A 57,671-nucleotide genomic window follows, 5' to 3' on the forward strand; every position below is an offset into this window, starting at 1 on the left:
GTTTATATTAAAGGTGATGACTTGCATCATATTAGCCGGGTTATGCGGTTCCGGACAGGCCATGACATTATCTGTAATCATCCGGATGGACAAGCGGCAATTTGTGAAATCACCGGGATGGATGAGCACCATATCAGTGCAGAGATCCGGGAATGGCTTCAGGAATCAACCGAAATGCCTATATCCGTGACCGTTGCCCAAGCGCTGGCAAAAGGTGATAAATTCGACCACGTTCTGCAAAAAGGAACAGAGCTCGGTGCATCAGCTTTTATCCCGATTCAGGCGGAACGGTCCGTCGTTCGGTGGGATGATAAGAAAGCAACCAAAAAAATGACCCGCTATTCCAGGATTGTGAAGGAAGCCAGTGAACAATGTCACCGCAATAAAGTTCCTCACCTGCATCCAGCGCAGACGATCTCGGATGTGCTGGCACAGAGTGATGATTTTGACCATAAGCTGTTTGCCTATGAAGAAGAAGCAAAAACAGACGCGTTTCAAACGTTTGCACAATCAGTGGGACGAATGACCTCAGGTGAGAGGGTGCTTTTGGTCATTGGGCCGGAAGGTGGTTTCTCACCGAAAGAGGTTGTGCTGATGAAACAGGAAGGGGTTACCCCTGTCCGTTTGGGCCCGCGCATACTAAGAACAGAAACGGCTGCCATGTATGCACTTGCAAGTATTTCCTATCATTTTGAAGAATGGGAGTGTACCTAAATGACAACAGTTGCGTTTCATACGTTGGGTTGCAAAGTGAATCAATATGAAACAGAAGGCATTTGGAACATATTTAAAGAAAACGGGTATGAACGGGTTGACTTTGATCGTCAATCGGATGTCTATGTCATTAATACGTGTACCGTTACTAATACCGGAGATAAGAAAAGTCGGCAAGTCATTCGAAAAGCCATCCGTAAAAATCCGGATGCGGTTGTTTGTGTGACGGGATGCTATGCTCAGACATCACCAGGTGAAATTATGGAAATACCGGGTGTTGATGTCATTGTTGGAACACAAAACAGAAAGAAAATGATCGATTATATTGAGGAACATAAAAAGACACGCGAACCGGTTAATGGTGTTTCCAACATTATGAGAACCCGTGTATTTGAAGAGATGGATGTACCGGCATTTACCGACCGTACGCGCGCATCTTTAAAAATTCAGGAAGGATGCAATAACTTTTGTACATTTTGTATTATTCCCTGGTCACGGGGGCTGCTGCGCTCCAGGGATCCCGAAAACGTACTGGAACAGGCGCAAAATCTGGTGAATGCCGGCTATAAAGAGATTGTGTTGACAGGTATTCATACGGCTGGGTATGGAGAAGACATGAACGATTACAATTTTGCGCGGCTTTTGCAGGACTTGGAGACAAAGGTTGATGGCCTGAAACGGATTCGGATCTCCTCAATTGAGGCAAGTCAGGTCACCGATGACGTCATCGATGTACTGGATAAGTCCGAAAAAATTGTCCGTCATCTTCATATCCCATTACAGGCTGGATCGGATAGCGTGTTGCATCGTATGCGCCGCAAATATTCCACGGACTTTTACAAACAAAAGATTGATAAAATTCGACAGGCCCTTCCGGGTCTTGCCATTACGTCGGATGTCATCGTCGGTTTTCCGGGTGAAACGGAAGAAGAGTTTTTGGAAACCTATCAATTTGTCCGTGATCTCGGATACTCGGAACTTCATGTGTTTCCATTCTCCAAACGAACCGGTACGCCTGCATCCCGTATGAATAATCAAGTCGATGACGATGTGAAAAACGAACGGGTCAATCAGATGATTGAGCTATCCAATCAGCTAGCTAAAACCTATGCCTCCCGGTATGAAAATGAGGTACTTGAAGTCATACCGGAAGAACAATCCGATGAGGATCCCAGCCTTCTGCAAGGATATACGGATAACTATTTGAAAGTTAAATTCAGTGGATCCCCTGATTTAATCGGCAGTATTGTACGCGTGAAAATAACGGAATCAGGCTATCCGTACAACAAAGGTGTTTTTGTTCGGGTCATGGATGACGCTGTCAAAACCATAACAACATCAGGATGACGGGACACATAGTCATTTGCGAAAGGGAGGTCACCCATGGACCAGGAACTGGCAGCGTATATTGATCATACGCAATTGAAACCGGAAACTAGTAAATTTACGATGAGAAACATTATTCAGGAAGCTCGTGATTACGGGTTTGCATCCGTCTGTGTAAATCCGTATTGGGTTACGTTTTGTCATGAAAACCTGAAAAACACAGATGTCAAAGTATGTACAGTCATCGGTTTCCCGCTTGGTGCAACAAGCTCGGCAACCAAAGCATTTGAAACCAGGCAGGCACTTGATAATGGGGCATCGGAAGTGGATATGGTGCTGAATATCGGTGAATTAAAAGCATCGAATGAATCTTTGGTAAAGAAAGATATGGAAGCAGTTATTGAAACGGCGGATGGAATGGCACTTACAAAAGTTATTATTGAGACATCGTTGCTGACGGATGAAGAAAAAATTCGTGCGTGTCAACTTGCCAATGCAGCGGGGGCGGATTTTGTAAAGACGTCCACTGGTTTTTCCGGAGGTGGTGCAACGGTTGACGATGTGCAGCTTATGCGCCGATCCGTCAGTGACGACATGGGTGTGAAAGCATCAGGCGGTATCCGGGACAGGAAAACTGCCTTGACAATGATTGAAGCTGGCGCAACCAGAATAGGTGCCAGCGCCAGTGTATCCATTGTTCATGAAAAAAATGGGTCGTCATCCTATTAATATGACTTATTTCCAATCATAGAACTATTTTTAAGTTGACCTTGGCATACGAATATATTATAATATGCATTAATATGTGGTGAGGTATCGCATATAGTCTTATTTTTGTTTTTGCTTCGGAGGGAGGGAAATTAGCATGTCAAATACAACTCGCGTTCGTAAAAACGAGTCTCTTGAAGATGCTCTTCGTCGCTTTAAACGCAACGTATCCAAAAGCGGTACATTGCAGGAATACCGTAAGCGTGAACATTATGAAAAGCCAAGCGAGCGACGTAAGAAAAAGTCTGAGGCTGCCAGGAAACGCAAGTAAAAAAGAAGGTGCAGGCATATGCCGCTAGTTGAACAGTTGAATGAGGACATGAAACATGCAATGAAGAACAAAGAAAAAGAAAAACTTGCTGTCATACGAATGATAAAAGCTTCATTGCAAAATGAAACCATTAAACTTGGTAAGAATAATCTTTCTGAAGACGAAGAGTTGACGGTTCTTTCAAAAGAATTGAAACAAAGGAAGGATTCCCTCCAGGAATTTGAATCAGCCGGACGCGATGATCTTGTCAGCAAGATTAATACGGAAATTCATGTAATAGAATCTTATATGCCATCTCAGCTCACTGATGAAGAGCTTGAGGAGATGGTTACATCAACCATTCAGGAAGTTAATGCATCTTCCAAAAAAGATATGGGAACAGTGATGAATACCATTATGCCCAAAGTAAAGGGCAGAGCTGACGGTGCGCGGATTAATAAACTTGTTCAAAAACATCTGAATGCCTGAGTAAGAGGCCCTGTCAAACTGGCAGGGCCTCTTTTCCATATGAGATGGTTTTAAAGAAGATATTCATTGTATATTCGGTCACATATTTTAACGAGCAGAAGAGATGGATTGGCAAGGGGGTTGGCGTGTGAGACGCTACATCATTTGTATAATGGCTTTTATGATAATAGGTATTTTTGTCTTTGGCTCTGTTTCAACTGCTCAAACAGGTGCGAAGAGTGGCAATGGCGATCTTGTATATATAATACCTATTGAAAAAGAAGTGGAAATGGGGCTAAAATCATTTCTCCAGCGCACAACTAGTGAAGCGGAAGAAAATGGTGCCGATCATATTATATTTGAAATTGATACGCCGGGAGGGGCTGTTGCGGCTGCTGAACAAATAGGAGAACTTATGCAGGGACTTAAGACAGAAACAACAGCCTATATCGTCAACAGAGCGCTTTCAGCCGGCTCTTACATCGCGCTCAATGCCGATCAAATCTATATGAGGCCAAATGCGACAATGGGAGCAAGTGGTGTGATTAATCAGGATGGAACGGCCGCGAATAAGAAAGCACAGTCGGCTTGGCTGTCGGCCATGAAAAGTGCTGCGCAATCCAAAGGAAGGAATCCAAGGTATGCGGCTGCCATGGCCGATCCGAGCATTAAACTCCCGAAATATGATGCGGGGAAAGGGAAATTTCTCACTCTTGGACCAAGAAACGCCAAAGAAGTCGGTTATTCGCTTGGCACGGTTGAAAATCGGAAATCGCTTCTGAAAAAGTTGGGATTAAGCGATGCTGAACGTGTTGAAAAAAGCCTGACTGTTTCGGAACATATTGCACGCTTTATCACAAATCCGGTTGTTGTCCCCATTCTTTTATCAATAGCTAGTCTTGGACTTATTACCGAATTGTTTTCACCAGGTTTTGGAATTCCGGGGGGGATAGGAATAGCCGCTTTGGTTCTGTTTTTTTACGGTCATGCTATTGCCGGACTGGCAGGAATGGAAGAAATCGTTTTATTGATTATCGGTATCGGCTTGATTGTTGCTGAATTCTTTCTGCCTGGGGGGATAGCAGGGCTCCTTGGATCAGGGGCCATAGTCTGGTCTCTGCTTCTTTCCGGTCAGGATTTGAGTTATATGGTAATGAGTATTAGCATTGCTTTTATTATCACGTTTATTGCTGCTATGATAATGATTAAGAAGATGGGAATGCGCAAAGGATTTTTTCGATATCTCATCCTTGAAGACCAGACATCATCGGAAAAGGGGTATGTGTCATCAGAAAGTCGACGGGACCTCATTGGTCTTGAAGGCAAAACGATTACCCCTTTGCGCCCGGCAGGTACTGCAGTGTTTCAGGATGAACGTTTGGATGTCGTAACGGAGGGGGGATATATCGGAAAGGATAAACGTGTCAACGTGATACGCGTCGAAGGTGTTCGTGTTGTCGTAAGAGAAGCGGAATAAGTATTATAGATAGGAGGAATCGATATGGAATTGGAATGGATGCCAATTATCATAGCATTAATCATTCTGATCGCATTGGCCATATTATTTACTTTCATACCGGTGATGCTATGGATCAGTGCGCTGGCGGCGGGTGTTAAAGTAGGAATTTTCACCCTTGTTGGAATGCGTTTGCGACGGGTTATACCGTCCAGAGTGATTAATCCGTTAATCAAGGCGCATAAAGCCGGATTGGATGTAACAACGAATGAATTGGAAAGTCATTATTTGGCGGGGGGTAATGTTGACCGAGTGGTAAACGCTTTAATTGCCGCCCAGCGAGCGAATATTGAATTGTCATTTGAGCGTACGGCAGCCATTGATTTGGCCGGACGTGATGTGCTTGATGCCGTTCAAATGAGTGTTAATCCCAAAGTGATTGAAACACCATTTATAGCTGGTATTGCGATGGACGGGATTGAAGTGAAAGCAAAAGCGCGTATCACCGTCCGGGCCAATATTGACCGTTTAGTCGGCGGTGCCGGTGAAGATACGGTTATTGCCCGTGTCGGCGAAGGTGTTGTCAGCACCATCGGAAGCTCACAAGCTCATACGAAAGTTTTGGAAAATCCGGATGCTATTTCGCATAATGTTCTTGGCAGTGGGTTGGACGCCGGAACAGCATTTGAGATTTTGTCCATTGATATTGCCGATGTGGATGTTGGCAAGAACATTGGTGCTACGCTGCAGACAGATCAAGCAGAAGCGGATAAGAATATTGCACAGGCGAAAGCAGAAGAGCGGCGTGCGATGGCTGTCGCTCAGGAACAGGAAATGGATGCCCGCGTTTCTGAAATGCGCGCAAAAGTTGTAGAAGCAGAAGCAGATGTGCCGCGCGCGTTGGCTGAAGCATTGCGATCAGGCAACATGGGTGTTATGGACTATATGAACTATAAGAATATCAATGCTGATACAGACATGCGTGACACCATCGGGAAATTGACCGAAGATCAGGATAATGAAGATAATCAGGATGACAAATAAGACATCACTATCTTTGAGCAAGGAGGGATATAGTGGAAATAATTCTAGTTATCCTTGCCATCATAGGAGCAATATCCGGCCTTTTTAAAGACCGGTCTGAATCCAGCGATCCCATTCCGAAACAAAATGATCGCACGCAGGAAACAGCGCCAAAAACTATGAACGATACCGACACGGATACTAATACTGACAACGACAGCCAGTCAACGGTTTCACCTGTTTCGATTGAAGAAATGCAACAGCAGCAGCGTGAGGACCTGGAGAAACGTATGAATCATGCCGAGACTGTTAATGAAGACACGGAACAGCGCCATGATGCAAATCTTAGTCATCATCCAAGACAGCCGGCCAATGATACGTCGGTTGAACGGCAAAGATTGAAAAAGCGTATGGTGACTAATTTGAACCGGAATGGTTTAGTCAATGGCGTCGTCATGTCGGAAGTGCTTGGCCAGCCGCGGGCACTTAAACCTTACCGCAGTATAATTGCCCAGCGGAAAAAATAAACCAATACGATTTTTAACGGTATATAGTTGCAGCACCATTATCGAGCATACCAAACGGTTGCTTGATAATGGTGTTTTTTTGTTCTTATTTCACAGACAAAATCATAAATATGGTGATGAGAGGGGGCTGCATCCGTGAGGAAATGGCAACAACAGATCGCTCCATGGCTTACCAAATATTTTTCACTTCCTTCTGACGCCATGATGGAACTTCCAAGGATTACCATTATTGGCGAATTGCATGTTTATATTGAGAATCATCAGGGATTGGCTGTGTATTCAGAAAATGAACTGACGTTAAAGACCAATAAAGGTTATGTACAAATAACGGGCTCATCATTTGTGCTGAAAATGATGCTCCCTGAAGAAATATTGCTGGAAGGAACAATTAAGGAAGTAACGTTCATCGCCGAATAACATTTGTCTGGGGGAAGATGGCATGAAACATATACAAGGTTCCTTCATCACTGGATCCGTTACTGTCCGGGTTGAGGGGTTGCGTCCGGAATTATTTTTTCAACAATGCACAAACAAAGGTATCGCTGTCTGGAATATTACAAAGAAATCGGACGATGTTTGCACCGGAAATATCAAATTGCAGGATGTTTCCGGATTACGAAAATTAAAACGAGGGACAAACTATAAACTGACATTTACGAAAAAGCGGGGGATCCCATTTCTCACGGGAAAGTTCTTCAGAAAAAAAGAACTCGTACTCGCTCTTTCCCTCAGTATACTGCTTATTTTTTGTCTTTCAAATATCATATGGGATGTCCGTATCACCAATGTCCCCAAAGATCTGGAGAAAAAAATAAGCGAACAGCTTGATGAATATGGTATTCGTCGCGGTTCATGGACATTTACGTTGGATTCGCCGAGCGATGTTCAACAACGATTAATGAATGATATTCCTGAATTGTTGTGGATTGGTGTGCAACAAAAAGGGACAACCTATGTGCTCGAAGGGGTGGAAAAAACGATTGTGGAAGAGGAGGAAGAACATGTTGATGGACCAAGAAATTTGATTGCAACCAAAAAAGGTGTCATTGAAAAAATGTATGTTTCCAAGGGACAACCCAAAGTTCGCGTCAATGACTACGTGAGTAAAGGCGATGTTCTTGTATCGGGCAAATTGCCGTTATCCGATGAAGAAGCCGCTGAAACGGATGATGACGAGGAAGATAAGGAAAAGAAGCATGAATTAACAAAAGCTGAGGGTGAAGTCATTGCAAAGACGTGGTATGAAACAGACGTAACGGTCCCTCTAAAAGCTAGTACGGAATTGCTGACGGGTGAACGGAAAACAAAATATCATTTAAAAATCGGCTCGTTTCAGTTGCCGATTTGGGGATTTGGCGATTCGAACTATAAAAACATTCACCGCGATAACACCGTAAAGGATTTATATTTTTTCAAATGGAAGCTGCCCTTAAATTTAAAAGAAACCATTATAAGTGAGAAAAAACAAAAAGCGAAAGAACGTAGTGTGGAGGAGGCGGTGGATATCGGAATCAAACAAGCGAAAAAAGAACTTCAATTAAAACTTGGTCCGGAGGCAAAAATTAAATCCGAAAATATTTTGCAACAATCCACCGAGAATGGTAAAGTAAAATTAATCTTGTATATGGTTGCTGAAGAAGATATTGTCAGACAGGAACCAATTGACCAAGGAGATTGATTATGGCCGAAAACTTGAAAACCATCGAGCTTCAACTTGCAAATTCCAATGAAGCACTAGCTTTATTCGGAACAAATGATAAGCACTTAAAACAGCTTGAACACTTACTGGATGTGTCCATCATAACAAGAGGAGAAGATGTGAGTGTTTCAGGCGCAAACGAAAACATTGCACTTGTGGAAGATATCCTGTTGACAGTACTGCCTATTATACAGAAAGGCATCGATATAACAGAACGGGATATCGTTTATGCTGTTGATTTAGCTAAAAAAGGCAAAATAAATCAGTTTGAAACATTATTTGAAGATGAAATAACGAAAAATGCGAAAGGAAAATCCATTCGTGTTAAGACACTGGGGCAAAAGCGCTATATCGCTGCCATGAAAACAAATGACCTTGTGTTCGGGATTGGACCGGCCGGAACCGGAAAAACGTATCTTGCGGTAGTTATGGCTATCCGTTCCTTAAAAAAAGGAGAAGTAAAGCGTGTGGTTTTAACACGTCCGGCCGTGGAAGCAGGAGAAAGCCTTGGGTTTTTGCCGGGAGACTTAAAGGAAAAAGTTGATCCCTATTTGCGTCCACTATATGATGCATTGCATGATGTACTGGGAACTGAGCATACGATGCGTCTGATCGAACGTGATACCATCGAAATTGCACCGCTTGCCTATATGCGGGGGCGAACACTTGACGATGCTTATGTCATTTTGGATGAGGCGCAAAATACGACGTCGGAACAGATGAAAATGTTTTTGACCCGTCTCGGTTTTGGATCGAAAATGATTATTACCGGGGACATTACCCAAGTTGATCTTCCAAATGGTGTTCGGTCCGGATTACGTGTAGCTGGCGACATCTTGGCATCAGTGGAAGGCATATCATTTATTTATTTAAATCAAACGGATGTTGTCCGGCACCCATTGGTTCAAAAAATTATTGATGCTTATGACGGAACGGAATGAGCTGCCGGTTTGGTATAAATGTGATCCATGTGGTTCATAAGCTGTAATATCAGCATACCGGCTCCAACAGAACTTCCGGAACATATATCCTTATGAAGGAGGCAGCATCATGCATATAGACTTTCAGGATGAAACACAGTCCGTCCACGCCGATAATATTGATCTGTTGCAGCGTCTTTTAACGTTCACAGCGGAAAAAGAGGTCATTGCCAGTGGCGCGGAGGTTTCTGTTATATTTGTGAACGATAAAGATATCCGTGAAATCAACCGAAATTATCGTCAACAGGACAAACCGACCGATGTCATTTCGTTTGCGATGCAGGAAACATCAGAGGATGAGACGGCTATTGTTGGTGCTGATTTACCGCTTATGCTCGGTGATATCGTTATTTCTATTGATAGAGCGAGGGAGCAAGCGGAGGAGTACGAGCATTCATTGGAAAGGGAACTTGGGTTTCTGACGGTGCATGGTTTTCTTCATTTGCTCGGTTATGATCATATGAACGATGATGATGAGGCACGCATGTTCTCAAAACAGGATTGGGTGCTAGGTGCGTTTGGCCTTGAACGATAACTCTAAAAAAAGAAGGATTGGCTTTGTTTATGCTTGGCAGGGCCTGAAAACAGCAATCAGAACAGAACGGAATTTCAGACTTCATGTGGTTGCTGCTTTCCTTGTCATAGCCACTGGCTGTGCTTTCCGGTTGGAAGCCCTTCAGTGGTCAATTTTGATGCTTGCCTCGGGAATGGTGTTGACTGCTGAGCTGATTAACACAGCTGTTGAAAAAATGATGGATCACCTGACCCCTGAATTCCACCCTTGTACGAAAGTCGTTAAAGATATGGCAGCAGCTGCTGTGCTTGTATCAGCCGTCTTTGCAGCTGCTGCCGGACTGTTTATCTTTCTCCCAGAACTATATGCACGAATAACTTAAGCCTTCCACTTGTGAAGGCTATTGCTTCAACCATTATTTGTCACTTCCTGTCGAAATAATGGTTGTTTTTAAAGGTTTTGTCCATACACATGAAATGGACAAGCTTTTATAGTATGATAAAACATAAGCAGATGCTTCGGAGGCAATAAATCATGCATAACACATTTAAATCAGGATTTATAGCAATTATTGGCAGGCCGAATACAGGAAAATCGACTTTTTTGAATTACGTGATCGGTCAAAAGATTGCCATTATGAGTGAAAAGCGACAGACGACCCGAAACAGGATTCAAGGTGTGATGACCAATGCGGATTCCCAACTCGTTTTTATTGATACACCAGGCATTCATAAACCGAAGCACCGTTTAGGAGACTTCATGGTGAAATCGGCTGAAGATACGTTGAATGAAGTAGACGCTATCCTGTTTATGGTAAATGCTGAAGAAGGATATGGAAAGGGCGATCAGTATATTATGGATCTTCTGCAAAAAGTTAATCGCCCAGTTTTTCTTGTTATCAATAAAATCGATCGTGTCCACCCGGATGAACTCCTTCCGTTCATAGATACGTACAGGGACAAGTATCACTTTGAAGCTATTTTTCCTATCTCGGCATTATACGGGAATAATGTCACCCATTTGATTGAAGAGCTGCAAAGTCATATGCCGGAAGGACCGCAATACTATCCCGATGACTATGTGACAGATCACCCGGAACGATTTATTATAAGCGAATTAATCCGCGAAAAAGTTCTGCAGCTGACATCAGAAGAGGTGCCTCATTCCATTGCCGTTGTTATTGAAAATTTGGAAGAGCGGGACTCCGGAGCCGTCTTTGTTCAAGCATCGATTATGACTGAACGGAAGACACAAAAAGGAATTATTATCGGAAACCAGGGAACCATGCTGAAAAACATCGGCCAAAGAGCCCGGGAAGATATCGAAGCACTGCTCGGATCCAAAGTTTATCTGGATCTGTGGGTAAAAGTTCAGAAAGACTGGCGTAACAGGCAATCGCAGCTTCAGGAACTCGGCTATCGCAGTGACGAATATTAGACTTGGTAAATTTTAATACTTATGGTTTCACCATGCATGGAAAACATAATACTGCAAGACGCTATCAACATGTAAAAGAAAGGCGGGTTTCTTGTGATCGACTTTACGTGGAAGATATTCAGTCAAACGGGAAATATTGAAACCTATTTATTGATGAAAGAACTGGAGAAACATCATTCCATTGCAAATAAGGCCGATCAGCAGGAAAAATCGAAAACATCGTCGGATATTTAAGATGGTCGGTATAGTCCATAGAAGGTGAACGATTTGCTTGAAAAAATGCAGGGTATTGTCATAAAGACACAAGATTATGGAGAAACGCATAAAATTGTCACATTGTTTAGCAATAAATGGGGGAAGATCGCTGCTATTGCCCGAGGCGCTAAAAAACCTAAAAGCCGAATGGCTGCTGTTACGCAGCCATTCATTAATGGTGAGTTTTTCATCTATGTCAACTCAGGATTGAGCACCATACAGCAAGGCGAGGTCCTGGACTCCAACAGGTGGATCCGTGAAGATATCATCAAAACGGCTTATGCTTCCTATGTTGCTGAATTGACGGATAAGTTAACGGATTCCCGACTCCCTGACCTGAATCTTTATAACCAGTTGCAAGGGACATTGAATTGGATAGGAGAACAGGACGATATGGATGTTCCCATTATGATGTATGAATTAAAACTATTTGCCAGAGCTGGCATTACCCCAGTTCTTGACAAATGCGTGCTTTGCGGTGAGGAAACAGGGCCATTTGCTTTTTCCATTGCGGAAGGTGGTTTTCTCTGTGAGCAATGTCAATATAATGACCGACAAACGTTTCCGCTTTCTCTCAAACAGACACAATTATTGCGACTATTTGCAGGAGTGGAATTGGAACGGGTTGGAACCATTTCTGTCAAAGACGAAAACAAACAGTGGCTCCGTAAACTCATCGATGCGTATTATGATGCTCATGGTGGGTACTATTTGAAATCAAAACGGTTTCTTCGGCAAATGGATCAATTGCGTTAGCACGGCGTTCTTGACAAACCAGACACTTTACGGTTATATTTTATACATAATGAAATGATACGCGCAAGGCGGGAGAATAGTACTTATTGAATCCTGTTACGAGCGAGTCCGGGGATGGTGCAAGCCGGATAACAGGCCTTTAAGGAATGGCGCTCCCAAGCGATTATGTGAAAGTGGCTCTTATCAAAAGGGCAAATAGGGTGGAACCGCGGATTGAACCCGTCCCTATGCCGTCGTATCGGCATAGGGACGGGTATTTATATGCACAGGAAGTGGAGGAAAAACTATGACCATACAGGAAGTCATTTTAACACTACAAAAACATTGGTCGGATCAGAATTGCGTCCTTATGCAAGCGTATGATGTTGAAAAAGGCGCCGGTACCATGTCACCGATGACGCTTTTACGCAGTTTGGGACCCGAACCGTGGAATGTCGCTTATGTAGAGCCATCAAGACGACCGGCGGATGGCCGCTACGGTCAAAACCCGAACCGCCTCTATCAACATCATCAATTCCAGGTTATTATGAAGCCATCACCGGACAATATACAGGATTTGTATCTGGATTCATTGAAAGCATTAGGGATCGATCCACTGCATCATGATATTCGTTTTGTAGAAGATAATTGGGAAAATCCAACCTTGGGGGCTTCAGGACTTGGTTGGGAAGTGTGGCTGGACGGAATGGAGATAACGCAATTCACCTACTTTCAGCAAATAGGTGGACTGGAGGCAAGTCCGGTTTCTGTCGAGCTCACCTATGGAATTGAACGGATAGCATCGTTTATTCAAGATAAGGAGAATGTCTTTGACCTGGAATGGACAGACGGTGTTACGTTCAATGACATCTTTTTTCAGCCGGAGTACGAACACTCCAAGTATACATTTGAAGAATCCGACACAGATATGTTGTTTGATTTATTTGCCAAATACGAAAAAGAAGCAGCATCTGCGATGGAAAAAGGGCTTGTTTTTCCGGCGTATGATTATGTGTTGAAATGCTCTCATACATTTAATTTGCTTGATGCCAAAGGCGTTATTTCTGTCACCGAGCGAACAGGCTATATTTCCAGAATACGCAGTCTGGCACGAAGCATTTCCAAGGAATATGTAAAAGAGCGGGAACGGCTAGGTTTTCCCATGCTGAAAGAGGAGGCAGAATGATGGCTGAAGATATATTGGTGGAAATTGGACTGGAAGAACTACCGGCACGATTTATTGATGATGCGGAAAAGCAATTTCTACAAAAGTCGCAACGATGGCTTGACGAACAGCGTATTGCCTATGATTCCATTACATCATTTTCAACACCGCGCAGGCTGGCTGTCATGGTAAACGGAGCCAGTGACTCCCAGACATCGATTCGGGAAGAGGTGAAAGGACCGTCAGAAAAGATTGCCAAAGATGAGAATGGTGACTGGACGAAAGCAGCTATTGGTTTTTCCAAAGGACAAGGAAAAACGGTTGATGACATCTATACAAAAGATGTCAATGGATCCAATTATATTTTTGTTGAAAAACAGATCATCGGTAAAGAAACACGGGATTTGTTGCCAGCGTTCAAAGATATTATAGAGTCGATTTCGTTCCCGAAAAACATGCGCTGGGCGGAGCAATCACTGCGTTATGCGCGTCCTGTCCGCTGGCTCGTGGCGCTCTTTGGTCGTGACGTTATTCCATTTGAAGTGGCGGATGTTCATACAGGTAACCATACATACGGTCACCGTTTCCTTGGCAACGACATAACATTGACATCCCCTACCGAATATGAGAAAGCTTTGCAGGAACAGTACGTTATTGCAAATCCGCAAAAGCGCCAACAGTTAATTGCCAACGGGATGACACAGCTTGAGTCAGATCATGGATTTCATATTCCGGAAGATGACGAACTGCTGCAGGAAGTGCGCAATCTGGTGGAGTACCCGACTGTTTTCACTGGTTCGTTTGATAACAATTATTTAAAGCTGCCGGAAGATGTGCTTATCACATCCATGAAGGAGCATCAGCGTTATTTCCCTGTCAAAGATAGCAATGGAGACCTGCTTCCATATTTTATAAGTGTGCGAAACGGCGATGATTATAAACTTGACACGGTAAGAAAAGGAAATGAAAAAGTGCTCCAGGCACGATTATCCGATGCGCAATTCTTTTTTGAAGAAGATCAAAAACAATCCATTGATTACTACTTAAACAAATTGGAACGCATTGTTTTCCAGGAGAAATTAGGAACTATTGGTGACAAAGTAAGACGCGTGCGGAAAATAACCGAACAGCTGTCACAGAGGCTCGCATTGGATGAACAGACACAAGCCAATGCCCTCAGAGCTGCCGACATCTGTAAATTTGATTTGCCGACACATATGGTCGATGAATTTTCCAATCTGCAGGGAATCATCGGAGAAACGTATGCGCGGAATGCCGGCGAAAACGAATCTGTAGCTAAAGCCATAGCGGACCATTATCTTCCTTCTCAAGCTGATGGAAAGTTGCCGGATACACTTGAAGGAGCCATGGTCAGCGTGGCGGATAAGCTGGACACGGTTGTCGGTTGTATGGAAGCAGGGCTGATACCCAGTGGGTCGCATGATCCATACGGTTTAAGACGGCAGGCTACAGGCTTGTTACGAATACTGCATGAACGGCATTGGGATATAACCGTTGAATCGTTACTGGAATTGGGGCAAAAGCTCTACCTGGATATTGGTATGGAACAAGTCGACCATGAAAAAGCAGCGTCAGAGCTGGATCAGTTCTTGAAACAGCGTGCTGCTTATCTGTTGCAAAACGTTGCATCCGGGCAGGATATCACCCAAGCTTTGTTGCATGATGATATCGGGGTGATGCCTTATACGATGGCCAAAGCGAAAGAATTATCATGGCAACGGAACAATTCAGCATTCACACCTGTTCATGAAGCCCTTGTCCGTACTCTTAATTTAGCCGGGAAAACCAATCGACAAAATGTGGATCCGGATGTTTTCCAAACAGCCTCTGAAAGCGACCTGTTCGCAGTACTTCAACAAGCTGAAAACATGTTTGCGTCTGCAAATTCTCGGCAAAATGCTCATCAGGCGTTACAAGAATTGGCACGACTCGCACAACCCATACATGCTTTCTTTGAACACAATATGGTCATGTCCGATGATGCGATTATTCGTGACAACCGTTTGTCCCTCGTAAACCGTATAGCTGCTTTGGTCTACAGTTATGCGGATCTGTCGGCAATTGAATGGAAACAGCAGTTTGAATCAGTATGACCAGCCTTTTCCTTTTCACCATGAATAGGCTATAATATTAATGAGTAGTATGACATATTGAAAGCACGGGTGGTGAATAAGGTGGAATTATCCAATCGACAGGAACAAATTATTGAAATCGTCAAAGAAAATGGTCCAATCACCGGGGAACATATAGCAGAGCGACTGCATCTGACACGAGCTACATTGCGTCCGGATTTGGCCATATTGACCATGGCAGGTTTTTTGGAGGCACGCCCCCGCGTGGGATATTTTTACACAGGCAAGACCGGAACCGAATTATTGACCGAAAAGATCAAACAATTCAAGGTGCATGAATATCAATCCGTTCCAATCGTCGTGAAAGAAGAAGCTTCCGTTTATGATGCTATATCCACAATGTTTCTTGAAGATGTAGGAACATTATTTGTCGTGAATGCACAAGCGGGCCTAACCGGTGTTTTGTCCCGGAAAGATTTGCTCCGGGCCAGTATCGGCAATCAGGAATTGGACGCGATTCCGGTTCATATCATTATGTCTAGAATGCCAAACATCACCATCTGTTACCGAGATGATTTAATAATTGATGCCGCCAAAAAACTGATTAATAATCAAATTGACGGATTGCCAGTAGTCAAGGAAACAGATAATGGAAAAGAGATTGTCGGAAGGATTACTAAAACAACGATTACCAAAGCGTTTGTGGAATTAATTATGGATGAGCATTAATAAGAGAGGAGCATATCCATGGATGATAAGCCACTTATTTACGTCCTGTCTGATTCGGTCGGCGAAACAGCAGAACTGGTTATAAAAGCAGGATTAAGCCAATTTAATAATGGGAACTATCGCGTGCAACGAGTTCCTTATGTGGATGATAGAAAAACCATTGATGATGCATTGCAGCTGGCAATGGAAGAACAGGCGCTCATTGGTTTTACGCTTGTCGATCCGGAACTGCGGACGTATCTGAATGAACAAGCTGCCGTTAAAAATCTAGAAGCGATTGATATTATGGGCCCGATGCTTAATGCCATGGAACGGGTTTTTCATCGGAATCCGCATATGCAGCCGGGTCTTGTTCATAAATTGGATGAAGATTACTTCAGACGTGTGGAAGCCATTGAGTTTGCAGTAAAATATGATGATGGCAGGGATCCACGTGGGATTGCCCGGGCCGACCTTATTCTCATCGGTGTTTCTCGTACATCCAAAACGCCATTGTCGCAACATTTGGCGCTTAAGCGATTGAAAGTCGCCAATGTTCCGATTGTTCCAGAAGTTGCCCCTCCGGAAGAATTGTTTAACGTTAACCCTGATAAATGCATCGGTCTGCGGATAAATGCTGAAAAATTAAATGATATACGGAAGGAAAGACTGAAAGCATTAGGACTGGACGATCACGCTACTTACGCAAACATGGAACGAATTCATCAGGAAATTGACTATTTCGATGATGTTGTACAAAAGATCGGCTGTAACGTTATTGATGTTTCCCATAAAGCAGTGGAGGAAACAGCTAATACTATTATGCGCATGATGAAATAATGTTGGTGAAAACATTCTGTTCGAAGCAGAATGTTTTCATTTGTTATTAACAATAAAAGAGTTTTTTACTGGTTTTTTTAAGTTGTTTGTATTATAATAGTTGTTTCTGTAAATATATATAATAAAGTGGTGTTACAAAGGGGCAATCACAAAAATGATTAAAACAATAAATCGTGACATTCATGCAGGAAAAACACGTCCGTTGTCGAATATATCTTGTACAAGATGTTAGAGGAGTATGTTTATCGAGGTGATTCAAGAGGTACAATAGTATATGTGTGGTAAATGATTGTTCTTTTTTTGTAAAACACTGTTTTGGTTTGGAAGGATTTTTTCTCGAGGTGATTAAAAAACTTGTCGAAATATGGAGGATTTTTATCTTCCATATCGAAATATGAAACATGGTGGTCCAAATGGCTGATCAACAATTTGATGAAGCAATCGAACAGGTGCGCACGTCTCATGATATTGTTGATATCATCGGAGAATATATTCAGCTGAAAAAACAGGGACGGAATTATTTTGGACTTTGTCCGTTCCATGGTGAAAAGACCCCCTCGTTTTCGGTGACACAGGATAAACAGATTTTCCATTGCTTCGGCTGCGGAAAAGGCGGAAACGTTATAACATTTGTCATGGAGATGGAAGGTTATACATTTTACGAAGCTTTGCAATTTCTCGCAGATAAGAGTGGAACAGATCTACCGGAGTCGTTTGGGCAAAAAGAGTCATCCGTATCTTCGGAAAACCAGCAAATACTTGCTGCCTCTGAATGGGTTGTGAAACTTTATCATCATTTGCTGCGTTTTACAAAAGATGGGAAAAAAGGTTATCAATACTTGAAAGACCGCGGAATAACAGATGAGACGATTGACGCATTCCAACTTGGCTTTGCGCCGGAAGCAAAGGATTTCACGGCTTCATTTCTTGATAAGAAGGGCTTTCATCAGCAGACGCTCATTAAATCAGGTCTCTTATCACAGCGTGATGATAACGGTGTGAGCGATCGATTCCGGGGAAGGGTCATTTTTCCAATCCGCAACCATCTGGGCAAGCCTATCGCTTTTGGAGGCCGGACATTAACGAATCAGGAGCCCAAGTATTTGAACAGTCCTGAAAGCGAACTATTTCAGAAAGGTCGGATGCTTTACAATTTTGATCTCGCCAAAAAACATATACGCAAGCAGGGAGAGGCCATTCTATTTGAAGGGTATATGGATGTCATTTCCGCTTACCAAGCTGGTGTCCAGCATGGTGTTGCAACACTGGGGACCTCGCTAACGGAAACACAGGCGCGACTTCTCAAGCGCTATGTTGACACGGTCATTATTTGCTATGACGCGGATGAGTCAGGCCATGATGCGACATACAAGGCCGCGGGGACACTGCAAAAGGCCGGATGTTCTGTGAAAGTCGCCAACTTAACGGACAACATGGACCCGGATCATTATATTGCAGAATTCGGCGGGGAATCCTTTTGGAATGATGTTATCACGTCCAGCCTAACATTTACAAGTTTTTACATGCGGTATCTTAAAAAAGACTTTAATCTTACTTTGGAAGGTGACCGCATAAACTATATAGAAAAGGTTCTCGAGCATCTCGCCATGATTGACAGTGCGGTGGAACGGGAATATTATTTGAAAGAGCTGAGCAATGACTATGATATTTCCATGGAGTCACTGACACAACAAATTCAATTCCATCGGCAGCAGAAACGGCTTGGCGGGGATAAAAGCAATAAGAACAGTCATACTAATCATGCACCCGGGATTCAACAGTCGAAAAGGCTATTGCCCGCTTTTCATAATGCGGAACGGCATCTGCTTGCATATATGTTGCAAGACCTGTCCATCATTGATAGAGTGCAGGAGGAAATAGGTGCATCCTTTACCATTGATGAGCATAAGATTATTGCTACGCACTTGTATGCTTTTTATGAGGAAAATAATGAAGCAGATGTAAGCAAATTTATCGAGATGGTGAATGACGACCAGGTTAAGAAGCTAGTTACAGAGCTTGCTATGATTTCTGTCCAAGACCATATGACGGATGATGTCATAAATGATTATATACGAATCATCCAAGCTGAAAATCATAAAAAACAAAACATCTATTCATTAAAAGAAGAACAAAAAATGGCTGAACAGCAAAACAATCCCATTAAAGCGGCTGAAATTGCTAAGCGAATTATGGATATGGAGAAACAACGGAAGAATATAAATTGAATGGAGTTGGAAGGAGGGGGACTCATGGCTGAAAACAAACCTTCACAAACAAAAGAGAATAATAACAATAATAATGAGCTTACACTTGACCAAGCAAAAGAACAATTGCTTGAAATGGGCAAAAAACGTGGTGTTTTGGCTTATGAAGAAGTTGCTGAGCGTCTGTCCAGTTTCGCTATTGAATCGGAACAGATGGATGAATTTTATGAGTACCTGACAGATCAGGGTGTAGAAGTAATTGGGGACTCTGAGGAAGACCCAAAAATGCAGGAAATCGCAAAAGAAGAAGAGTTCGACCTGAATGATCTGAGTGTTCCTCTCGGTATTAAGATAAACGATCCTGTTCGCATGTATTTGAAAGAAATCGGTCGAGTGGATTTATTGTCCGCTGCTGAGGAGATCGATCTTGCCCACCGGATTGAAAATGGTGAAGAAGAAGCGAAGCGACGTTTGTCGGAATCCAATTTACGCTTGGTTGTCAGTATTGCTAAACGGTATGTCGGGCGCGGCATGTTATTCCTTGATCTGATTCAGGAAGGCAATATGGGCTTAATAAAAGCGGTGGAAAAATTTGATTACCGCAAAGGATTTAAGTTCAGTACGTATGCCACATGGTGGATTCGTCAAGCCATCACGCGCGCTATTGCGGATCAAGCACGGACTATCCGCATACCCGTGCACATGGTGGAAACCATTAATAAGCTAATCAGAGTGCAGCGTCAGCTTCTTCAGGATTATGGACGCGAGCCAACACCTGAAGAAATCGGTGAAGAAATGGAGTTGCCACCGGATAAAGTAAGAGAAATTCTTAAAATTGCACAAGAACCGGTTTCTCTTGAAACGCCGATCGGTGAAGAAGACGATTCCCATCTTGGTGACTTTATTGAAGATCAAGAGGCTGTTTCACCGTCCGATCACGCATCTTATGAGTTGTTGAAAGAACAGTTGGAAAATGTTCTCGATACACTGACAGATCGTGAAGAAAATGTATTGCGCCTGCGGTTTGGCCTTGACGATGGACGGACACGAACATTGGAAGAGGTTGGAACAGTGTTTGGTGTGACCCGGGAACGTATTCGTCAAATTGAAGCAAAGGCACTCAGAAAGCTGAGACATCCTAGCCGCAGTAAACGATTGAAAGATTTTCTCGAATAGTATGTGTGCAGTCATTGAGCACCATTTTTTTGTGTGCAATGACTGTTCATACATATACAATCGGTTGAGATCTTATAGACCACTTCAATATAAATATCGTAACATAAAAAATGTCATAGTTCGATGATTGACCTTATAAAGTCAAACATCGTTTTTGTGAGGGTCTCCCTTCCTTCCCTTTGGAATGCTTGGATAATTGCGGAATGTAAGACGATATGCGACTGGACAAAGATAGTTACAATGGCGACATAGTTGTATTGTCAAGGGCGTGGCGTATGATTGCTAAAATGTTTTGTTTCCTGACCTCCTCTGTGGATTGATCCAACGTTTGTAAGCGGGAGTATGACAGGTTCGTTCGGTAATGTATGATAAACATGGTTGTTTTATAAATGTCACATCTTTTCCTTTAAAGTTAATAGCTTTTCAAGTAAAATAAAAGTATCGTCAACTTTTATCATAAAAGGGAATACATAAGGAGGAACAGCTATGAAGAAAAATCCAATCATGGCCTATGGTTTAATCGCCGGTCTCGGCATTGTTTTAGTTATTATTGTGTCGGTTGTCGGACTTAATCAGCAGCAAGCTAAGGATGAGCAAAATGGCGAGGAAAAACAAGGAGAGGAACAACAGCAGGACGAGTCCCAGGATAACGGTTCTGGTGGCGGCGGTGAAACAACTGCCAACGGTGAAGAAATTTTCAAGAGTAATTGTGCGTCCTGTCATGGAAGCGATTTGTCCGGTGGCATGGGGCCTTCCTTGAAAACCGTCGGCAATAAATATTCCAAAGATGAAATTAAGCAAGTTATTAAAGACGGCTTTCCTGACGCCGGGATGCAGCCGGGAATTGTTAAAGGCAAAGAGGCTGATGCTGTAGCTGAATTTCTTTCCAAACAAAAATAAGAGTGATTATGCCAGCGCAGGAAAGAGTAAGCTTACTGATATGATGCAGCAAGCTTGCTCTTTTGTACTTAGAAACTGTTAATAGATGAGGAGAACGAGATGGAACCTAGCACTAAACTTTCCAAACGCTTGAAAAAGGTTGCTTCATTTGTACTGCCGGGATCACGATTTGCTGATATTGGGTCTGATCATGCTTACCTTCCTTGCTATGTTTGCTTAAGGGATCCTTCGGCATATGCGATAGTTGGAGAATTGAATAAAGGGCCACTTCAGCGTGCACGACAGACCGTTTCATGGAATGGGTTAACGGATAGGATTGATGTTCGTTCAGGCGATGGTCTGGCTGTTTTCCATCGTGGTGAAGTGAACACAGTAGTGATAGCAGGAATGGGCGGTTCCCTTATCCATACCATTCTAAGCGATGGAGAGGCTCACTTGATGGGACTGGAGCGAATCATTGTTCAACCGAATACGGATGAACGGAATGTTCGTCAATGGTTTTCAACTCATGGTTACAGTATTATCGGTGAATCAATGGTGGAAGACAACGGACGTATATATGAAATTATTGTCGCTGATAAAATGGCTGGTTCACAACAATTGACAGGGAAACAACTACTGTTTGGCCCACATCTTTTGAAGCAGAAACCGGATTTGTTTTATCGAAAATGGGAAAAAGAACATATGAAGCAAAGACACATTATCGATCAGATGACGTATGCAAAATATCCTGATAATCCTAAAATTGCAATGATTGAAAAAGAAACAAAGTGGATAAAGGAGGAATTGGGTCATGACTGTCCGTAATATGGATGTATTCAACTCAATGGAAGCATGGGCACCAAAATGGCTAGCGTATGACTGGGATAATGTCGGGCTTCAGATTGGGTCTTATCAAACATCGGTGAATAAGGTAATGGTTACATTGGATGTTCTTGAGTCCACAGTTGATGAGGCGATTGCCAATAACGTTAATTTGATTATTGCCCATCACCCTTTGTTGTTTAAGCCGCTCAAGCAGCTGGATACTGATTCTCCGAAAGGTCGGGTTATTCGGAAATTGATCGCATGGGACATATCTGTATACGCCGCTCATACGAATCTGGATATGGCCAATGGTGGCGTCAATGATATGCTTTGTGATCGGATCGGCATTTATCATCGAGATATTCTTTCAGTCAACTATACGGAAAAAATGATCAAAATGGTGGTGTTCGTTCCTGAATCCCATGCTGATGAAGTAAGGGAAGCTATGAGTGAACAAGGCGCGGGTCATATTGGTGATTACAGTCATTGCACGTTTCAATCGGCGGGGCAAGGAACGTTTAAACCACTTGAAGGCACAGACCCCTATATCGGATCACAGGACACTCTAGCGTTTGTCGATGAAGTAAAAATGGAAACAATTATTCCACAGTACAAGCTTTCCTCTGTTGTGGATGCAATGATGGCAGCACATCCATACGAAGAGGCTGCCTATGATCTGTATCCAGTGGAAAATAGCGGTCCTTCCTATGGGTTGGGAAGAATAGGTGTTATGGATGAATCCATGTCCTTGAATGAACTGAGCGATAGGATCAAAAAAACGCTAAATATTTCTCGTGTGCGGGTTACCGGTGATTTGTCTGCAACGGTAAAACGCATAGCAGTTTTGGGTGGAAGCGGGGAAAAATATCTGCACGAAGCAAAAAAGGCGGGAGCTGATGTATATATAACCGGAGATATGACACTCCACCCCGCGCAGGATGCACAGGAAATGGGGCTTTCAATGATTGACCCAGGCCATTATGCGGAAAAAGTCATGAAAGATGATACAAAAGCCTATCTGGACAAAGAATTCTCTAAAGACGTATTGAACGTCATAGTATCCCAAGCCAATACTGATCCATTTCAAATCGTTTGATTGAGTTTACGCATAAAAAGGAGTAATCGATCATGACTGAACATTTCAGCCAATTTAATTTTCTGCCTGTCCTGACTGACGTTATTGACAAACTGCAATTTAAGCAGCCAACCTCTATCCAACAGCAAGTGATACCTGCCGTACTTGAAGGCAGGAGTGTCATTGCCCGTTCTCAGACAGGGTCCGGGAAAACACATGCCTACCTACTTCCGCTAATAAATGAACTTGATCCAGATAAACAAGAAGTACAACTGGTGCTGACAGCTCCGACTCGGGAGTTGGCATCGCAAATATACGATGAAGTGAAGACGATTATTGACTATGCCGGTAAGGGTGACGTATGGAAGGCCAAGCTACTCGTCGGAGGAACGGATAAACAACGAATGATGGAAAAACTGAAAGAACCACCTCATATTATTGTCGGTACTCCGGGGCGAATGTTGGATTTGGTAAGCGACCAAAGCCTTTCCATTTTTACGGCATCGGCATTTGTGATTGATGAAGCCGATCTCATGCTGGAACTCGGGTTTATCGAGGACATTGATCAATTGTTGGTCCGCACCCGTCAAAATGTCCAAATTCTCGCATTTTCTGCGACGATTCCTCAACAGCTTGAACAGTTTTACCATAAATATTTGGAAAATCCGCTGCATGTTAAAATAGATGATTCAATGGCACCAGAAACGTTGGAACATCGGTTCATTCCTTTGAAAAACAGGACGGAAACAGATGTGATTGTTTCCATCTCGAAAATGATTCAACCGTATTTGGCCATCATTTTCACGAACGGAAAGGAAGAAGCTGATGCATTGGCTGTTTCTTTGCAACAAAATGGGCTCTCTACCGGTCTTATCCATGGCGGCTTGGCATCAAGGGAGCGCAAGCGGGTACTGAAGGAAATTCAGAATCTCCGTTATCAGTATGTTGTAGCAACCGACCTTGCTTCTCGCGGCATGGATATTAAAGGTGTCAGCCATATTATCAATGCGCAACTTCCAAAAGAAACGGACTTTTATGTACATCGCGCGGGCCGGACTGCACGGGCTGGCATGGAAGGAATGGTTATAAGCCTTTATAAGGATGAAGACGTGCGGTTGTTGGAAAAGTTAAAACAAAAAGACATACCTGTTCCTTTTTGGGATATTAAAGATGGTGATTGGAAACCTGTCCATTATCGAAGTCAACGAAAAAAAGATAATACAGCTGATCATGATATGGATTCGTTAGCGTGGAATCAAGTCAAAAAATATAAAAAAGTTAAACCTGGCTATAAGAAAAAAATGAAAAAACAAAAGGAAAAAGTGAAAGATCAATTAAAGAAACAACCAAACCAAAAACGAAAATGATGTTGGGGTGAGGAAATGTTAAAAATAGGATCACACGTATCCATGAGTGGAAAGAAAATGCTGAAGGGATCGAGTGAACAGGCAGCATCATACGGATCCAATGTCTTTATGATTTATACCGGTGCGCCGCAAAACACAAAACGAAAACCCATTGATGAATTGAATATTGATGCCGGAAGACAACATATGGAAGCGAACGGAATCGTTGATGTTGTTGTACATGCTCCTTATATCATCAATATCGGCAATACCGTTAAGAAAGAAACGTTTGAACTCGGTGTGGAATTTTTACAAAATGAGATTGATCGTACAGCAGCGATTGGTGCCGAACAGATTGTATTGCATCCTGGCTCCCATGTGGGACAGGGAGCTGACAAAGGAATTGCGAAAATTGTGGAAGGTCTCAATGAAGTGCTTGATAAACATCAAGACGTCCAGATAGCACTCGAGACAATGGCCGGTAAAGGATCGGAAATTGGACGCACATTTGAAGAATTAGCTTCCATTATGGATGGTGTAACCCATAATGAAAAACTGTCCGTGTGTCTCGATACGTGCCACATTCACGATGCAGGGTATGATGTTGTTCATGATTTTGATGGTGTGCTTGATGAATTTGACCGCGTTGTTGGGCTTGATCGTCTGCAAGTTGTTCATGTGAATGATAGCAAAAACGTGCAAGGTGCTCGGAAAGACCGGCACGAAAATATTGGTTTTGGTCATATTGGATTTGAAGCGTTGAACCATGTTATTAAGCATCCAAAATTGGAAAACCTTCCTAAAATTTTAGAGACACCATTTGTAGGGGAAGATAAGAAGGATAAAAAGCCGCCGTACCAATTTGAGATAAATATGATTCGAAATGACTCGTTTGAACCGGATTTGAAGGAAAAAATTATAAAGCAATAAAAAAACAGGAATATCGCTTTGTGCACGATTCCTGTTAGGCATGGGGTTGATGCTCACTGAAATAAATGTTCCAGACCGTACGATTGGATCATTTTCTCAAACAGCTTCTGAGCTTTGTCTGCCGTGTGCTGATCCGTTATGCGGGCAAGCTCCTGAAGCATTTTTTCCCGGCTGTGTGGACTGAAAGGATCAACAGTATGCTCTTGTAAATAGTCAGTAATAGCTTCAGCCTGATTTCGCGTCACTGAAAAATGATAGTTGTGTGCGTATTGAAGAATCTCATCAGTCGTTAACCGCTTGAGTTTATTACGCACCACTTGTCTAATGAATGTTGACATACGCCTCTCCCCCTTAAAAAAGTGATCTGTTTTACTGTATGCACCAATTATAAAAACTTTCTTATTTACCCACCCTTTTTAACAATATGTACCAGTATATATGCATCCATCGTTCATAAACTATACATACACCTCGAAAGGAAAGAGAGGTCTTGACGATGGATGAAACGAACCGCAGAGCCAACAATTCAGAAAATGGTTCAAAGCTTGATGAACAATCGGATACGGGCGATATAGTCGAAACCAATTTTAACGATGGTAAACGGGACATGGATGAGGTTCAAAGTAGACGTGATGAGGAATTTGCCGCAGAAATAACCGCGGATGACGCAGAAGCTAAAAAAGATGATGATACCGATGCGACAAGTATTTATGGTTGGGTAGCTGTAGCATTGTCCATCATTTCTTATTTTCTGATGCCAATTATTCTTGGCGGTGCCGGGGTTATCCTTGGATTTATTTCTCGAAACAGGGGTTCAGAAACACTGGGTAATACTGCGATTGTAGCTGGTGGCATTTCCATCCTGATACGCTTATTTATACTGCCATATGTATAAACAAAAGGGGCTGATTCTAATCGGCCCCTTTTTTGTACAATGGAAAAAAATAATACTCACCTGATTTGACATGAAATGGATCAGTATCTGGGTTTATTGATCGAAAGTCATCCAGTATCTTTGAAACAGCCACTTGGTTATTTAGTTCATTGATACTTTCCACAATCGATAAAACGGTATCTCCTTTTCCTGCTTTCACCCGAACGACAGTCAATTTCTCCGTTTCATGTGTATTATCAGTGGTCAATTTCGATGACGTATCGGGGAGTATACCTGTTGTCATATCTTTATAAATGCTGATGACCAATAATATAATGAACATATATAGAATAAATCGTTTCATTACGTCATCACCCTTCACTCTACTTCCCTTTAATATAGTATGATCAACCATTCTGATTTATTACTGTTGGAAATGGTGTGGGTTGTGAAAAAGTGGAATGTAAACTTTATGTTAATTTTTCTAGATTTGCTTTACAAATCATGTCGAATTCTTTAATAATAGGGAAGGTATGTGACAGTTTTCAATAAGAAGGGTGGCGTTTTTTTGGATATCGATGTGCAGACACTGATATTTCAATTTATAGGCGGACTCGGTATTTTCCTGATCGGTATTAAATATATGGGAGAAGGCCTGCAGAAATCAGCGGGAGATCGTCTGCGAGATGTGCTTGATAAAACGACAAGTAACCCATTTCTTGGTGTGCTTTCAGGAATTGTTGTGACAATCCTTATTCAAAGCAGTTCAGGGACGACGGTATTAACTGTCGGCCTTGTCAATGCTGGATTTATGACTCTCCGGCAGGCCATTGGTGTCATAATGGGTGCCAATGTCGGTACAACGGTAACGGCATTCATTATTGGGGTTGATCTGGAAACGTATGCGCTGCCGATAATAGCAGTAGGCTGCTTACTCTTATTCTTCTTTAAAAACCAAAAAGTCCAGAATATAGGACAAGCCATTTTCGGCTTTGGTGCCTTGTTTTTGGGTCTCAGGTTCATGGGAGAGGCAATGGCGCCGCTGGAAAATGTTCAGGCATTCCATGATTTGACCTTAAGTATGAGTGAAAATCCTGTTTTAGGGGTTGTTATTGGAACAGTATTTACAGTTGTTGTTCAAAGCTCGAGTGCAACGATTGGTATTTTGCAGGGATTGTTTTCTGAGGGTGCGATTAATCTGAAGGCTTCATTGCCTGTTTTATTTGGTGACAACATTGGTACAACGCTCACAGCATTGCTGGCATCTATTGGAACCTCAATCGCAGCAAGACGCGCTGCTTTGGTTCACGTAGCATTTAACTTGCTTGGCACAACGCTAGGGTTATTACTGCTCGGCTTCTTCACGCAGTATGCTCTATATCTGCAGTCATCGTTACAATTGAATCCAGAGATGACCATTGCATTTGCTCATGGCAGCTTTAATATCGCAAATCTAATTATACAATTTCCATTTATTGGAGCGCTTGCGTGGTTAGTAACCAAGCTTGTTCCGGGCGATGACACCGTTGTTGAATACAAACCAAAACATTTGGACCCGATTTTTATTCAGCAATCATCCACATTGGCACTCGATCAGGCGAAAGCAGAAATTATTCGCATGGGCGAGTACTCGTACAAAGGACTTGAGGAAACCAATCTGTATTTAACAACGAAAAGTCAGAAGCATTCGGAAATGTCCATGCAAATCGAAGGCGCACTCAATAACCTCGATCGAAGGATAACGGAATATTTAGTGGAATTATCCGGTGAATATATGTCCGAATTGAATAGTGCCAAACATACGCTGCTGATGGACTCTGTACGTGACATTGAACGAATTGGTGATCATTTTGAAAACATTATTGAACTGATTGATTATAAAATAACCAACAAAGTCCATTTAACGGAAAAAGCACAAGAAGATTTAAATAATATGTTTGATTTAACCGTTATGACAGTAAAAGAATCCGTTGAAGCACTGGATAGCACCGACCGTGAAAAAGCATTGGGAGTTGTGCAGAAAGAGGATCAGATTGACAAGATGGAACGTGACTATCGGAAAAAACACATTATTCGTATGAATGAGGGTGTATGTACAGGATCAGCAGGCATCGTCTATGTTGACATCATCAGCAATTTAGAGCGTATTGCTGATCATGCGGTGAATATTGCTGAAGCTGTTTTGGACGAATAGAGAATATCGGCACTGAATTTATCAGCAGTTGCCGGTATTTTATCTGTTTTTGTTTTGGATATATGATGATTTTTTTGGATATTGTGTTTCTTGTTGAAAATAGGGGTTGAACATGCTATAGTTACTAATGTTGTTAATTCTTGCAGCGATATCAGTATCGTACATAATATCCCGGAATAGAGGGTTGACTAATTCCGGGAAGGGTGATAGAATGTATATCGTCGCTGTTGGGAAACAGGAAATAGAATTACTGATTATTCCACAGTAGCTCAGCGGTAGATCTATCGGAAGTTAACCGATCGATCGCAGGTTCGAATCCTGCCTGTGAAGTCATGTGGCGGTGTAGCTCAGCTGGCGAGAGCATACGGTTCATACCCGTAAGGTCGTGGGTTCGAACCCCTCCACCGCTATTCATTTTCTGATGGCGGCCGTGGCGAAGTGGTTAACGCACCGGATTGTGGCTCCGGCATGCGTGGGTTCGATCCCCACCGGTCGCCCCATATAAATAAAGCCAAGGACCCTTAGCTCAGCTGGTCAGAGCTATCGGCTCATAACCGATCGGTCGCAGGTTCGAATCCTGCAGGGTCCACCACTGACATTCGGAGGTATACCCAAGTGGCTGAAGGGATCGGTCTTGAAAACCGACAGGCGGGTCAAACCGCGCGGGGGTTCGAATCCCTCTACCTCCTCCATACATAACGTTGGCAACAACTATAACAAGATCATGTTATAAACGGCTCGATAGCTCAGTCGGTAGAGCAACGGACTGAAAATCCGTGTGTCGGCGGTTCGATTCCGTCTCGAGCCATCTTTTTAAAACAAGCATACATGCTTGTTTTTTTTATACCAAATAACGAGCATAGCTTTAGGTATTAGGAGAAATTGCGTATTGTTTGCAACAGTTTAAGTACTTTGATATATTAAAATTAAAAGGATGATACATAATCCTTTTAACAAATAAAGACAGGAAGGATGGATATAATGGCTCCATTTGAACTACCAGAACTACCATATGCATATGATGCTTTGGAACCGACGATTGACAAAGAAACCATGAATATTCACCACACAAAGCATCACAATACTTATGTCACCAAATTGAATGCCGCGCTGGAAGGTAAATCAGATCTACAGCAAAAATCACTTAACGATTTAATTGGCAATCTTGATGCTGTACCGGAGGATATTCGGACAGCTGTTCGCAACAATGGCGGTGGACATGCCAACCATAGCTTGTTCTGGAAGGTCATGTCACCCAATGGTGGGGGCGAACCAACTGGTGAACTTGCTGACAAAATTAAATCGACATTCGGCAGTTTTGACCAATTCAAAGAAGATTTTGAAACAGCCGCAAAAGGCCGCTTTGGTTCAGGCTGGGCATGGCTGATTGTTAATAATGGTAAACTGGAAATTACTAGCACACCGAATCAGGACTCCCCAATCATGGACGGTCAAACACCGATTTTAGGACTTGACGTATGGGAGCATGCTTACTACCTGAAATATCAGAACCGTCGTCCTGAATATGTCTCTGCATTTTGGAATGTTGTTAATTGGGACGAGGTTGCGAAAAACTATAACGAAGCTAAATAAGTAGCTTTAAAAACACGGGGTTAGCCTCCGTGTTTTTTTAATATAACTGGAAAATATCACTGTTGTAAGCCATCTTTTTCCCATGTTTGTTATTACATATCCGTGCTCTCATTTGTTTACACTATGAATGAACAAAAAGGAGCAATGGATATGCGTAACTATTTACAAGCCTTTACAGGAAAAATGGATATTAACCGGGATCTTATTTTGCTGCTTGTTATAGGCGGCTTGTACTCGTTGAGTATTTTTCTTTCCAATACTTTTGTGAACATATATTTATGGCGTCAGGCCGGTGATTACAGCACCATTGCCTTTTATAATCTGGCCATTTATCTGTTTCAGCCGCTCACCTTTATTCTTGCAGGAAAAATTGCTAAAAAAATTGACCGTGTTATTGTTTTACGTCTTGGTGTTATTGCTTTATCGCTCTTTTTCCTGAGTGTACTGCTTATTGCAGATAAAGCAGCAACGTACAACTTTGTGCTTGGCAGTGTGCTGGGAATAGGATTTGGATTTTACTGGTTGGCTTTTAATGTGCTTACATTTGAAATTACTGAACCTGAGTCAAGAGACTTTTTTAATGGGTTTTTAGGTGTTTTACAGTCATTAGCTGGTATGATTGGTCCGGTCCTCGCAGGGGCCATCATCGCCAGAATGGACGAGACGATTGGGTATACGGTTATTTTTTCAATTTCATTCTGCCTGTTTATTGGTGCGGTTGTATTGAGTTTTTTTCTGAAACGGCGTCAGGCAGAAGGGCGTTTTTATTTCAGGCGTGTCTTATCTGAATGGAAAGGCAATAAAAACTGGCGAAAAATATTGAATGCTCACATATCTCAAGGACTTCGGGAAGGTATTTTTTTATTTGTCATTTCCATATGGGTCTTTCTTGCCACAGGAAGTGAATTTTCGCTTGGGATCTTTAATTTGTTTCTTTCGGGATTATCTTTCGTTTTTTATTTCATCGTAACAAGATGGGTGAAACCGTACATGCGGAAAAAATTTGTACTCATAGGAGCACTGATCTTGTATTTCTCGATTTATATTATTTTGTTTGAGACTGGGTATGTGCAGCTGATGATTTATGCGGCACTCATAGGCACGGCTTATCCAATTGTCAACGTTCCTTACTTTTCCATGACATTTGACGTCATTGGAAAGGCATGGAAAGCAAAAGAATTAAGAGTGGAGTATATTGTCGTCCGTGAAGTATTTGCCAATATCGGTAGAGTGACGGCTATAGTCGTATTTCTTATTGCCATATCCATTTTTTCGGCGGAAACCATTATTCCATATCTGCTCGCCTTTTTCGGACTGGGTCATATTGTTATTTATATGTTTATTAAAGGTGTTCATTTGAAAACAAACACTAAAAACGAATCCATCACCACGGAATCTGTCACTGATGAAAAAAATCGGTGATCCCTGTTAGAAACAGCCGGAAAAAATGGTATAATAAAAACATACTATTTCCAAGGTGAAGGAGAGACATATGGCAGACGCGAAAAAGAAGAAAAAGAAAAAGGCGCAGTTGCCCTTTCGTTTAAATATATTGTTTTTTGTTGTTTTTTTGTTGTTTTCAATACTGATTCTGCAACTTGGCGTTGTCCAAATTCTAAATGGGAAAACGTTTCAAGCGGAAATCGACCGCACGTCCAATGATTACACGGAAATTTCTGTTCCCCGCGGTAAAATGTATGATCGGAATGGCGATTTAATTGTTGGCAATAATGCAGAATACGCTATCACGTATACACCGGACAAAGGCACACGGGCGAAAAAACGACTGGATGTTGCGGAAAGATTGGCCACTTATATCTCTATGGATGAAGGCGACGATGGAGATTACGGTGTTACGGAACGAAATCGGAAAGACTACTGGTATCTTAAAAACACGGAAGAAGCAAAAAGCAGGCTGACAGACAAAGAAGAAAATAACATGGATAACAGTGAGCAATACAGTACGATGATAGAACGAATTACGGATGAAGAAATTGCTCTAAGTAACTTTACCGATCAACAGCTTGAAGTGATGGCAATCAAGAAGGAAATGGACAAAGCAATGGCGCTGACGCCGCAAACAATCACAAAAGGCAATGACGTAACTCCCAGGGAATTTGCACGTGTTGCCGAACATTTGGATAAATTGTCAGGGGTGAACGCGACAACGGATTGGAACCGTAAATACCCATACGATAATACATTCCAGGCTTTTACCGGGCAACTGACATCGGAATCAGAGGGGATATTGGCTGAAAAAAAAGAATACTACTTGACAAGAGGTTACAACCGTAATGACCGTGTGGGCAGGAGTGGTCTTGAACAGGAATATGAGAGCATTTTAAGGGGACGCAAAGAAAAAATCCAATATACAACCAATAAGGAGGATACAGTAGTTGACTCTGATGTTGCTGTTGAAGGACAGCGTGGAAAGGACCTTGTTCTTTCCATTGATATGGAATTGCAGAAACAAGTGAATTCGATTCTTCGTAAGGAATTGAAGACCGCCATCCAAAATCAACCTTATGAGAATAAAGAAATGGACAGAGCTCTTGCGGTAATGATGGACCCACAGACAGGAGACATTCTCGCGGCCGGCGGGCAATATTACAACCGAAAGGAAAAGGAATTTCAAAATTCCGGGCTCAGCACCATACACAATGCATACAGCTTTGGTTCAGCGGTGAAAGGTGCAACGGTGCTGTCCGGTTATGAATCAGGGGTTATTAAGCCGGGGCGCTCCTTTTACGATGCACCAATCAAAATAAAAGGCACACCTGTGAAAAAATCTTATCATAACTTAGGGCAGGTCAACGATTTGGATGCACTAAGACTGTCATCCAACGTTTACATGTTCTACATTGCAATGCGCATGGGTGGAGATTTTAACTACCAGCCGAATGAACCGCTTAATTTTGACCCGGAGGCTTTTACGGAGATGCGCAGTTATTTCAGTCAATTCGGGCTTGGCATTTCAACCGGTATTGATTTTCCGTCGGAATCGACTGGATATGAGGGCAGTGACCCGCGCGCAGGAAATTTGCTTGACTTTGCGATTGGGCAGTATGATACGTATACAACGATGCAAATGGTCCAATATATTTCAACCATTGCCAATAACGGATACCGCGTGCAACCACATTTTTTGAAGTCCATACGCAACCCTGTGCCACACAGCGAGGAACTTGGTCCAGTATATAAAAACAATAATACCGAGATTATCAATAGGGTGGAGATGGATCAGAACTATATCGACCGTGTTCAGGAAGGGTTTCGTCAAGTGTTCCAGGAACCCGGCGGAACGGCTGAACGTTATTTTTCTGATCAGCCATATCAAGCGGCCGGTAAAACGGGTACCGCTGAAGCCGATGTTTATAAAAACGGGGAAAAAGTGCATGATGCGGAGAATTTAGCTCTTATAGGCTATGCGCCTTATGATGACCCGGAAGTAGCGTTTGCACTCATTGTACCCCAAGCAGGAACTGGAAACAAACACCCGATCAGCTATAAAATCGGTCAAGGGATTTTGGATGCGTATTTTAAATTAAATAATAAAAAAGATGAAGAGTAAAATGGTTATACCAGCCTGAGCACTCGTGCAGTGTTCAGGTTTTTTTATTTGCGCTATTCATAGGGGCGCGATTATTTACAGTATTTTTACATTCAATTCATAGGCAGTTAAAACTGTTTCGTTAATATGGGAACTGCAGAGAGGAAACCATCCTTTCTTCCTGACAAAAACAGAAACAGGAGGTTTTTAACATGAGGTCAATGTTTTTACTTGTGACCATTGCTATGTCATTGCTATTAGCTGCATGCGGCAATGCGGAAGAAAGCGCAAATGAACAGGGAAATGGCGGAGACAACAAAAATGCAGGAGACGGGTCGTCCGAAGTAATCGTGGATGGATCGTCCACCGTCTTTCCAATCATGGAAGCCATAGCTGAAGACTATCAGAAACAAAATCCTGATGCCCGGGTTAATATTGGTGTTTCCGGAAGCGGTGGTGGATTTGAAAAGTTTGCGGCAGGTGAAACCCATATTTCCAACGCTTCCCGGCCAATTAAAGAAGCAGAAAAGCAGACACTTCAGGATGCGGGTATTGACTACACCGAATTCGAAATAGCGCTTGATGGTCTTTCGATTGTTGTTAATAAAGAAAACAACTGGGTTAATAAATTGACGGTTGAACAGCTGAAAAAAATGTGGTCTAAGGATGGCGGTGTGGAAACGTGGGCCGATGTGAAAAAAGGTTGGCCTGAGGAAAAAATTGAGTTTTATAGCCCTGGAGCGGATTCCGGCACATTCGATTATTTCAGCGAAGTTGTTCTTGGAGATGCTCAGATTCGTAAAGATGCGTCATTATCAGAAGATGACAATGTCCTTGTGCAGGGGGTAATGGGCTCTCCTAATGGAATCAGTTACTTTGGATATGCTTATTACGCTGAGAACAAGGAAAACTTAAAAGCAGTACCGATTGTGAATAATGATGGGGAAGCCATTAAACCAAGCAAAGAAACCATTCAATCGGGTGCATATAATCCATTTTCACGACCACTATTCTTCTATGTAAAAAATGAAGCACTAAAAAAAGACGCTGTTTATAATTTCACCACATATGCTCTTAAAAATGCCGGTAAAATGGCAGAAACAGTCGGTTATGTCGGAAAACCGGAAAGTGCATATGAAGAAGCACTGCAAAAGGTTGATAAAATAGCCGGTAAATAGGCGAGAGGGATATGTGAGAAAAGTTTTTCTGCTTTTCTTACTTCCTGCGTTTGCCGTGACATATAGGTTATTCAATACAGAGGAGTTTTTGCATGACGGTAAATGTAAAAAACATGATCAGAAAGAAACAAACAAACCGTTTTTTCTTGCGTTTTACGGAAAAGGCTGCACCTGTATTCTTTCTATTGTGTGCGGCAATATCGGTGCTTACGACAGTTGGGATTATTCTGACATTGTTTGTGGAAACCATCACTTTTTTCAACAAGGTTTCTTTTATAGAGTTTATTACAGGAACACAGTGGTGGCCATTTGGCAGGAATCCAAGTTACGGCATTCTACCGCTTGTATCCGGAACTATGCTGATTACGATTATTGCCAGTGCGGTTGCCCTTCCCATCGGTCTTGCATCAGCTATTTATTTAAGTGAATTTGCCGGGGAACGGACACGGAAAGTGGTGAAACCGGTACTGGAAGTTTTGGCTGGAATTCCAACCATCGTTTACGGTTTCTTCGCTCTCACATTTGTGACGCCTGTTCTTGAAATGATTATTCCGGATTTGCCTGTTTTTAATGCGCTCAGTCCAGGGATTGTCGTCGGTGTAATGATTATTCCAATGATTGCGTCGCTGTCTGAAGATGCTCTCCACTCCGTCCCCATTTCGATGAGAGAAGGTGCTTTGGCCATAGGGTCCACACGTCTGGAAATGGCCATGAAAGTCGTTGTCCCTTCAGCATTATCGGGAATTATATCGTCATTTGTTCTTGGAATATCACGTGCCATTGGCGAGACGATGATTGTTGCGGTAGCTGCCGGTGCCACACCAAAGCTGACGTGGGATGTTACAGAATCCATCCAGACGATGACGGGCTATATTGTTCAGGTTAGTCTTGGGGATGTATCGTACGGATCCACAGCCTACTACAGTATTTATGCAGTGGGAATGACGTTATTTGTGTTCACATTAATTATGAATATTATATCGCATTATATTTCCCGTCGCTTTAAGGAGGATTACTAAAGATGAACCTCGTCGATAAACAGATTGTCCAAAAAAGCATGGGCAGGCGAATCCTCAAAAACCAATTGGGTAGAACAGTATTTTTCCTTGCTTCCGTTTTTGGCATTGCGATTTTGGCAGTATTGTTCTATCGTATTTTGTCAGAAGGAATGGGATATTTGGATTGGAACTTTTTAACCAATTTTGCTTCAAGATTTCCGGAAGAAGCAGGTATTAAAGCAGCCATTATAGGCTCGTTATGGCTGATGGCGGTTACGGCTCCCGTATCATTGCTGCTTGGTGTTGGAACAGCTATTTATCTGGAAGAGTATGCGAAAGACAATAAAATGACTCGGTTTATTCAAATGAATATTTCCAATCTTGCCGGGGTTCCATCTGTTGTCTTTGGTCTTTTGGGTCTTACCGTTTTTGTGCGGCTGATGGAGATGGGCAGAAGCATTATGGCGGGCGGATTGACGATGAGTCTGCTGATTCTGCCGATTATTGTTGTATCTTCCCAAGAAGCGATACGGGCTATCCCTAAAAATCAATATGAAGCATCTTTTGCGATGGGAGCAACGAAATGGCAGACGGTACTACGTGTCGTGCTGCCCGCTGCCATTCCTGGTATTCTGACAGGCGGTATTCTTGCCTTGTCACGGGCCATTGGTGAAACAGCGCCCCTTTTGATGATTGGTGCCCTGTCCTTTATTGCCTATTTGCCGGAAAATGTATGGTCCGGATTCACCGTACTGCCGATTCAAATATTTCATTGGACTGGGAGACCACAGGAGGAATTCCATTTGGTGGCTTCTGCAGGCATCATCGTACTGCTGGTTCTATTACTGCTGATGAATTCGATTGCGGTATTTATACGAAACAAGTTTTCCAAACGATCTTAATGGGAGGTTTTTTATGAGTCTGGCTGTAACGAATAAACGTACCTTTTCTGCTAATGCAGTTGAAAATAAAACGGAATTTGCAGCAAAAACGATTTATGACGTTGATAATTTTAACCTCTGGTATGGAAATGATCAGGCACTTTATGACGTCAATCTTGCTATACCAGAAAACCAGGTAACAGCGATCATCGGACCGTCTGGCTGCGGAAAATCAACTTTCATTAAGTCGCTTAATCGGATGGTGGAACTGATTCCATCGGTCAAGATAAGCGGAAATATCCGTTACGCCGGTGGTGATATATTCAGTCCTGGTTATAAAGTGGAACAATTACGAACCGATGTCGGTATGGTCTTTCAAAATCCGAACCCGTTTCCGAAATCCATTTATGAGAATATCGCCTATGGTCCGAAAATTCACGGCATTCGGAAGAAGAACGTACTTGATGAAATCGTTGCGAAAAGTCTTAAAGGGGCAGCACTATGGGATGAAGTGAAAGACCGTGTACAAGAAAATGCGTTTGGATTATCCGGCGGTCAGCAGCAGCGGTTATGTCTTGCCAGGTGCCTGGCTATTGAGCCGGATGTCATTTTAATGGACGAACCGACATCCTCCCTCGATCCAATAGCGACAGCTAAAGTGGAAGAACTTGTGCAAAGCCTGAAACGGGATTACAGTATTGTCATTGTCACCCACAATATGCAGCAGGCGGCTCGGATATCGGATAAAACAGCCTTTTTTCTTAATGGTGACGTAATCGAATTCTCGAGGACGGATAAACTTTTTTCCAACCCGGAAGACAAGCGGACTGAAGATTATATTGATGGCCGTTTCGGCTGATGGGGCGAAAGTGGGCTGGAAACATCCTATATCTTAAATCCCATAATCTTTATTGATAAATGATAAATAAAAGCTGTATTGCACGTGCAATACAGCTTAGCTTGTAATAGCCTCAGCAATTTCATTATGGCTCATATCACTATTCAATTCGAATGTTCCGAGCTGAACCAATTTGCTGTATCCTTCATTTTCCATGTATGTTGAGAATGCATCGGCATTTTCAATAATATTATGTTCTTGTAAAGTGTTACTAATGGTGGATGAAGCTGTGCCGGATTCAATGGTCAAGGTGTAAGTGTTTGTCTGGTTCGATTTAGACTCGTTTTCTTGACTGTCTTTATCGTTTGTATTGTCATCCTGGTTATTGCCGGCATTCGTACCGTTTTTGTTGTTTTCGTCCGATCGTACTGAAGCTGATATATATTCTGATTCGGTCATTACATGATATCCATTTGATTCGATTTTTTGAATCAATGCTTCTGTTGAACGCGCTGGATTATTTGGCTTATCATTTGAGAAATAAAAAACAGCAAGCATAATGATTCCGGCCGTCAACAAACCAAGTGCGAAAAAACGAATTGGTTGTTTCATCTTGTTCTCCTATCTTTCTGTTAATTGTTATTTTAGTCGCGATTTATGGTGCCTTCCGAACATTCATTTGTCGGCAGTTCTTCTTCAAGAGCTTTGATCTTTTGCTTCATTTGATAGTTTTCCTGCATGGTCGAAGTCGATATTTGTTCCAGTTCGCTTTCCAGTTGATCAAATTTATCATTCATGAAAAACGACAGGATCAATAGAACGACGGCAATGACAATAACGGTAATGATTACATAAAAAATCACGGTAGCCACCTCCCCCAATCATTTATCAATACTGTTATAACATATCATGTTGAAAAGAGAAATAATCAATTTTTAACAGCCACTTCTTGAATATTCTCCGGACATCTGCTATCATGATTAAGTCTGAAACGTCATAATAAACGTCTTTGAACAGCAAATTACCATGTTTGGAGGGAAAATAAATGCGCGTAAATATTACACTTGCTTGTACTGAAACAGGCGACCGCAACTATATTTCGACAAAAAATAAGCGGAACAATCCAGAACGTTTGGAGATTAGGAAATATAGCCCGCGTTTGAAGAAACATACACTTCATCGGGAAACCAAATAGTTCGAATCCTTTAGCTCTTGCCTTATTGCGGCAAGAGCTTTATTATAACATTAGGGTGATTTACACGTGTTCAGGAGTGTTTTCATTGCAAAAAAGAAACATGCGAAAAGACGCAAAGGACGAATTAAAAAAACTTTCGGATGCACATCGGATGCAAATCGAAAAAAAGCTTAAACAGAATCTCGTTTCTTCGGATGTGTGGAAACGTGCAGACAGAATCGGTATCACGGTGTCAAAAGGGATGGAGTGGGATACCAACCCCATTATCGAGGCGGCTTGGCAGGAAGGCAAAACCGTCGCTGTTCCGAAATGTTATCCGGATGAACGGAAACTGACTTTTTTTGATTTTCATACATATGACCAGCTCGAAACCGTTTACTATAATCTTTTGGAACCAAACCCCAACAAGACCGACAACGTTAACAAGGAGACTATTGATTTGCTTATTGTTCCTGGTCTTCTTTTTGATCAAGGAGGTTTTCGGATCGGTTTTGGCGGCGGGTATTATGACCGTTTCCTGGCTGACTTCCCGAACCGGACACTGTCACTTGCAGCAGACTTTCAGGTTGTGGAAAAGCTTCCGTCCGATTCGTATGATGTTCCCGTAGACAGTCTCATTACCGAACATGGCATGCTGGACCAAGGAGGTATGTAACGTGGATCTGGCACGGTATTCAAGACAAATGCTATTTGGTCCCATTCAAGAAACAGGGCAGAAAAAACTGACAGAAAGTTCGGTGCTCGTCATTGGTGCGGGTGCCTTGGGTAGTGTCATTTGCAACCAGCTCGTCCGGGCAGGGGTCGGTACCATTCGGCTTATTGACCGGGACTATGTGGAATGGAGCAACTTGCAGCGGCAAATGCTGTTTGATGAAGATGATGCCGTCAACGTTGTGCCAAAAGCGATTGCAGCTAAACAAAAACTCGAAAAAATGAACAGTCATGTGACGGTGGAAGCCATTGTTGGCAATGTGGCAGTAGCCAATATACGGGAACTGCTGGAAGGCATGGATGTTGTTCTGGATGGGACGGATAATTTTTCAACACGCTATTTGTTGAATGATGCCTGTTTTCAGAAGGGAATCCCATTTTCCTATGGCGGAGTGGTTAGTTCACGGGGAATGCAAGCTTTTTTTACACCGGGGGTGACCCCATGCCTGCGCTGTATGGCAAAAGGAGAAGCAGCGAGTGGTCAGACATGTGATACAGCGGGAGTTATTTCGCCCGCGGTCAATATGGTTGCATCCCATCAAGTGACTGAGACGTTGAAGTATTTAACCGGGAATCAGGATGCATTGCGGCAAACATTGAAAACGTTCGATCTCTGGCTGAATAATGGGTATGATATGAGACTATCAGCTTCTGCTCCCGACTGCCCGGTATGTCAGAACGAAGATTATCCATCTTTGAGAAAATCGGCTCAGAATGAGGAAACGGTTTTGTGCGGACGTGATACGGTTCAAATCCATCGTGAGACAAGCAGGGATTTGGAACAATGGGAAACCATACTCACTCCAACAGCTGCTTTGCAGCGCACCCCCTTTTTACTGAAAGCGGTATTCAATGATGACATTCAATTTGTTCTATTCCAGGACGGCCGTGTGCTCGTTCAAGGGACGGAAGATCCTGTTCAGGCACGGATTTTGTATGACCGTTATATCGGTTCCTAGTGCATAATTTCATATTAATGACGGATAACTAAGGACACCATATCATAAGAAAAGGGTGTCCGTTATGAGAGTATTTACTTTATTGACACTTATGGTAACCATAGCAGGGTTACTGTTCAAGTGGCGTTATCGTATTATGAACACACTTCTCGCCATTAGTTTTTTAAGACGTGCAGCAGTGATATTATCCATGAATATGCCAGTGATCCGCCAAAAGCTATTACCCGGTCTTTTTCAACGTTCAACCGAATAATGTATGTCAAAGCTGTCATTCAGGCAGCTTTTTTATGTGTGAAATGCCGTTCGCCTATATTAGGAAATTCCAGTCGGTTCGGGAACAAAAATAAGCACACGTCTGATATGATGGCCAAGAGGAGGAAGGTGCAATGGATCTGAAAGAGAAACACCGGATGTATCACTTGGCATATCATCTGGTCAGCATAGCGGGTTTTGATGTTATTGATTACAACGACGATGACATATGGATGGTAAGACATCATGGAAAAATATCCCAGATTGCCCGTCTATCTCATGGTGGTTTTGACTGGGCGAATCACTTAAAAAGAGATATAGCACACGTTTTTCAACGAGCAAAAACGATGAGACGGGATTTGCAAGGGAAATATATTGAAATACATAATGTTTACATTGCCGATCATGAGCCAGTGGATGATTGGAATATATTAAAAAAGCCAATGCAGTTGCAGGAACGGCATCCGATAAATATGTATGTATATTATTTGTCGAATACGAACAAGGAAGAAGAATTACAACGTCTGCAGTATGTATATGAAGACGCATTTCAGGATAACTCAGCCGACCTTTCGGAATCAGATTTGTCAGAACAGATCTCCTCTTATCAGAAAAAAATAGCCGAACAAATGAAATGGAAGCAACAGGATATGGAGAATTTATTTACAAAAGGCAAGCCGTTTATCACCTATGTGTTGTTGGCTGTCAATGTTTTTTTGTTTCTGCTGCTTGCTATAAATGGAGGCAGCACATCGACGGAAACATTAATCCGCTTTGGGGCGAAGTATAATCCGGCTATTCTGGAACAAGGAGAATGGTGGCGGATTGTCACATCGATGTTTTTGCATATCGGTATCGTGCATTTGGCTATGAATATGCTGGCTGTTTTTTACTTGGGATCGGCTGTGGAGAGCATATACGGGTCGGTGCGATTTGTTATGATTTATTTTCTGGCAGGTATCGGTGGTGGGCTTGCGAGCTTTGCATTTACAGCAAACATATCAGCTGGTGCCTCCGGTGCCTTATTTGGACTTTTTGGTGCGCTGTTATTTTTCGGTGTGATGCATAAGCAGGTCTTTTTTCGGACCATGGGGATGAATGTGATCCTGTTGGTTGGTATTAATATCATCTTCGGCCTCAGTGTGCCGCAAATTGACAATGGTGCCCATATGGGCGGGTTAATAGCCGGGTTTATGGCTTCGGCTGCAGTCCAGCTGCCCGGAAAAAAATGGCCCGGAATACAAATACCTGCATGGATTCTGTATGGATTGCTTGCGGTTGGATTGATTGTTTATGGAGTGGCAGCCAATACGTAGTCATGTTTCCGGTACCACCGCCCTTTTGCATGAGAGAAGTTTTGAAGGGGCTGGGACAAGACTGAACAAATCTTTTCTAAATACGAACGATATATTTAAGGCGTGGCCATCGCTCCGGAAAAACACTGCGCGTTCACCTTGCTAGGCACAAGCGCGACATCTGTTCAAGCTTCCTTTGGTCGCTTTCACAGTGTCTTCTTTGCCGCGGGCGCTGATAAGCCTCCTCGTGCTCGTCGCGTTGCAAGCTTATTCGTCGAAGCCTACGCTCCTCGCAGGTCGAAGCCTACTCATGGAAGCTTTGCTTTGTGCTTATCGCACTGCGGGGTCTTATCTAGGCTTTTCATCCCGCAGGAGTCTCCGTGTTTTTCCTACGCTAAACGAAAAATCCGAACTGATTCAGGTTTTTTGCGAATCATAGTTCGGATTTTTATTTGACTAAACGTTTTTTGTCCCAGCCTCGCCGGATCAAAAATCAGGGTACTGCTGGATGAGTTTTTTCTTCTCCCCGTTTATTTCAAAAAGGACTATCAGATGGGTCTTTTGTTTATCAAATAAAATAACCGGCACGAAGCTTGTCCATGTTTCGGATCTCGATTCTGTTGTGATGAACGGAATGACATAATTTTTGTATATTCCTTCCCACAATTGCCCGATAATTTGGTTGGTTTGTTGTTGCGTGAACGATGGGAGCGGTTCTTGATTGAATTGTTCCAGTTCAGTCAAGCCAACCGTTTTGTAAGAGTTCTTGTCAATCCCGTAATGATCCATTAGCTGATTCCATGAATAAGATAATTGTTGTTCGGTTGTATGCTCTAGTAAATGGGCCCAATCACGCTCATAATCGGTTGCAGCATGCTTGAATGAATGAGTTTCCGTGTTTGGGGAGTCAATCACATACAACTGATCGTCCGTCATTTCCTGGATACTGGTGATCGCTTCATTGGGATGGTGGATCTCACCGTGATGATACGATATCGCTTGGTAGTAGTTGCTGTCTTCTCCCGTAATCGATTCTTTCATTGCTATGGTATTCGTCTGTTCTTTCCATTTCGTTTTTACGCCACGCAATATGCCATTATGAAACAATAAGGTTGCGTCCTGCCGCAAATATAAGTCGTCTTTACTTTCTGATTGACTTTTCCACATGATGTCATAAGAGTCCTTGGTTTTTTGCGAAGCTAATTGCAGCGTGGTATCCGCTTGACGAAAATTTGCTCTTGGATCCTCCTTGAAATACGTGATGGCTGGAGCTGAGTTGGATGGCCATAAATACATAAAAACAATCGTGCACAGAGAAAGGGTTATTAACAGTACAGTCAGTTGCTTTTTCATCCTATCATCCTTAAAAAGATCTCTTGGTCTACAACAGTGGACACGCTTACGTCAACGCCATTGTATGATGGCACACGTAGGATTATGTATAGAAGGCCATATCCGGCGCACACTATGGGTCAGACTAAAATTGACAGGTGATAGGATGGAAAAAGACAAACAACCCTTATTTTCGTCATACAAACAAAACGTTGCTTACATGAAAGAACGACTGGCTGTCGATAAAAGTTTCGATGTTATTCATTTGGATCTCGAATATGCCGGCAGAAACATGGCGTTATTTTTAATTGATGGATTTGCCAAGGACGAAATATTGCACTATATTATGAAGCTTTTGGCCGATCTTGAACCGGAGCAGTTAGAACCAGATCCATTGGAAAAGCTGTTCAAAACCTATATCCCATATATTGAAGTTGATCATGTAAAGGATTTGAATCAGGCGTCTGACTTGGTTCTCGGAGGACCTGCAGCCTTAGTTGTGGAGGGCATTGATGAAATCATTATGATTGATGCCCGGACATATCCAGTTCGATCACCGGCTGAACCGGATTTGGAACGGGTTACCCGCGGACCAAGGGATGGCTTTGTCGAAACGATTGTGTTCAATACTGCCTTAACAAGAAGGCGAGTAAGGGACCGGTCACTTCGCATGGAATATTTACAAATTGGCCGCCGATCAATGACCGATGTTGCCGTATGTTATTTAGAGGATATTGCTGATCAGGAACGGGTGGACAATCTGAAAGGCGCTTTGAAGGATATCGATACAGATGGCTTGCCCATGGCTGAGAAGACGGTTGAAGAATATATCGGCGGCCGTCACTGGAACCCGTATCCGACAGTGCGCTACACGGAAAGGCCGGATGTGGCTGCTTCTCATTTATATGAAGGACATATACTCGTTATTATTGATGGTTCGCCAAGTGTTATGATTACCCCAGCAACTTACTGGCACCATTTGCAGCACGCTGAGGAATATCGGCAAAAACCAATTGTGGGAGCATACTTACGATTGGTGCGCTATATTGCCGTTTTTGCCTCAATTTTCCTTTTGCCGTTGTATTACTTGTTATCCACTAATCCGGACTTTCTTCCAGGTACGATTTCGTTTATAGGTCCTAGTGAAGAAGGGACCATTCCGCTTCTTCTGCAATTTCTTCTGGCCGAGCTGGGAATTGATATACTCAGAATGGCAGCTGTACACATACCATCATCACTGGCCACGGCTCTTGGACTTGTCGCTGCTATCCTGATTGGACAGGTCGCTGTTGAGGTCGGGCTGTTTTCAAATGAGGTTATCCTTTATCTAGCCATTGCTGCGATTGGAACCTATGCGACACCAAGTTATGAATTGAGTTTGGCAAACAGGCTTGTTCGGCTCTTTCTTCTAATGGTTACTGGGATGTTTGGTGCTATAGGTTATATGGTGGGAATCACACTCTGGCTGTTGTATCTCGTCCGCATGACGTCATTTCAGACAGCCTATTTTTGGCCGTTGATGCCATTTTCCTACCGTGCCTTTCGGGGTATGTTTATTCGTGCTCCAGTCCCGCTTAAAAACCGCAGACCTGTATTTTTAAACCCGAAAGATCCGGATCGTTGATAAACGTGATCCGGATCTTTATATTCCTTTTCTTATCATTCTTTGGTATAATATGATTTGGTGATTGATATGGAAACGATTTATGATGTAAGACAATTGTTAAAGCGATTTGGAACAGTTATTTATGTTGGTAACAGGTTGGCTGATATGGAATTGATGGAAGATGAAATCAAAGAATTGTATCAATCCCAATGTATTGACATAGAAACGTATCAAATGGCACTGCTCCTTTTACGTGGTGAAATGTCACGTCTTCGTGATGAAAAAGGAGCGAATGATCAATGACGATTTGGAAACGGTGGCAGTCGTACAAAAAAGCTGATCCATTGCTATCGGATCAGCTTTTACATTTATCACGCATGAAGGGCTTGTCATACCCATCTCCAAACATGAGTGAACCAATATTGTGATTGTATAAATTGGCGTCTGAGTAAAAGAAAAACGAACATAGCTTGTTCGTTTTATATAATGCCTAATTCCGTTATAATCGTTGCAATGGAGAAAAATCCGAATACCAGTACGGAAACTGCTGAGAAGCCAAGAGCAAATAAGTTTTTAATCCGCATTTGCCGTATAACGGACACAACGGCTAACAACGTAACAAGCAAAAAGATAACACCTAAAGTCATCGTTTAATATCCTCCTTGTCAATGAAAATGCAATACGTTTATTCGTAATATTATGTATCTAACCGTTTCCTATACTTATTTTATAGTATAAAATGGATTTTGTCGAGTTAAATTCATGGCAATTTCTTTTAACAAATTAAGAGGAGGAACTGTAATGAATGTTCATTGTATACCTGCCGGCCCATTGGGGACAAATTGCTATATCGTAAGGAACGGGACGGATGCGCTCATCATAGATCCCGGTGGCGATGAAGACCATATCATTCAATATTTAACAGATGCGGGCGTGACACCCAGGGCGATTTTTTTAACCCATGCACACTTTGATCATATCGGGGCTGTCAGTGCATTGCGATTTTACTATGACATCGACGTCCATATTCACGTCAATGAACAACATTGGTTAGACGACCCGGAAAAGAATGGGTCAAGCCTGTTTTTGGGACGTGGTATCAAAACGGAGCAAGCGGAACACGTTCTTGTTCCCGGTCGTCTTCAGGAAGGTTCCATGTCATTTGATGTTATTCATACACCGGGGCACTCGCCAGGAAGTGTCAGCTTTCTGTTTCATGATGAGCAGGTGATCATCAGTGGGGATGTGTTATTTAATGGTGGGATTGGACGGACAGATTTGCCGGGTGGAGACATACAGCAATTAGAGAGGAGCATACGCACGTCGCTTTATGGACTGCCGGATTCCTATGTTGTTTATCCAGGTCATGGACCGGAAACAACAATTGGCCAAGAGAAGCAACAAAACCCATTTTTTACAATTTAATCATATATGCGCGCATGTTGCGCGGGAAATCGCACAAAACTGCCAACCATCAATGCTGGCTGGCAGTTTTAAGGGGGATGTGCTCTTATCTTGTATTGGTTCAAAATAAAACGTTATTCTAAATTTAGATTATAAAGTCATGTGAACCATCTGTCAATAGTTAATTCAAGCGTGAATAAAAAACCCCAGACTGTTATGACATGCACAGTGGGGTTGTTTATTCAGCCAACCATACACATTCCTCAGAATCCCGGTACTAATATGAATTCCGAATACCAGGTAAAACCAATGAAAAACAGGGTGCAATAAGCTCCGAACAAATACATATACATGCGTTCAGATAATTTCAGATAGCCTATTGTCAGGAAAAATAACGTCTGAATCAGAAACAGTACAGCCGTCTTATTCATTTCCCCAATATAAAACATGACGGTGAAAATACCTGTCCAAAAGGCAAGGACACGAAACATCCGATCCATGTTTTCCTCCTCCTTTATGTAACCTTATCAAGGCTATTATAAACGACGAATCATATAATGTAAATGAATGATGTTGAACGGTTATTGAACATTTTTCCAAATACGTACCATTCACACCGTGAGACAATGTCCGATTTCCACTTAACCCAACTCGTTTATAAAGTTGGTAACATATCGCTTCAAAAAACATTTTCATACCATTTAGGTTAACCCTCAGAAACCATTTTATTCACTAGGTCGTTCAAGCTTAGGTATTTTAAGCCGGTTCCGTATGTTGTACTCAGCCCCTTTGTCGGTTTTGAGAAATAAAAACAGACGGTACTCGTTTTGTAATTTGGCATAGTGTACGACTGCATGGCCATATGGAAACGGATAGCGGACCGGATTCGGAATGTCTTTGTCATACGTTATATCATTTTTAAGTTGTACCCGGCTCATTTGCAATAATGTTTCCAGTTTCACCTGTTCATCATGGTCTTCAGCAATGCTCAATTCATCATGATACAATTGGGTACTGGCCGTAATGCTAATCAATGCAATTGCTATAAAGAAAAGAACAAAGGGGAGAATAAACCCTTTTTGATTATCGATATATAATGATATCTTTTTCATACGTATCCCCATCCGTCATGGTAATTGAAACGCGGAAACCGTGTTTTATGGTTTTAAAATGCACGTCCTGCACATCTTGAAGATAAATTTCAAACCCTGTCCGGTCCACTTTCCGAACGACCCTATTTCCGTGTTTTTCAATAGATGCTATGCTGCCATCCTGTTGTTTAAGATAGATTGTCGAGGATGCCACTGATATATCAGTGGAACGGACGACATCATCGCGTAAAAAATAAAAAAATTGCTGCACTGATAAATCATTGTAATTTGAAGAAAATGAGGTTCCTTTCGCAAGATATCCCATAAAGGGAAGCATCATCACCAAGATGCTCATGGTCAGAAGAACCTCTGCAAATGAAAATCCTTTATTATTGGTCCGGATAGCCGTATAGACAACTTGTATCGCCTCTTTTTTGCGCATTAGTCCATGTCACACATCCTTTAATAAGTTGTGCCTCCTTGGTGAAGGAAAAGATAGCCTCGGTTCCTTTTATACGTTTCGTTGATTCATTGGGAAGGGGTGGGTGATTGCCATTCCATAAATACGTTTGAAGTTCGCTGTGCAATTCATTAACAATGCTGCGTTTTTGTTGCTGTACCATGCGTTCTTTCATCAAAAGATCGGTAGCGGGAATGAGAGAAGTTATGATCATCATGAGAAGACTCGCCGCAACGACCGTTTCAATCAGAGTAAATCCGTTACTTTTCCGCAATGTAGCATCGTCCTTTCCCTAATGGACAAACAATGTTGTAGGTGCTTGATGATGTTTGAATGGAAAACGTGCCTGATTTACGAATCGTTCCTCTCTCGTTGAATGAAATGGCGGGCAATGTCCGTGGCTGAACATTCCATCCATCAGGCACCGTGCGGGTGACCACGATTTCACCACTGGAAGCAAATGTGACATCCTTAATGACGTAATGATGGTCATCAGGAAACGTTAAGCTATAGGTCGTGTCCGCATCATTATAAGACAGACTTTGTGTGTACAATAAATCCATTTGTAACGTTTCTAAAAAGTGTTTTTCTGTTTGTTTTTCCAGTACTGGCAATGGCATAGGGGCCACTAAAAGCAAAATGACCGACCAGACAGCAAGAACGATCAACATTTCAATCAGTGTAAAACCATCTTCATGATGACCATTCATGAGGAAGCATCCGTACCCGTATCTTTATATACCGTATTATTTTCATTAATCTTCAATGTCGTTTCGTCATCCGGGCATGTCGTTTGTTCTTCAGTAATATATCCATTTTCTTTTAATTCCTTGACCGTTTCCGGATAACTATTCATTTCAATATAGTACGCATCAGCCTGGGATTGGACGACACTAATAAGCGCTTCGCAGCCTTTTTTATTGATTTCCTCGCTTTTGTCACCCAGATTTGGTATAAGCAGCATGACCATTACCGATATAATCATCAGAACGACCAGCATTTCGATTAATGTGAACGCCTTTTGGTTTTTAAACATGGATTACATCTCCTTTTAAATGGTTAGTGACTAATTGAAGCATTGGACATAGAAAGGTAAAGCTTAGCCAAAAATAAGCTTCTGCATCCGCACACTAGGAATTCAGCGCCAAGGGCAATACAAAATAGTATGATAGATCGTCCTTCAAAAATCCATGACTAACATTGTCAGCCTGTTGAGACTGTCTAAGTAAGTCCTGAAAAAAGGTCGAGAAAAGAAGGGATGACTGAGCGTTGGATCTGGTCTTTCATTACCATCTCAATAAGCGATGGATTATATCTCTTAAGTGTTTGCCGTGCAAGATATACGATCAACAAGGCATCAGTAAACATAATGATCTAGTTCATACTAAAAGCGGGCTAAGTTTAGTTTGATATACAATCGCTACTTTTTTGTTTACCTGAACCTGCAATATGTCATTAACATCCTTTTCACTCTGATTTTATAGACTGACTACACTGCACGATCTTTCCTACAGAATTGTTTGCAACATTATGTAGAAAAGTGTGGTTTTTCCACTGTGGATGGGTCCTATAAACAGAATAATTCCGTTGCATTTTGTGATTCATTCCTTCTGTTATTAGCTGGTTTGGAAAAAAGAAAAAGCTTATAAAGGGTAATGTTTTTTGCGGAAGAACACGGGTTGCCGGGCCCTCTGTTTGATTGACCGGAAGTGTGGATAAATGAAGTGTGCTATGATTTTGCAGCTGTTCACGGCTAATTGTTCCCATTTTGCGGTTTTCAAAATTCACCTCTGTCCATTTCAGAATATAAACTTATAAATTATAATAAGTAATCAGTAATGGGTATTGGCTAATGAAATCAACTGATGGTGACTTTTTCCCAAGTACTCGAGAGTGGATATCTGCGTGATTGGAGAAAGGATAGAAGTGAATATCCGAAGCATTGGCATTAATAGCATATTGCAGAAGCTGTTCTGAGATTTTTGGAAGCTGTGTCCAAAGAAAATTTCACCTCCTTTGTTAAACTATATTCGACATGTTTTGCCAAACTCCTTCTTTTTTATAAAGAATTTCATAAAATTTTTAAAAGCAGGGAAAATGTGAAATCACTTTATTTAATAGTGGATTGGAAAAGCACTGTAGAGCCTCTTATGTTCTGTTGTATTCGTTTTTAGGCGAATCATTTGGGAATAAAACCCTGAATAAGCTTTGTGCACAACTTTGCTCATACAACAATAAAGTTGATACCACAATAAAAGTCATTTTTCATGGATTCTATGTATTTCCTAATACGAAATGTTTTCTAAAAGAAATGTACGATGTTTGGTTTTAAGATAAAAGTTTTTTCGGTTAAATGGTGCATTCGTAGAATAAGATCTGCGCCATTTATTGATTTATTGGGCCATTTTAGAATTGATTTTGCTACAGAATTTACACAAAATAATTCAAAGCCATTTGTCGAGGTAATAAACTATAAACATAAAGATTTAAAAACGTTAATAACTAATTAGAGGCTGCTGAGTATGAACCAACAAACCGCTGGGCAAGGATTATCTAGCAGTTTCCAAGCAAAAGCAACCGGGGCATAAAAACGTTCGACAAGCCGTTTGCAAACAGCTGGATTACGTTCAGAGAAACTTAAAGCATATCCCGTTCCTTGTGCAGAATATAGGCCTGTTATCCCTGGACAAGCCGCAATATCGTGAATTATTGGTCATACAGGAACTAACCCGTCAACAGCAGAACATGTGTGACCATAAGACACATCAAATATCAAATCGACCATCGCATTTTCAGTATCACCAGCCTTATGTATGTCCGATTGTACGTGGTAAAACAGATGCCAATGTTGAGTTCGGGGCCAAAAGCTCCGTAAGCATGATCAATGGTTATACCACACTGAATAAACTGTCATGAGACGCCTATCATGAAGGTGTCTATCTTCAGAAATCCATTGAAGCCTATCGCAGACGGAGGGGAAACAGTATTCAGCTTTAAGAAGAAATTCAATGGCCTGTGTAGCCCTTCCAACGTGCGGTTTGGCGATGGCTGAATCGCAACGGTATCTTCCTTCTTTAATTGACAAGATTGAAGTGATTTTGGAGGAAGTAGGTCTTATGGAAGAAGAAATTGTAATTCGCATGTCCGGCTGCCCAAATGGATGTTCACGTCCGGATCTGGCAGAAATAGCCTTTATCGGAAAAGCTCCCGGAAAATATAATATGTATCTCGGAGGCGGATTTACCGGAGATCGACTTAATAAACTTTATCGTGAAAATATAGGAGAAAAAGAAATACTGGAAACGTTAAAGCCGATTTTTAAACATTATGCAAAGGAACGTTTGGAAGGCGAACATTTTGGAGACTTCGTAATACGAGCCGGTTATGTCGAAGAAGTGCATTCAGGTCTGGATTTCCATGCAAAATAGAATGGTAGAAGAATAGATATACCGGCAGAAGCACCAGGATATCAGCACATGTAACTATTTAAATGATCAGAAATGGGGTTGAAATAATGGGAAAGGTTTATTTGGTGGGAGCGGGTCCCGGTGATGCGGATTTAATTACTGTTAAAGGGTTGAAAACGATTCAGCGTTCCGATGTTATTTTGTATGACCGTTTAGTTAATGAAGAATTACTGGATTACGCCCCTAAACGAACGGAATTGATTTTTTGCGGAAAGCACCCGGATCATCATGCGCTGACACAGCATGAGATTAATAACTTGCTTTGTGATTTCGCAAAAAAGGAAAGGTTGTTATAAGGTTAAAAGGCGGTGACCCTTTTATTTTTGGAAGGGGTGGCGAGGAAGCTGAAGTACTAAGCAAAAAAGGGATTGACTTTGAAATTATTCCGGGCATTATTTCCGGTTCTGCTGCGCCTGCTTATGCAGGGATTCCGTTAACGCACCGGAATTACAGTTCTTCTGTTGCTTTTGTCTCTGGAGTAAACAAAACAGAAGAAAGCAATGAAAAATACTGGGAGCACCTTGCCAAAGGTCCTAAGACCCTTTGTTTTTATATGGGGGTCAAAAACCTTGCAGCTATTTGTGAAAAGCTTGTTCGATATGGCCGTGATATTAATACGCCAATCGCTATAGTTCAATGGGGTACAACGGCAAAACAACAAACCGTAACAGGCACATTGGAAACGATTATGGATAAATCGTCTGCTGTAAAAAATCCAACGATAATTATTGTTGGGGAAGTTGTACGGCTAAGGGAAAAGCTTCATTGGTTTGCGCAGGAGTCTGATGAAAAAGCGATTGCTGTTTTAAGCAATTTTGCCTGATTCGGAGGGTGAGTATGTGCAAGGGATTTTATATATAAGCCTACACCATTAGCAGCCCGCGGCAGCAAAACAATGAAATGGTTTAAAAAACATGACCTGTCTGCAGCGTTTGTCTCAGAAGACGGTACGATAGACAATTTACTGAAATCGGTGGAAGACTCAAATGCTTTTGGAAACCATGTTTTTTTACAGGCTTACAATCAGGATGATGCATTATTAGAGCAAAGACTCCAGGAGTTGGGCTATACCGTTTATCTATCTAAACCTTATCAATACAGGGAACCGGACAAAAATACCTTTACCAATTTAATACAGGAAATTATCAATCAATCATTAGATGCTGTTATCTTTACAAGCAAAACACAGGTGCAAAATCTGTTTCATAACACCAGCGATGCAAAAGCTCTAACGGAGTCCTTTGATAACCATGTTTTAGCGGTTGCAGTCGGGAAAGTGACCGCTAGTGAACTTACAAATAACGGCGTATCAAATGTATGGTATCCGCGGGAACCAAAAATGGAGGCAATGGTTGTCAAACTAAGGAATTATATTTTGTATTATTCAAGGGAAAAAGCTGGACGTTGAATAAAATAGTTATCACAAATTCCTTGGTCGGATTAGTATGATGAGGTCTAAAATCAGTTGTCAGCAGACTGTTAAGATACAGTAAGGGGTAGGTTGATGATCAAGGAAAATTGGGGCTCAGTGATGAAGAAACCGTACTTGCCATCACGGAAAATCCATATCTGCAGTACTCATTTGTCTGCATTCGTTTCAGGAAAAAACGACATTTGACGCTTCTTCGATGACACATTTCCGCAAACGTTTTAACGCTGATTTTGTCAACGACCTCAATGAACATATCGTTGAATTGCGACGGAAAACAAAATCACAAAAGCAATCGAAATGTGATCCATCGGGGCATGATGATGGCCCTCTTTCCGCAAACGGAAATGAATCAAACAAGCCAGAAGTGAATCAAACAGGATGAGTTTGTTTCTAACTCACTTGTGTGGTTCATATGCCACGCATTTAGGCCCTATTGCTTTAAAAACAGCTGTTTCAGAAAAAATCAATCCGAAACAGCTGTTTTTTTAATATAAACTAAGTCTAATCCCGATTTATTCACAGCTCCAAATTAGAAATCGTTAGATTGAGCTCTTCTCATTATCAGAGCTTTTAGGTTCTGAAAGTCGAGTAAAACATGAATTCATGAATTCAAAAACGAAAATAGCTACTTATCATCAACAAACTCGCTGTTTTGGATACACAAAGCTGGATGCAAGCTTAAATGAAGGACCGTCCCGATCTAACCAGTTTTACTAGCCACTTTGACGTGCTTTGTACGAATGGTCTGTACCTGCATATTCTGGTGACCATTAGGGAAACAAAGTGTCCGCAGCTAGGTGGTAAGATTATACGTCAATAGACTCAACATCATTCGCACTTGGTTGGTTTAAAAGCATGACTACTCATACGATCCAGATAGAAGCCATTTTTCGCTTCCTGATATAATTTTCCACCGTGCTAATCAATGGTTATTGCGTTAAGCCAAATCAAAGGTTCGTAAATCTAGACGTAAGACCAGGCATAGGGACACAAACGTTGCCCATGCATTAGTGGGTTGATCCTTTACACTGTTGTTTCGAAGAGATGGGCAAAAAATATCTGTGATGTAACATGTGCTAGTAAACAAAAAGCTCGGCATGCTACGCAGGCGCTTTTCTTGTCTTTCCACTCGACAGCAAATAGCGATGAACCATGTACTCAGCAATCCCAATGATGATGGATGTTAACACTGCGCCCCAAAAGGTGACATTTGAATCATTAAATATGTTTGATATCACCCAGATTAATATAACTGCAACAACAAAATCTGAAATAACACTTGTCCATAATGAGCCTTTTTTAAGAAGCATGTATTCCATGGCTACGCCTACAATCGCAAGGATCACTCCGAGTACAACGGGGTGCCATATTGCGCCATAACCAACATTGTCGAATAGATACATTGCTAAAATAAGAATCAGCGGAAGTGCGATGATTTTAATTATAAAGCTTGTCATTTCATTTTTCACCTCCCTTTTCCCTGAGTATTTGTAGAAAGTATAAAACTATACCATGGAAAAATCTTGGTGTTGATTTAAAAATAAAGTCTAACCGTTAAAAAATGCTTCATTTGCTCAGACCCGAAGAATAGGTTCGAATGATGATGTAAGTAGTCGACTCTGCTCTGATCAAGTTGTATTATTGTTACCTTATGACGTAAAAACCTCCACCAATCAGATGGGGATCATCTTTGCTAAACAGTTCCCGAACAATATTTATTTTTATATGGATAGTAAGAATGAATTTTGTTAAGGGACTAGTGTGAAAGGAACTCCCTTAATATAGTAATCATTAAAACGATTATTTCATTAAAGCTGAAGGACAGCTTTATTTCACCTTTAACTGTAGGGTGAATTCTGCTGAATTCTTATCAATCGCTAAGATGTATCCCTTAATACGAAGGGCGCGATTGTGGAATAAAAAAATAAATATATTATAAAAAACTGCTTAATCGATATGAGCGGTTTTTTCGAGTTTTTACATGAACAAGAGATAAAAGCAAAGGGCTCTCAGTCAGCAGGAGCCCTTGTCTAATATAGGAAAACATGTTGAATATAAATAACATAACGCTTGAAATTTGCGAATTATAATTTATCTTGCTTGTTATATTTTTCTTTTCTTATCTTTGGATCATCATTGGAAAACAACCAAATAAAGTCAACATATTGCATTATGGCTGCTCAAATTTGGTCACTAAAAGTTTATAAACACATAAATCTGTGTAGTATTAAAAATTTCCATAAACGCTAAAAACATTAATATGAAGGTGGTTTATAGTGATTAGGAAAAACTAAAATGCTTAAATATGAAAGGGGCAGCATGATGTAATAAATGTTTGAAATTTCATTTAAAATTTGTATGCCACTTTCCACCTCTAATTATTTATGTAATAAATATCGTAACGGAAGCTTTCTCCCGCAGTAAATGGGAATGAATGAGGGTTCACCCCCAAAGCACCCCCGAAATACCCCCAAAATTTTAATAAACCTTAAACATGCATAAAATCAATTTTTACCGAAGTGCGGTTGTATCAAGGTTTTTAAAGTGATTTAAAATCGGATGAAGGCAAGGTACAGAATCCGCACTACTGTACAACTTTGAGAAAATTATAATGATCATAAGTGTGGCGATAAATTGACACCCACATTCGCTCACAAAGGATCGCTATAAATTTATAGAAGAGTATTTTTTATATAATGAGACTTTTGACAAGGTAGAGAACATTGTTGATGTGAAGCATAATGTAATTAAAAATAATCAAACCATTTGTTCTAAGATTAAAATTAAAAAAAGCAATAAGACCGTCTATAATGTATAGTGAGACGGTCGATTTTTAAAGAACATTCTTGTTTTTACGCCATGGGTAATTGCCTATAGATTAATGTGAACCCTTTTTGATTGTTGATCATCAAATTCATCTCTTTCTATGGTTAAATCGTTTTGATTAGCTGAAACATCGGCCACATAAGTGATGCATAAATGGCAACGATCATTCCACCGAGCATGATAAAAAAGACAGGCTGTATATAAGTGATGGTTTTCATGATTTTACGATGTGTTTCTTCTGTTTGTAATTCACTGTAAATGGACAAGTCCTTTTCCAATGCTTTTACGTCTGTATGTCTTTGGAATATGCTAGATAATTGTTTGTCAATGAGTGGCAATTGGGTTAATAAATGGGTCATATAAATACCCCTGGATAATTCGTCCGTGAGCAGAGAGGCATAATGGGCGAGTATAGGTTGTTTTTTCTGCCTGGCCATATTGATAAGGATGTCTTTCATGGAAAGGCCGCTCATTAATAAAGAACTGATGTGGACAGCAAAAAGAAATGATATTTGTGTTTGTTTGTACTGCCGGTAGATAGGGATTCTATTGTAAATGTTAATGCGCTTACTGATGTTGATCCTATTTCTGCTGAAACGCCATACAATCCATGCTATGCCGAGAATGATAAGAATCCCAAGAAGGAAGTAGCCTACCATATCAATGACTGCAACAGTGAGCATAACAGTCGGTGCCGTTTCTGTTGTCCCCTGGAAAAGTTTCAAAAATGAAGGGAGGATGGACTGTTTGATAAAGTATAGCAGGAACATAAAGATGACGAAGAGAATGATTGGGTACCGTGCCGTTTCATAAAATTTTTTTAAGTAAGTCAGTCGTTGTTCATACATAACTGCACATTTTTCTAAATTGGTCTCAAGGTCACCGTTATGACGGACGAAATAAAGGTAGGATGTAATGACTGGGTTGAAATGTATATGGTCTAATGCTTCATCCAATGGTTTGCCGTCTTTGAGAGAGTCAATGATGGCAGAGGCAATGGGTTTCAGTTGATCATCCCATTGCATCATATCAAGTGCTTCAACGATGGTGCAGCCATTTTTAAGCAACCTGGCCAACCGGTGCAAAAAACGCAGCTGTAGTTCTTTGCGCGGTGGTTTATGGTTAGTGTCCGGAAGACGATAGCGTATCTTCTGTAATAAACCCATATGCAAAGGCCTTCTTTCGTAAATGATGGAATGTGTCGAAGTGATCTGTCGCCTGTAGGCTGTCATTATTCAGAGTATGTTCAAGGGTTTGCCCGTCCAACATCTCCATAATAGCAGCACGCTCAGTATGATCCTTCAATTTGATTGGTAGCAACTCCAGCGCCGCAACTGCAATGAGCGACTGTTGCATATCGATGGTGCCGATGCCCATTTCCCATAACCGCTGGATGGTTCCTTCAGCACTGCCGGCATGGAGTGTACTGAGCACAAGATGTCCGGTCAGGGACGCATCAAATGCAAACTGTGCTGTAAAACGATCCCGGATTTCGCCAATCATAATGATATCCGGATCATGGCGCAAAGCCGCTTTTAACCCTGTCTGATAAGTGATGCCTGCTTTCTCATTTACCTGTACCTGCAGAATGTCGTGAATATCTTTTTCAACCGGATCCTCAAGCGTGATGGTTTGGTAGGACTTTTCGGCAAGAATGGTCTGCAGCAGAGTATACAGCGTTGTGGTTTTGCCACTGCCTGTGGGCCCTGTGAACAATATGATTCCATTACGGTTTTTTATCCAGCTTTTCAATTTTTTTAGTTGAAATTGGAAAAGGAAAAGTTTTTCAAGAGAATGGTGCTGATCCTGTGGGAGAATCCGAATGGCAAGGCTTTCTGTGCGGTTAAGCGGCAAGGTTGATAAGCGGAGTGCGCAGCGGTTGCCCTCAAGCTCATGAATAATGGTTCCATCTTGGGGTTTTCGTACTTCACCTATATCCATTCCTGATGTAAACTTGTAGTAGGTAAGCAACACGTCATATTGGCTGATGGGAATAGTTTTGTGATGAATACGGCCACCAAGCACCCGAAAATGGATCGTTGCATGGTCTGCAAAAGGAAAAAAATGCACATCTGAAGCGTTCGAGCTGATGGCTTCATGAAGAAGCTGTTCTGCGATTTTGGAAGCTGTGTCCAA

At 41.9% G+C, this 57,671-nt stretch carries 60 protein-coding genes, 6 tRNA genes and 3 pseudogenes (2 of these 69 cut by a window edge); 53 read left to right on the forward strand and 16 right to left on the reverse strand.

The window, feature by feature from the left end:
* The 27 genes from ABDZ72_RS10275 to ABDZ72_RS10405 all read left to right on the forward strand — a co-directional run.
* Window positions 1–714 carry the 3' portion of a 16S rRNA (uracil(1498)-N(3))-methyltransferase gene (locus ABDZ72_RS10275; protein WP_343753716.1) on the forward strand. Its footprint begins 54 nt before the window's first position, so only the last 714 of its 768 coding nucleotides appear in the window; the start codon falls outside the window, past its left edge; it ends in the stop codon at window positions 712–714.
* Complete coding sequence (gene mtaB, locus ABDZ72_RS10280) at window positions 715–2,061, forward strand: tRNA (N(6)-L-threonylcarbamoyladenosine(37)-C(2))-methylthiotransferase MtaB (protein WP_343752761.1); 1,347 nt, start codon at window positions 715–717, stop codon at window positions 2,059–2,061.
* A 36-nt stretch (window positions 2,062–2,097) separates the two neighbouring features.
* Window positions 2,098–2,769 (forward strand): deoxyribose-phosphate aldolase, encoded by a 672-nt coding sequence (gene deoC, locus ABDZ72_RS10285; protein WP_343752763.1) that lies wholly within the window; start codon window positions 2,098–2,100, stop codon window positions 2,767–2,769.
* Between the two features lie 136 nt (window positions 2,770–2,905).
* Window positions 2,906–3,079 (forward strand): 30S ribosomal protein S21, encoded by a 174-nt coding sequence (gene rpsU / locus ABDZ72_RS10290; RefSeq protein WP_188631227.1) that lies wholly within the window; start codon window positions 2,906–2,908, stop codon window positions 3,077–3,079.
* Window positions 3,080–3,097: 18 nt separating this feature from the next.
* Window positions 3,098–3,547, forward strand: a complete 450-nt coding sequence (locus tag ABDZ72_RS10295; protein WP_343752767.1) for a GatB/YqeY domain-containing protein — start codon at window positions 3,098–3,100, stop codon at window positions 3,545–3,547.
* Between the two features lie 151 nt (window positions 3,548–3,698).
* Window positions 3,699–5,003, forward strand: a complete 1,305-nt coding sequence (locus tag ABDZ72_RS10300; RefSeq protein WP_425542382.1) for an NfeD family protein — start codon at window positions 3,699–3,701, stop codon at window positions 5,001–5,003.
* 24 nt (window positions 5,004–5,027) lie between these two features.
* On the forward strand, window positions 5,028–6,026 hold the full coding sequence (floA, locus tag ABDZ72_RS10305) for a flotillin-like protein FloA (RefSeq protein ID WP_343752769.1): 999 nt from the start codon (window positions 5,028–5,030) through the stop codon (window positions 6,024–6,026).
* Window positions 6,027–6,058: 32 nt separating this feature from the next.
* Window positions 6,059–6,532, forward strand: coding sequence for a hypothetical protein (locus ABDZ72_RS10310; RefSeq protein WP_343752771.1), 474 nt, complete (start codon window positions 6,059–6,061; stop codon window positions 6,530–6,532).
* 135 nt (window positions 6,533–6,667) lie between these two features.
* Window positions 6,668–6,949, forward strand: coding sequence for a sporulation protein YqfC (gene yqfC / locus ABDZ72_RS10315; RefSeq protein ID WP_343752773.1), 282 nt, complete (start codon window positions 6,668–6,670; stop codon window positions 6,947–6,949).
* 22 nt (window positions 6,950–6,971) lie between these two features.
* Complete coding sequence (yqfD, locus tag ABDZ72_RS10320; protein WP_343752775.1) at window positions 6,972–8,210, forward strand: sporulation protein YqfD; 1,239 nt, start codon at window positions 6,972–6,974, stop codon at window positions 8,208–8,210.
* A gap of 2 nt (window positions 8,211–8,212) precedes the next feature.
* Complete coding sequence (locus tag ABDZ72_RS10325) at window positions 8,213–9,172, forward strand: PhoH family protein (RefSeq protein WP_343752777.1); 960 nt, start codon at window positions 8,213–8,215, stop codon at window positions 9,170–9,172.
* Between the two features lie 109 nt (window positions 9,173–9,281).
* Window positions 9,282–9,746, forward strand: coding sequence for an rRNA maturation RNase YbeY (ybeY, locus tag ABDZ72_RS10330; RefSeq protein ID WP_343752779.1), 465 nt, complete (start codon window positions 9,282–9,284; stop codon window positions 9,744–9,746).
* Window positions 9,736–10,107 carry a diacylglycerol kinase family protein gene (locus ABDZ72_RS10335; protein ID WP_343752781.1) on the forward strand — a complete coding sequence of 124 codons (372 nt, stop codon included), beginning with the start codon at window positions 9,736–9,738 and terminating at the stop codon, window positions 10,105–10,107. Before ybeY ends, ABDZ72_RS10335 begins: the two co-directional genes overlap by 11 nt.
* A 152-nt stretch (window positions 10,108–10,259) precedes the next feature.
* Window positions 10,260–11,162: a GTPase Era gene (gene era / locus ABDZ72_RS10340; RefSeq protein ID WP_343752783.1), complete on the forward strand. Its 903-nt coding sequence runs from the start codon at window positions 10,260–10,262 to the stop codon at window positions 11,160–11,162.
* A gap of 93 nt (window positions 11,163–11,255) precedes the next feature.
* Complete coding sequence (locus tag ABDZ72_RS10345) at window positions 11,256–11,396, forward strand: YqzL family protein (protein WP_343752785.1); 141 nt, start codon at window positions 11,256–11,258, stop codon at window positions 11,394–11,396.
* Between the two features lie 24 nt (window positions 11,397–11,420).
* Window positions 11,421–12,173: a DNA repair protein RecO gene (recO, locus tag ABDZ72_RS10350; RefSeq protein ID WP_343752787.1), complete on the forward strand. Its 753-nt coding sequence runs from the start codon at window positions 11,421–11,423 to the stop codon at window positions 12,171–12,173.
* A gap of 286 nt (window positions 12,174–12,459) precedes the next feature.
* Complete coding sequence (gene glyQ / locus ABDZ72_RS10355) at window positions 12,460–13,338, forward strand: glycine--tRNA ligase subunit alpha (RefSeq protein ID WP_343752789.1); 879 nt, start codon at window positions 12,460–12,462, stop codon at window positions 13,336–13,338.
* On the forward strand, window positions 13,338–15,431 hold the full coding sequence (gene glyS, locus ABDZ72_RS10360) for a glycine--tRNA ligase subunit beta (RefSeq protein ID WP_343752791.1): 2,094 nt from the start codon (window positions 13,338–13,340) through the stop codon (window positions 15,429–15,431). The genes glyQ and glyS overlap by 1 nt, the downstream gene beginning before the upstream one ends.
* A gap of 81 nt (window positions 15,432–15,512) precedes the next feature.
* On the forward strand, window positions 15,513–16,139 hold the full coding sequence (gene ccpN / locus ABDZ72_RS10365) for a transcriptional regulator CcpN (protein WP_343752793.1): 627 nt from the start codon (window positions 15,513–15,515) through the stop codon (window positions 16,137–16,139).
* Window positions 16,140–16,157: 18 nt separating this feature from the next.
* Entirely contained in the window at window positions 16,158–16,958 is an 801-nt protein-coding gene (locus tag ABDZ72_RS10370) for a pyruvate, water dikinase regulatory protein (protein ID WP_343752795.1), read from the forward strand.
* Between the two features lie 413 nt (window positions 16,959–17,371).
* A complete protein-coding gene (dnaG, locus tag ABDZ72_RS10375; protein WP_343752797.1) occupies window positions 17,372–19,186 on the forward strand; it encodes a DNA primase in 1,815 nt (604 codons plus the stop codon).
* Window positions 19,187–19,210: 24 nt separating this feature from the next.
* Window positions 19,211–20,341, forward strand: a complete 1,131-nt coding sequence (rpoD, locus tag ABDZ72_RS10380; RefSeq protein ID WP_343752799.1) for an RNA polymerase sigma factor RpoD — start codon at window positions 19,211–19,213, stop codon at window positions 20,339–20,341.
* A gap of 486 nt (window positions 20,342–20,827) precedes the next feature.
* A complete protein-coding gene (locus ABDZ72_RS10385; protein ID WP_343752801.1) occupies window positions 20,828–21,241 on the forward strand; it encodes a c-type cytochrome in 414 nt (137 codons plus the stop codon).
* 99 nt (window positions 21,242–21,340) lie between these two features.
* Window positions 21,341–22,048 (forward strand): tRNA (adenine(22)-N(1))-methyltransferase, encoded by a 708-nt coding sequence (locus ABDZ72_RS10390; RefSeq protein WP_343752803.1) that lies wholly within the window; start codon window positions 21,341–21,343, stop codon window positions 22,046–22,048.
* Window positions 22,035–23,144, forward strand: a complete 1,110-nt coding sequence (locus tag ABDZ72_RS10395) for a Nif3-like dinuclear metal center hexameric protein (protein ID WP_343752805.1) — start codon at window positions 22,035–22,037, stop codon at window positions 23,142–23,144. Before ABDZ72_RS10390 ends, ABDZ72_RS10395 begins: the two co-directional genes overlap by 14 nt.
* A gap of 32 nt (window positions 23,145–23,176) precedes the next feature.
* Window positions 23,177–24,490, forward strand: coding sequence for a DEAD/DEAH box helicase (locus ABDZ72_RS10400; RefSeq protein ID WP_343752807.1), 1,314 nt, complete (start codon window positions 23,177–23,179; stop codon window positions 24,488–24,490).
* Between the two features lie 15 nt (window positions 24,491–24,505).
* Window positions 24,506–25,399: a deoxyribonuclease IV gene (locus ABDZ72_RS10405; protein WP_343752809.1), complete on the forward strand. Its 894-nt coding sequence runs from the start codon at window positions 24,506–24,508 to the stop codon at window positions 25,397–25,399.
* 53 nt (window positions 25,400–25,452) lie between these two features.
* Here ABDZ72_RS10405 and ABDZ72_RS10410 read toward each other — a convergent pair whose 3' ends face one another.
* On the reverse strand, window positions 25,453–25,737 hold the full coding sequence (locus tag ABDZ72_RS10410; RefSeq protein ID WP_343752811.1) for a DUF2624 family protein: 285 nt from the start codon (window positions 25,735–25,737) through the stop codon (window positions 25,453–25,455).
* A gap of 158 nt (window positions 25,738–25,895) precedes the next feature.
* Between ABDZ72_RS10410 and ABDZ72_RS10415 the strand changes: the two genes are divergently transcribed.
* Window positions 25,896–26,294, forward strand: a complete 399-nt coding sequence (locus ABDZ72_RS10415) for a hypothetical protein (protein ID WP_343752813.1) — start codon at window positions 25,896–25,898, stop codon at window positions 26,292–26,294.
* Window positions 26,295–26,310: 16 nt separating this feature from the next.
* On the opposite strand, the gene ABDZ72_RS10420 is transcribed toward ABDZ72_RS10415, so the two are convergent.
* Entirely contained in the window at window positions 26,311–26,637 is a 327-nt protein-coding gene (locus tag ABDZ72_RS10420; protein ID WP_343752815.1) for a hypothetical protein, read from the reverse strand.
* A 204-nt stretch (window positions 26,638–26,841) separates the two neighbouring features.
* On the opposite strand from ABDZ72_RS10420, the gene ABDZ72_RS10425 reads away from it, so the two are divergent.
* The 14 genes from ABDZ72_RS10425 (at window position 26,842) to pstB (ending at window position 37,526) form a co-directional block, all read left to right on the forward strand.
* Window positions 26,842–28,467, forward strand: coding sequence for a Na/Pi cotransporter family protein (locus ABDZ72_RS10425; RefSeq protein ID WP_343752817.1), 1,626 nt, complete (start codon window positions 26,842–26,844; stop codon window positions 28,465–28,467).
* 258 nt (window positions 28,468–28,725) lie between these two features.
* Window positions 28,726–28,797: transfer RNA gene (locus tag ABDZ72_RS10430), tRNA-Asn, on the forward strand.
* 6 nt (window positions 28,798–28,803) lie between these two features.
* Window positions 28,804–28,877 (forward strand) — tRNA-Met (locus ABDZ72_RS10435).
* 14 nt (window positions 28,878–28,891) lie between these two features.
* Window positions 28,892–28,967: transfer RNA gene (locus ABDZ72_RS10440), tRNA-His, on the forward strand.
* 15 nt (window positions 28,968–28,982) lie between these two features.
* A tRNA-Ile gene (locus ABDZ72_RS10445) sits at window positions 28,983–29,059 on the forward strand.
* Window positions 29,060–29,068: 9 nt separating this feature from the next.
* A tRNA-Ser gene (locus ABDZ72_RS10450) sits at window positions 29,069–29,159 on the forward strand.
* A gap of 43 nt (window positions 29,160–29,202) precedes the next feature.
* Window positions 29,203–29,275 (forward strand) — tRNA-Phe (locus ABDZ72_RS10455).
* 173 nt (window positions 29,276–29,448) lie between these two features.
* Complete coding sequence (locus ABDZ72_RS10460) at window positions 29,449–30,060, forward strand: superoxide dismutase (RefSeq protein ID WP_343752819.1); 612 nt, start codon at window positions 29,449–29,451, stop codon at window positions 30,058–30,060.
* Between the two features lie 150 nt (window positions 30,061–30,210).
* Entirely contained in the window at window positions 30,211–31,482 is a 1,272-nt protein-coding gene (locus ABDZ72_RS10465) for an MFS transporter (RefSeq protein WP_343752821.1), read from the forward strand.
* Between the two features lie 70 nt (window positions 31,483–31,552).
* Window positions 31,553–33,631 (forward strand): peptidoglycan D,D-transpeptidase FtsI family protein, encoded by a 2,079-nt coding sequence (locus ABDZ72_RS10470; protein WP_343752823.1) that lies wholly within the window; start codon window positions 31,553–31,555, stop codon window positions 33,629–33,631.
* A gap of 191 nt (window positions 33,632–33,822) precedes the next feature.
* Window positions 33,823–34,788 carry a PstS family phosphate ABC transporter substrate-binding protein gene (locus ABDZ72_RS10475; protein WP_343752825.1) on the forward strand — a complete coding sequence of 322 codons (966 nt, stop codon included), beginning with the start codon at window positions 33,823–33,825 and terminating at the stop codon, window positions 34,786–34,788.
* Between the two features lie 92 nt (window positions 34,789–34,880).
* Complete coding sequence (pstC, locus tag ABDZ72_RS10480) at window positions 34,881–35,807, forward strand: phosphate ABC transporter permease subunit PstC (protein ID WP_343752827.1); 927 nt, start codon at window positions 34,881–34,883, stop codon at window positions 35,805–35,807.
* Between the two features lie 2 nt (window positions 35,808–35,809).
* Window positions 35,810–36,688, forward strand: coding sequence for a phosphate ABC transporter permease PstA (gene pstA / locus ABDZ72_RS10485; RefSeq protein WP_343752829.1), 879 nt, complete (start codon window positions 35,810–35,812; stop codon window positions 36,686–36,688).
* A 13-nt stretch (window positions 36,689–36,701) separates the two neighbouring features.
* On the forward strand, window positions 36,702–37,526 hold the full coding sequence (gene pstB / locus ABDZ72_RS10490; protein ID WP_343752831.1) for a phosphate ABC transporter ATP-binding protein PstB: 825 nt from the start codon (window positions 36,702–36,704) through the stop codon (window positions 37,524–37,526).
* 96 nt (window positions 37,527–37,622) lie between these two features.
* On the opposite strand, the gene ABDZ72_RS10495 is transcribed toward pstB, so the two are convergent.
* Window positions 37,623–38,117, reverse strand: coding sequence for an endolytic transglycosylase MltG (locus tag ABDZ72_RS10495; protein WP_343752833.1), 495 nt, complete (start codon window positions 38,115–38,117; stop codon window positions 37,623–37,625).
* A 32-nt stretch (window positions 38,118–38,149) separates the two neighbouring features.
* Window positions 38,150–38,368, reverse strand: a complete 219-nt coding sequence (locus ABDZ72_RS10500) for a hypothetical protein (RefSeq protein ID WP_343752835.1) — start codon at window positions 38,366–38,368, stop codon at window positions 38,150–38,152.
* Window positions 38,369–38,550: 182 nt separating this feature from the next.
* Here ABDZ72_RS10500 and rpmG point away from each other — a divergent pair, with 182 nt between their 5' ends.
* The 5 genes from rpmG (at window position 38,551) to ABDZ72_RS10525 (ending at window position 41,938) form a co-directional block, all read left to right on the forward strand.
* Window positions 38,551–38,700: a 50S ribosomal protein L33 gene (gene rpmG / locus ABDZ72_RS10505; protein ID WP_343752837.1), complete on the forward strand. Its 150-nt coding sequence runs from the start codon at window positions 38,551–38,553 to the stop codon at window positions 38,698–38,700.
* 76 nt (window positions 38,701–38,776) lie between these two features.
* Window positions 38,777–39,355, forward strand: coding sequence for a 5-formyltetrahydrofolate cyclo-ligase (locus ABDZ72_RS10510; protein WP_343752839.1), 579 nt, complete (start codon window positions 38,777–38,779; stop codon window positions 39,353–39,355).
* Window position 39,356: 1 nt separating this feature from the next.
* On the forward strand, window positions 39,357–40,370 hold the full coding sequence (locus tag ABDZ72_RS10515) for a ThiF family adenylyltransferase (RefSeq protein ID WP_343752841.1): 1,014 nt from the start codon (window positions 39,357–39,359) through the stop codon (window positions 40,368–40,370).
* 64 nt (window positions 40,371–40,434) lie between these two features.
* Window positions 40,435–40,623, forward strand: a complete 189-nt coding sequence (locus ABDZ72_RS10520; RefSeq protein WP_343752843.1) for a hypothetical protein — start codon at window positions 40,435–40,437, stop codon at window positions 40,621–40,623.
* Between the two features lie 133 nt (window positions 40,624–40,756).
* The gene (locus tag ABDZ72_RS10525; RefSeq protein ID WP_343752845.1) at window positions 40,757–41,938 is read left to right on the forward strand and encodes a rhomboid family intramembrane serine protease; all 1,182 of its coding nucleotides are present in this window, start codon (window positions 40,757–40,759) and stop codon (window positions 41,936–41,938) included.
* Window positions 41,939–42,403: 465 nt separating this feature from the next.
* On the opposite strand, the gene ABDZ72_RS10530 is transcribed toward ABDZ72_RS10525, so the two are convergent.
* Complete coding sequence (locus tag ABDZ72_RS10530) at window positions 42,404–43,270, reverse strand: hypothetical protein (RefSeq protein WP_343752847.1); 867 nt, start codon at window positions 43,268–43,270, stop codon at window positions 42,404–42,406.
* A 145-nt stretch (window positions 43,271–43,415) separates the two neighbouring features.
* Between ABDZ72_RS10530 and ABDZ72_RS10535 the strand changes: the two genes are divergently transcribed.
* On the forward strand, window positions 43,416–44,873 hold the full coding sequence (locus ABDZ72_RS10535) for a spore germination protein (RefSeq protein WP_343752849.1): 1,458 nt from the start codon (window positions 43,416–43,418) through the stop codon (window positions 44,871–44,873).
* Between the two features lie 69 nt (window positions 44,874–44,942).
* Window positions 44,943–45,158 (forward strand): YqgQ family protein, encoded by a 216-nt coding sequence (locus tag ABDZ72_RS10540; RefSeq protein WP_343752851.1) that lies wholly within the window; start codon window positions 44,943–44,945, stop codon window positions 45,156–45,158.
* A 176-nt stretch (window positions 45,159–45,334) separates the two neighbouring features.
* Here the strand turns inward: ABDZ72_RS10540 and ABDZ72_RS10545 are convergent, their stop codons facing one another.
* Window positions 45,335–45,502, reverse strand: coding sequence for a DUF2759 family protein (locus ABDZ72_RS10545; RefSeq protein ID WP_343752853.1), 168 nt, complete (start codon window positions 45,500–45,502; stop codon window positions 45,335–45,337).
* Window positions 45,503–45,656: 154 nt separating this feature from the next.
* On the opposite strand from ABDZ72_RS10545, the gene ABDZ72_RS10550 reads away from it, so the two are divergent.
* The gene (locus ABDZ72_RS10550) at window positions 45,657–46,280 is read left to right on the forward strand and encodes an MBL fold metallo-hydrolase (protein WP_343752855.1); all 624 of its coding nucleotides are present in this window, start codon (window positions 45,657–45,659) and stop codon (window positions 46,278–46,280) included.
* 242 nt (window positions 46,281–46,522) lie between these two features.
* On the opposite strand, the gene ABDZ72_RS10555 is transcribed toward ABDZ72_RS10550, so the two are convergent.
* From ABDZ72_RS10555 to comGC, 6 genes are all read right to left on the reverse strand, one after another.
* Window positions 46,523–46,759, reverse strand: a complete 237-nt coding sequence (locus ABDZ72_RS10555; protein ID WP_343752857.1) for a DUF2626 domain-containing protein — start codon at window positions 46,757–46,759, stop codon at window positions 46,523–46,525.
* Window positions 46,760–46,984: 225 nt separating this feature from the next.
* A complete protein-coding gene (locus ABDZ72_RS10560; RefSeq protein WP_343752859.1) occupies window positions 46,985–47,371 on the reverse strand; it encodes a hypothetical protein in 387 nt (128 codons plus the stop codon).
* Window positions 47,343–47,792 carry a competence type IV pilus minor pilin ComGF gene (locus ABDZ72_RS10565; RefSeq protein ID WP_343752861.1) on the reverse strand — a complete coding sequence of 150 codons (450 nt, stop codon included), beginning with the start codon at window positions 47,790–47,792 and terminating at the stop codon, window positions 47,343–47,345. Before ABDZ72_RS10565 ends, ABDZ72_RS10560 begins: the two co-directional genes overlap by 29 nt.
* Entirely contained in the window at window positions 47,740–48,084 is a 345-nt protein-coding gene (gene comGE / locus ABDZ72_RS10570) for a competence type IV pilus minor pilin ComGE (protein WP_343752863.1), read from the reverse strand. Before comGE ends, ABDZ72_RS10565 begins: the two co-directional genes overlap by 53 nt.
* On the reverse strand, window positions 48,071–48,520 hold the full coding sequence (comGD, locus tag ABDZ72_RS10575; RefSeq protein ID WP_343752865.1) for a competence type IV pilus minor pilin ComGD: 450 nt from the start codon (window positions 48,518–48,520) through the stop codon (window positions 48,071–48,073). Before comGD ends, comGE begins: the two co-directional genes overlap by 14 nt.
* Window positions 48,517–48,846: a competence type IV pilus major pilin ComGC gene (gene comGC, locus ABDZ72_RS10580; protein WP_343752867.1), complete on the reverse strand. Its 330-nt coding sequence runs from the start codon at window positions 48,844–48,846 to the stop codon at window positions 48,517–48,519. The genes comGD and comGC overlap by 4 nt, the downstream gene beginning before the upstream one ends.
* 1,933 nt (window positions 48,847–50,779) lie before the next feature.
* On the opposite strand from comGC, the pseudogene ABDZ72_RS10585 reads away from it, so the two are divergent.
* From ABDZ72_RS10585 to ABDZ72_RS10595, 3 genes and pseudogenes are all read left to right on the forward strand, one after another.
* Window positions 50,780–51,238, forward strand: a pseudogene (locus ABDZ72_RS10585) (sulfite reductase); the annotation flags it as partial.
* Window positions 51,239–51,324: 86 nt separating this feature from the next.
* Window positions 51,325–52,100: pseudogene (cobA, locus tag ABDZ72_RS10590) on the forward strand (uroporphyrinogen-III C-methyltransferase).
* Between the two features lie 30 nt (window positions 52,101–52,130).
* A complete protein-coding gene (locus tag ABDZ72_RS10595) occupies window positions 52,131–52,685 on the forward strand; it encodes a uroporphyrinogen-III synthase (protein WP_343753720.1) in 555 nt (184 codons plus the stop codon).
* A gap of 659 nt (window positions 52,686–53,344) precedes the next feature.
* Here ABDZ72_RS10595 and ABDZ72_RS10600 read toward each other — a convergent pair.
* The 4 genes and pseudogenes from ABDZ72_RS10600 to comGA all read right to left on the reverse strand — a co-directional run.
* Window positions 53,345–53,626: pseudogene (locus tag ABDZ72_RS10600) on the reverse strand (transposase); the annotation flags it as partial.
* Between the two features lie 183 nt (window positions 53,627–53,809).
* Window positions 53,810–54,166 (reverse strand): DUF2512 family protein, encoded by a 357-nt coding sequence (locus ABDZ72_RS10605; RefSeq protein ID WP_343752869.1) that lies wholly within the window; start codon window positions 54,164–54,166, stop codon window positions 53,810–53,812.
* Window positions 54,167–55,639: 1,473 nt separating this feature from the next.
* A complete protein-coding gene (gene comGB / locus ABDZ72_RS10610; protein ID WP_343752871.1) occupies window positions 55,640–56,701 on the reverse strand; it encodes a competence type IV pilus assembly protein ComGB in 1,062 nt (353 codons plus the stop codon).
* Window positions 56,658–57,671: the 3' portion of a competence type IV pilus ATPase ComGA gene (gene comGA, locus ABDZ72_RS10615; RefSeq protein WP_343752875.1), read on the reverse strand. The gene runs 39 nt beyond the window's last position; 1,014 of the gene's 1,053 nt are visible here — the last part of the coding sequence; its start codon lies off the right edge, out of view — the gene reads right to left on this strand; its stop codon occupies window positions 56,658–56,660. Before comGA ends, comGB begins: the two co-directional genes overlap by 44 nt.

This window comes from Lentibacillus halophilus (assembly GCF_039522485.1).
In the GTDB taxonomy this organism is placed as follows: Bacteria; Bacillota; Bacilli; order Bacillales; family Amphibacillaceae; genus Lentibacillus; species Lentibacillus halophilus.

Bases quoted from the DNA above. Each gene is read 5' to 3' on its own strand.
- mtaB (WP_343752761.1), top strand. From the start codon at position 715: ATGACAACAGTTGCGTTTCATACGTTGGGTTGCAAAGTGAATCAATAT.
- deoC (WP_343752763.1), top strand. From the start codon at position 2,098: ATGGACCAGGAACTGGCAGCGTATATTGATCATACGCAATTGAAACCG.
- rpsU (WP_188631227.1), top strand. From the start codon at position 2,906: ATGTCAAATACAACTCGCGTTCGTAAAAACGAGTCTCTTGAAGATGCT.
- ABDZ72_RS10295 (WP_343752767.1), top strand. From the start codon at position 3,098: ATGCCGCTAGTTGAACAGTTGAATGAGGACATGAAACATGCAATGAAG.
- ABDZ72_RS10300 (WP_425542382.1), top strand. From the start codon at position 3,699: ATGGCTTTTATGATAATAGGTATTTTTGTCTTTGGCTCTGTTTCAACT.
- floA (WP_343752769.1), top strand. From the start codon at position 5,028: ATGGAATTGGAATGGATGCCAATTATCATAGCATTAATCATTCTGATC.
- yqfD (WP_343752775.1), top strand. From the start codon at position 6,972: ATGAAACATATACAAGGTTCCTTCATCACTGGATCCGTTACTGTCCGG.
- ABDZ72_RS10325 (WP_343752777.1), top strand. From the start codon at position 8,213: ATGGCCGAAAACTTGAAAACCATCGAGCTTCAACTTGCAAATTCCAAT.
- ybeY (WP_343752779.1), top strand. From the start codon at position 9,282: ATGCATATAGACTTTCAGGATGAAACACAGTCCGTCCACGCCGATAAT.
- era (WP_343752783.1), top strand. From the start codon at position 10,260: ATGCATAACACATTTAAATCAGGATTTATAGCAATTATTGGCAGGCCG.
- glyQ (WP_343752789.1), top strand. From the start codon at position 12,460: ATGACCATACAGGAAGTCATTTTAACACTACAAAAACATTGGTCGGAT.
- glyS (WP_343752791.1), top strand. From the start codon at position 13,338: ATGGCTGAAGATATATTGGTGGAAATTGGACTGGAAGAACTACCGGCA.
- ABDZ72_RS10370 (WP_343752795.1), top strand. From the start codon at position 16,158: ATGGATGATAAGCCACTTATTTACGTCCTGTCTGATTCGGTCGGCGAA.
- dnaG (WP_343752797.1), top strand. From the start codon at position 17,372: ATGGCTGATCAACAATTTGATGAAGCAATCGAACAGGTGCGCACGTCT.
- rpoD (WP_343752799.1), top strand. From the start codon at position 19,211: ATGGCTGAAAACAAACCTTCACAAACAAAAGAGAATAATAACAATAAT.
- ABDZ72_RS10385 (WP_343752801.1), top strand. From the start codon at position 20,828: ATGAAGAAAAATCCAATCATGGCCTATGGTTTAATCGCCGGTCTCGGC.
- ABDZ72_RS10390 (WP_343752803.1), top strand. From the start codon at position 21,341: ATGGAACCTAGCACTAAACTTTCCAAACGCTTGAAAAAGGTTGCTTCA.
- ABDZ72_RS10395 (WP_343752805.1), top strand. From the start codon at position 22,035: ATGACTGTCCGTAATATGGATGTATTCAACTCAATGGAAGCATGGGCA.
- ABDZ72_RS10400 (WP_343752807.1), top strand. From the start codon at position 23,177: ATGACTGAACATTTCAGCCAATTTAATTTTCTGCCTGTCCTGACTGAC.
- ABDZ72_RS10405 (WP_343752809.1), top strand. From the start codon at position 24,506: ATGTTAAAAATAGGATCACACGTATCCATGAGTGGAAAGAAAATGCTG.
- ABDZ72_RS10410 (WP_343752811.1), bottom strand. From the start codon at position 25,737: ATGTCAACATTCATTAGACAAGTGGTGCGTAATAAACTCAAGCGGTTA.
- ABDZ72_RS10415 (WP_343752813.1), top strand. From the start codon at position 25,896: ATGGATGAAACGAACCGCAGAGCCAACAATTCAGAAAATGGTTCAAAG.
- ABDZ72_RS10420 (WP_343752815.1), bottom strand. From the start codon at position 26,637: ATGAAACGATTTATTCTATATATGTTCATTATATTATTGGTCATCAGC.
- ABDZ72_RS10460 (WP_343752819.1), top strand. From the start codon at position 29,449: ATGGCTCCATTTGAACTACCAGAACTACCATATGCATATGATGCTTTG.
- ABDZ72_RS10465 (WP_343752821.1), top strand. From the start codon at position 30,211: ATGCGTAACTATTTACAAGCCTTTACAGGAAAAATGGATATTAACCGG.
- ABDZ72_RS10470 (WP_343752823.1), top strand. From the start codon at position 31,553: ATGGCAGACGCGAAAAAGAAGAAAAAGAAAAAGGCGCAGTTGCCCTTT.
- ABDZ72_RS10475 (WP_343752825.1), top strand. From the start codon at position 33,823: ATGAGGTCAATGTTTTTACTTGTGACCATTGCTATGTCATTGCTATTA.
- pstC (WP_343752827.1), top strand. From the start codon at position 34,881: ATGACGGTAAATGTAAAAAACATGATCAGAAAGAAACAAACAAACCGT.
- pstA (WP_343752829.1), top strand. From the start codon at position 35,810: ATGAACCTCGTCGATAAACAGATTGTCCAAAAAAGCATGGGCAGGCGA.
- pstB (WP_343752831.1), top strand. From the start codon at position 36,702: ATGAGTCTGGCTGTAACGAATAAACGTACCTTTTCTGCTAATGCAGTT.
- ABDZ72_RS10495 (WP_343752833.1), bottom strand. From the start codon at position 38,117: ATGAAACAACCAATTCGTTTTTTCGCACTTGGTTTGTTGACGGCCGGA.
- rpmG (WP_343752837.1), top strand. From the start codon at position 38,551: ATGCGCGTAAATATTACACTTGCTTGTACTGAAACAGGCGACCGCAAC.
- ABDZ72_RS10520 (WP_343752843.1), top strand. From the start codon at position 40,435: ATGAGAGTATTTACTTTATTGACACTTATGGTAACCATAGCAGGGTTA.
- ABDZ72_RS10525 (WP_343752845.1), top strand. From the start codon at position 40,757: ATGGATCTGAAAGAGAAACACCGGATGTATCACTTGGCATATCATCTG.
- ABDZ72_RS10530 (WP_343752847.1), bottom strand. From the start codon at position 43,270: ATGAAAAAGCAACTGACTGTACTGTTAATAACCCTTTCTCTGTGCACG.
- ABDZ72_RS10535 (WP_343752849.1), top strand. From the start codon at position 43,416: ATGGAAAAAGACAAACAACCCTTATTTTCGTCATACAAACAAAACGTT.
- ABDZ72_RS10540 (WP_343752851.1), top strand. From the start codon at position 44,943: ATGGAAACGATTTATGATGTAAGACAATTGTTAAAGCGATTTGGAACA.
- ABDZ72_RS10545 (WP_343752853.1), bottom strand. From the start codon at position 45,502: ATGACTTTAGGTGTTATCTTTTTGCTTGTTACGTTGTTAGCCGTTGTG.
- ABDZ72_RS10550 (WP_343752855.1), top strand. From the start codon at position 45,657: ATGAATGTTCATTGTATACCTGCCGGCCCATTGGGGACAAATTGCTAT.
- ABDZ72_RS10555 (WP_343752857.1), bottom strand. From the start codon at position 46,759: ATGGATCGGATGTTTCGTGTCCTTGCCTTTTGGACAGGTATTTTCACC.
- ABDZ72_RS10560 (WP_343752859.1), bottom strand. From the start codon at position 47,371: ATGAAAAAGATATCATTATATATCGATAATCAAAAAGGGTTTATTCTC.
- ABDZ72_RS10565 (WP_343752861.1), bottom strand. From the start codon at position 47,792: ATGCGCAAAAAAGAGGCGATACAAGTTGTCTATACGGCTATCCGGACC.
- comGD (WP_343752865.1), bottom strand. From the start codon at position 48,520: ATGAATGGTCATCATGAAGATGGTTTTACACTGATTGAAATGTTGATC.
- comGC (WP_343752867.1), bottom strand. From the start codon at position 48,846: ATGTTTAAAAACCAAAAGGCGTTCACATTAATCGAAATGCTGGTCGTT.
- ABDZ72_RS10605 (WP_343752869.1), bottom strand. From the start codon at position 54,166: ATGACAAGCTTTATAATTAAAATCATCGCACTTCCGCTGATTCTTATT.
- comGB (WP_343752871.1), bottom strand. From the start codon at position 56,701: ATGGGTTTATTACAGAAGATACGCTATCGTCTTCCGGACACTAACCAT.